At 50.9% G+C, this 57,671-nt stretch carries 44 protein-coding genes and 1 pseudogene (2 of these 45 cut by a window edge); 37 read left to right on the forward strand and 8 right to left on the reverse strand.

Features of this window, described 5'->3' with window-relative positions; translation table 11 throughout:
- The 3 genes from MRBLPE1_RS32240 to MRBLPE1_RS32250 form a co-directional block, all read left to right on the forward strand.
- A protein-coding gene (locus MRBLPE1_RS32240) for an extracellular solute-binding protein (protein ID WP_364154399.1) crosses the window boundary here: on the forward strand, positions 1–411 show its final stretch. Its footprint begins 1,263 nt before the window's first position; 411 of the gene's 1,674 nt are visible here — the last part of the coding sequence; its start codon lies off the left edge, out of view; the stop codon is at positions 409–411.
- Positions 412–503: 92 nt separating this feature from the next.
- On the forward strand, positions 504–2,198 hold the full coding sequence (locus MRBLPE1_RS32245) for a right-handed parallel beta-helix repeat-containing protein (protein ID WP_364154401.1): 1,695 nt from the start codon (positions 504–506) through the stop codon (positions 2,196–2,198).
- 279 nt (positions 2,199–2,477) lie between these two features.
- Entirely contained in the window at positions 2,478–7,334 is a 4,857-nt protein-coding gene (locus MRBLPE1_RS32250) for a X2-like carbohydrate binding domain-containing protein (protein WP_364154404.1), read from the forward strand.
- Positions 7,335–7,468: 134 nt separating this feature from the next.
- Here MRBLPE1_RS32250 and MRBLPE1_RS32255 read toward each other — a convergent pair whose 3' ends face one another.
- The gene (locus MRBLPE1_RS32255; protein WP_364154406.1) at positions 7,469–8,332 is read right to left on the reverse strand and encodes an AraC family transcriptional regulator; all 864 of its coding nucleotides are present in this window, start codon (positions 8,330–8,332) and stop codon (positions 7,469–7,471) included.
- A 199-nt stretch (positions 8,333–8,531) separates the two neighbouring features.
- On the opposite strand from MRBLPE1_RS32255, the gene MRBLPE1_RS32260 reads away from it, so the two are divergent.
- The 9 genes from MRBLPE1_RS32260 (at position 8,532) to MRBLPE1_RS32300 (ending at position 21,353) form a co-directional block, all read left to right on the forward strand.
- Positions 8,532–9,317 carry an SDR family NAD(P)-dependent oxidoreductase gene (locus tag MRBLPE1_RS32260; RefSeq protein ID WP_364154408.1) on the forward strand — a complete coding sequence of 262 codons (786 nt, stop codon included), beginning with the start codon at positions 8,532–8,534 and terminating at the stop codon, positions 9,315–9,317.
- Between the two features lie 23 nt (positions 9,318–9,340).
- The gene (locus tag MRBLPE1_RS32265; RefSeq protein ID WP_364154411.1) at positions 9,341–10,438 is read left to right on the forward strand and encodes a mandelate racemase/muconate lactonizing enzyme family protein; all 1,098 of its coding nucleotides are present in this window, start codon (positions 9,341–9,343) and stop codon (positions 10,436–10,438) included.
- A gap of 20 nt (positions 10,439–10,458) precedes the next feature.
- Complete coding sequence (locus MRBLPE1_RS32270; protein WP_364154414.1) at positions 10,459–11,232, forward strand: SDR family NAD(P)-dependent oxidoreductase; 774 nt, start codon at positions 10,459–10,461, stop codon at positions 11,230–11,232.
- A gap of 32 nt (positions 11,233–11,264) precedes the next feature.
- Positions 11,265–12,182: a fumarylacetoacetate hydrolase family protein gene (locus MRBLPE1_RS32275; RefSeq protein ID WP_364154417.1), complete on the forward strand. Its 918-nt coding sequence runs from the start codon at positions 11,265–11,267 to the stop codon at positions 12,180–12,182.
- A 17-nt stretch (positions 12,183–12,199) separates the two neighbouring features.
- Positions 12,200–14,527: a glycoside hydrolase family 95 protein gene (locus MRBLPE1_RS32280; RefSeq protein WP_364154420.1), complete on the forward strand. Its 2,328-nt coding sequence runs from the start codon at positions 12,200–12,202 to the stop codon at positions 14,525–14,527.
- 157 nt (positions 14,528–14,684) lie between these two features.
- Complete coding sequence (locus MRBLPE1_RS32285; RefSeq protein ID WP_364154423.1) at positions 14,685–16,982, forward strand: helix-turn-helix domain-containing protein; 2,298 nt, start codon at positions 14,685–14,687, stop codon at positions 16,980–16,982.
- 36 nt (positions 16,983–17,018) lie between these two features.
- Entirely contained in the window at positions 17,019–18,653 is a 1,635-nt protein-coding gene (locus MRBLPE1_RS32290) for an extracellular solute-binding protein (protein WP_364154425.1), read from the forward strand.
- Between the two features lie 50 nt (positions 18,654–18,703).
- Positions 18,704–19,840 (forward strand): SGNH/GDSL hydrolase family protein, encoded by a 1,137-nt coding sequence (locus tag MRBLPE1_RS32295; protein WP_364154427.1) that lies wholly within the window; start codon positions 18,704–18,706, stop codon positions 19,838–19,840.
- Between the two features lie 292 nt (positions 19,841–20,132).
- A complete protein-coding gene (locus tag MRBLPE1_RS32300) occupies positions 20,133–21,353 on the forward strand; it encodes an MFS transporter (protein ID WP_364154430.1) in 1,221 nt (406 codons plus the stop codon).
- Between the two features lie 103 nt (positions 21,354–21,456).
- On the opposite strand, the gene MRBLPE1_RS32305 is transcribed toward MRBLPE1_RS32300, so the two are convergent.
- The 3 genes from MRBLPE1_RS32305 to MRBLPE1_RS32315 form a co-directional block, all read right to left on the reverse strand.
- Entirely contained in the window at positions 21,457–22,686 is a 1,230-nt protein-coding gene (locus MRBLPE1_RS32305) for an amidohydrolase family protein (protein ID WP_414698954.1), read from the reverse strand.
- A gap of 203 nt (positions 22,687–22,889) precedes the next feature.
- Positions 22,890–23,606, reverse strand: coding sequence for a twin-arginine translocase subunit TatC (tatC, locus tag MRBLPE1_RS32310; RefSeq protein ID WP_364154436.1), 717 nt, complete (start codon positions 23,604–23,606; stop codon positions 22,890–22,892).
- Between the two features lie 13 nt (positions 23,607–23,619).
- Positions 23,620–23,877, reverse strand: coding sequence for a MerR family transcriptional regulator (locus MRBLPE1_RS32315; RefSeq protein ID WP_364154438.1), 258 nt, complete (start codon positions 23,875–23,877; stop codon positions 23,620–23,622).
- A gap of 317 nt (positions 23,878–24,194) precedes the next feature.
- Here MRBLPE1_RS32315 and MRBLPE1_RS32320 point away from each other — a divergent pair, with 317 nt between their 5' ends.
- From MRBLPE1_RS32320 to MRBLPE1_RS32365, 10 genes are all read left to right on the forward strand, one after another.
- A complete protein-coding gene (locus tag MRBLPE1_RS32320) occupies positions 24,195–24,380 on the forward strand; it encodes a twin-arginine translocase TatA/TatE family subunit (protein ID WP_308995493.1) in 186 nt (61 codons plus the stop codon).
- A gap of 205 nt (positions 24,381–24,585) precedes the next feature.
- Positions 24,586–25,647, forward strand: a complete 1,062-nt coding sequence (locus tag MRBLPE1_RS32325) for a LacI family DNA-binding transcriptional regulator (protein ID WP_364154619.1) — start codon at positions 24,586–24,588, stop codon at positions 25,645–25,647.
- Positions 25,648–25,931: 284 nt separating this feature from the next.
- Entirely contained in the window at positions 25,932–28,739 is a 2,808-nt protein-coding gene (locus MRBLPE1_RS32330; RefSeq protein WP_364154441.1) for a beta-galactosidase, read from the forward strand.
- A 73-nt stretch (positions 28,740–28,812) separates the two neighbouring features.
- Positions 28,813–29,733 (forward strand): ABC transporter permease, encoded by a 921-nt coding sequence (locus tag MRBLPE1_RS32335; RefSeq protein WP_364154621.1) that lies wholly within the window; start codon positions 28,813–28,815, stop codon positions 29,731–29,733.
- A gap of 12 nt (positions 29,734–29,745) precedes the next feature.
- A complete protein-coding gene (locus MRBLPE1_RS32340; RefSeq protein ID WP_364154443.1) occupies positions 29,746–30,657 on the forward strand; it encodes a carbohydrate ABC transporter permease in 912 nt (303 codons plus the stop codon).
- Positions 30,658–30,734: 77 nt separating this feature from the next.
- Positions 30,735–32,339 carry a DUF3502 domain-containing protein gene (locus MRBLPE1_RS32345; protein ID WP_364154445.1) on the forward strand — a complete coding sequence of 535 codons (1,605 nt, stop codon included), beginning with the start codon at positions 30,735–30,737 and terminating at the stop codon, positions 32,337–32,339.
- A 215-nt stretch (positions 32,340–32,554) separates the two neighbouring features.
- Positions 32,555–33,316, forward strand: a complete 762-nt coding sequence (locus tag MRBLPE1_RS32350) for a sugar phosphate isomerase/epimerase family protein (protein ID WP_364154448.1) — start codon at positions 32,555–32,557, stop codon at positions 33,314–33,316.
- Positions 33,317–33,602: 286 nt separating this feature from the next.
- A complete protein-coding gene (locus MRBLPE1_RS32355) occupies positions 33,603–34,694 on the forward strand; it encodes a low temperature requirement protein A (RefSeq protein WP_364154451.1) in 1,092 nt (363 codons plus the stop codon).
- Positions 34,695–34,790: 96 nt separating this feature from the next.
- Positions 34,791–35,429, forward strand: coding sequence for a ThuA domain-containing protein (locus tag MRBLPE1_RS32360; protein ID WP_364154454.1), 639 nt, complete (start codon positions 34,791–34,793; stop codon positions 35,427–35,429).
- Positions 35,430–35,743: 314 nt separating this feature from the next.
- On the forward strand, positions 35,744–36,733 hold the full coding sequence (locus tag MRBLPE1_RS32365; protein ID WP_364154457.1) for a Gfo/Idh/MocA family protein: 990 nt from the start codon (positions 35,744–35,746) through the stop codon (positions 36,731–36,733).
- 234 nt (positions 36,734–36,967) lie between these two features.
- Here the strand turns inward: MRBLPE1_RS32365 and MRBLPE1_RS32370 are convergent, their stop codons facing one another.
- Positions 36,968–37,141 (reverse strand): hypothetical protein, encoded by a 174-nt coding sequence (locus MRBLPE1_RS32370; protein ID WP_364154459.1) that lies wholly within the window; start codon positions 37,139–37,141, stop codon positions 36,968–36,970.
- A 201-nt stretch (positions 37,142–37,342) separates the two neighbouring features.
- Between MRBLPE1_RS32370 and MRBLPE1_RS32375 the strand changes: the two genes are divergently transcribed.
- The 8 genes and pseudogenes from MRBLPE1_RS32375 to MRBLPE1_RS32410 all read left to right on the forward strand — a co-directional run bounded on the left by MRBLPE1_RS32375 (position 37,343) and on the right by MRBLPE1_RS32410 (position 44,729).
- The gene (locus MRBLPE1_RS32375) at positions 37,343–37,537 is read left to right on the forward strand and encodes a hypothetical protein (RefSeq protein ID WP_364154462.1); all 195 of its coding nucleotides are present in this window, start codon (positions 37,343–37,345) and stop codon (positions 37,535–37,537) included.
- 297 nt (positions 37,538–37,834) lie between these two features.
- Positions 37,835–37,919, forward strand: a pseudogene (locus MRBLPE1_RS32380) (DUF3934 family protein); the annotation flags it as partial.
- A gap of 370 nt (positions 37,920–38,289) precedes the next feature.
- The gene (locus MRBLPE1_RS32385) at positions 38,290–39,249 is read left to right on the forward strand and encodes an alpha/beta fold hydrolase (protein WP_364154465.1); all 960 of its coding nucleotides are present in this window, start codon (positions 38,290–38,292) and stop codon (positions 39,247–39,249) included.
- 523 nt (positions 39,250–39,772) lie between these two features.
- Positions 39,773–40,687 (forward strand): GGDEF domain-containing protein, encoded by a 915-nt coding sequence (locus MRBLPE1_RS32390; RefSeq protein ID WP_364154468.1) that lies wholly within the window; start codon positions 39,773–39,775, stop codon positions 40,685–40,687.
- Complete coding sequence (locus MRBLPE1_RS32395; RefSeq protein WP_364154470.1) at positions 40,659–41,750, forward strand: GGDEF domain-containing protein; 1,092 nt, start codon at positions 40,659–40,661, stop codon at positions 41,748–41,750. Before MRBLPE1_RS32390 ends, MRBLPE1_RS32395 begins: the two co-directional genes overlap by 29 nt.
- A 46-nt stretch (positions 41,751–41,796) precedes the next feature.
- The gene (locus MRBLPE1_RS32400) at positions 41,797–44,157 is read left to right on the forward strand and encodes an EAL domain-containing protein (protein ID WP_364154473.1); all 2,361 of its coding nucleotides are present in this window, start codon (positions 41,797–41,799) and stop codon (positions 44,155–44,157) included.
- 170 nt (positions 44,158–44,327) lie between these two features.
- Positions 44,328–44,465, forward strand: coding sequence for a hypothetical protein (locus MRBLPE1_RS32405; protein WP_364154475.1), 138 nt, complete (start codon positions 44,328–44,330; stop codon positions 44,463–44,465).
- An 81-nt stretch (positions 44,466–44,546) separates the two neighbouring features.
- On the forward strand, positions 44,547–44,729 hold the full coding sequence (locus MRBLPE1_RS32410) for a hypothetical protein (RefSeq protein WP_364154477.1): 183 nt from the start codon (positions 44,547–44,549) through the stop codon (positions 44,727–44,729).
- 65 nt (positions 44,730–44,794) lie between these two features.
- On the opposite strand, the gene MRBLPE1_RS32415 is transcribed toward MRBLPE1_RS32410, so the two are convergent.
- On the reverse strand, positions 44,795–45,787 hold the full coding sequence (locus MRBLPE1_RS32415; protein WP_364154479.1) for a lipoate--protein ligase: 993 nt from the start codon (positions 45,785–45,787) through the stop codon (positions 44,795–44,797).
- 203 nt (positions 45,788–45,990) lie between these two features.
- On the opposite strand from MRBLPE1_RS32415, the gene MRBLPE1_RS32420 reads away from it, so the two are divergent.
- A complete protein-coding gene (locus MRBLPE1_RS32420; RefSeq protein ID WP_364154482.1) occupies positions 45,991–46,548 on the forward strand; it encodes an NUDIX hydrolase in 558 nt (185 codons plus the stop codon).
- Between the two features lie 150 nt (positions 46,549–46,698).
- On the opposite strand, the gene MRBLPE1_RS32425 is transcribed toward MRBLPE1_RS32420, so the two are convergent.
- Both MRBLPE1_RS32425 and MRBLPE1_RS32430 read right to left on the reverse strand, forming a co-directional pair.
- Positions 46,699–48,030, reverse strand: coding sequence for an ArsB/NhaD family transporter (locus MRBLPE1_RS32425; RefSeq protein ID WP_364154484.1), 1,332 nt, complete (start codon positions 48,028–48,030; stop codon positions 46,699–46,701).
- Between the two features lie 306 nt (positions 48,031–48,336).
- Positions 48,337–49,251, reverse strand: a complete 915-nt coding sequence (locus MRBLPE1_RS32430; RefSeq protein ID WP_364154487.1) for a helix-turn-helix transcriptional regulator — start codon at positions 49,249–49,251, stop codon at positions 48,337–48,339.
- A gap of 132 nt (positions 49,252–49,383) precedes the next feature.
- On the opposite strand from MRBLPE1_RS32430, the gene MRBLPE1_RS32435 reads away from it, so the two are divergent.
- The 6 genes from MRBLPE1_RS32435 to MRBLPE1_RS32460 all read left to right on the forward strand — a co-directional run.
- Positions 49,384–50,448 carry a Gfo/Idh/MocA family protein gene (locus MRBLPE1_RS32435; protein ID WP_364154490.1) on the forward strand — a complete coding sequence of 355 codons (1,065 nt, stop codon included), beginning with the start codon at positions 49,384–49,386 and terminating at the stop codon, positions 50,446–50,448.
- Positions 50,449–50,664: 216 nt separating this feature from the next.
- Positions 50,665–51,987 (forward strand): extracellular solute-binding protein, encoded by a 1,323-nt coding sequence (locus tag MRBLPE1_RS32440; RefSeq protein ID WP_364154492.1) that lies wholly within the window; start codon positions 50,665–50,667, stop codon positions 51,985–51,987.
- A gap of 82 nt (positions 51,988–52,069) precedes the next feature.
- On the forward strand, positions 52,070–53,032 hold the full coding sequence (locus tag MRBLPE1_RS32445; protein WP_364154495.1) for a carbohydrate ABC transporter permease: 963 nt from the start codon (positions 52,070–52,072) through the stop codon (positions 53,030–53,032).
- Between the two features lie 12 nt (positions 53,033–53,044).
- Entirely contained in the window at positions 53,045–53,878 is an 834-nt protein-coding gene (locus tag MRBLPE1_RS32450) for a carbohydrate ABC transporter permease (RefSeq protein ID WP_308995523.1), read from the forward strand.
- 27 nt (positions 53,879–53,905) lie between these two features.
- Positions 53,906–55,687 (forward strand): glycoside hydrolase family 66 protein, encoded by a 1,782-nt coding sequence (locus MRBLPE1_RS32455; protein ID WP_364154498.1) that lies wholly within the window; start codon positions 53,906–53,908, stop codon positions 55,685–55,687.
- Between the two features lie 178 nt (positions 55,688–55,865).
- Positions 55,866–57,671, forward strand: the 5' end (the start) of a protein-coding gene (locus tag MRBLPE1_RS32460) for a glycoside hydrolase family 66 protein (protein WP_364154501.1). It continues 4,707 nt past the right edge of the window; 1,806 of the gene's 6,513 nt are visible here — the first part of the coding sequence; the start codon lies at positions 55,866–55,868; its stop codon lies beyond the right edge, outside the window.

Genomic DNA, 57,671 nt, shown 5'->3' on the forward strand with positions numbered 1-57,671 from the left:
ACGATTCCGGGCGCCCCAGGCGAAGAGCCGCGGAACGCAGGCTGGTCCGGTATGGGTCACTTCTATATGCCTAAGGAGTACCGGGACAGCTGGGTACAAGGAACGGACATTCTCGATCCGTCTAACTACGAGCGCAGGCTTTACGAAGCGACGTTGCTGTACGAAGGCAGCGAACCGAAGGAGCTGTTCCCGCTCTGGTCGATCTGGGTTGATCCGGCGCAAATCGACGAGATGAGCATGCTGCAAACGAACATCCGCAATTATATCGAGCAAAGTTCGCTTCAATTCGTAACGGGCAACAAAGATTTGGAAAAAGACTGGGATAGCTACGTTCAAGGCCTGAAAAACCTGAAGCTTGACCGCTACCTTGAAATTTTGCAATCTGCTTACGACGCCTCGTTGAAATCTTAAAAGGATATAACCGAAATCGGGCGCTTCCTAAGGAGCGTCCGATTTCTCATGGAAAGATGGCAGATACGAATACAATTCGTGAGGTGAACAGAATGAATGTTCCACATACCGCAATCAGCTTGACCGATTTCGGGGGCAGGCCTGACTCGGGGGAAGACGCAGCCGGAGCGATGCGCAGGGCGCTCGAGGAAACGGCAAGGATCGCCGGTCCGGTTGTTCTGACATGCGAGCGTGGACGGTACGATTTCTATCCGGAGCACGCGACAAAGGCAAAATACTATATTTCCAATACGGCCAGCGAAGATGAAAACCCTGACGTGACGAAGACGATCGGCATTCTTCTGCAAGGATTGCGGAACGTGACCCTCGAAGGTAACGGATCGTTGTTTGTCTTCCACGGAAAACAGACGATGATCGTTGTCGATGGCTGCGAGGAGGTGAGCATCCGCAACCTTCGTTTGGATTTCGAGCAGCCAACGGTTGCGGAGATGACTGTTACGGGAATAGGAGATGGCTTCCTTGACGCAGCTGTCCATAGGGACAGCCGCTACGAGGCGGAGAACGGAACATTGACGTGGGTGGGAGAAGGGTGGCGCTTTCGGGACGGGCCGATGCAGGAGTACGATCCGCAATCCAATACGACTTGGCGGATCGACAACGCCGTGGCCGCGGCTGCCCGCATCGAAGAGTTGGGGCCTGGAAGGCTGAGGCTGTTTTTTGATGCCGGTCTCATGCCATCGACGGCCATCGGGCGCGTCCTCCAAGCAAGGGACGGCATCCGGGATCAGGTCGGAGCGCTTGTCATCAATAGCCGCAAGGTCGAATGGAGCGACATGGGCGTACATTTCATGCATGGCCTGGGTCTCGTGTGCCAATCCAGTGAGGATGTGTCCTTTGAGCGCATGGAGCTGGCTCCTCGTACGGAGACCGGCCGCACGGTGGCGGCTTTTGCGGATTGCATCCATGTGTCAGGCTGCCGCGGGCTTATCCGGGTCGCGGACAGCCGGTTTGCTGGTGCTCACGACGATGTTATTAACGTGCATGGAACCTATTTGCGTGTAGCGGGACAGCCTTTGGCGGACGAGGTGCTCCTTCGGTTTATGCATCCGCAAAGCTATGGGTTTCCTGCGTTTTTTCCAGGGGATTGCATCGAATTTGTTCGTTCCGGCTCGCTTGCCTCTTATGCGGATGCCGTCGTTATCAAGGCATCGATGGTCGAACCGCGCGTCATGCGGATTAAGCTGGACAGGAACGTGCCGGAGGAATTGCGCGGCGACGATGTGGTAGAGAATGTCACATGGACGCCTGAGGTGGAGATTGTAAATAACCGGATGGCCCGCATACCGACCCGAGGTGTATTGGTGACGACACGCAGAAGAGCGCTAATCGAGGGCAATCGGTTCGAGCGGATGGCCATGAGCGCGGTAATGGTTGCAGGCGACGCTAGAAGCTGGTATGAGTCCGGAAAAGTGGATAACCTGACCATACGAGGCAATACGTTCATCGAGTGCGGAGGCGCGGATAACGCAGTGATCTCCATTTCTCCGGAGAATACGGAACCTGCGGAAAAGAGCTATGTTCATGCCCATATCGTTATCGAAGGCAACCGGTTCGAAATGCGGGACGCTCCCTTGCTGGAAGCAAGCAGCACGGAGCATTTGAAATTCGCGGATAACCTGATCGTTCTCCCAGGCAAGTTCCAGGAAGCTGGGGCAGCGATCCGGCTGACAGCCTGCGATGAAGTGTCTGTAACCCATAACCGATATATTAGCGCGAATTCAAAGTGATCGTTTTCATGCGGCAAAACCTCATTCATCAAGCGTTTGTTTGCCGTACGGAATCAAAAACACAACCCGGTCGCTGGAGCAATCGGTTTTTTTTGCGCGTATTCCGTTCCATTCGGTGAAAGGTACGCTGAAGCGGGGATTGCCCCCCTCAAACAGGAGGAAATGTACGTTAAAAGGCACAACTGTACCTATAAGAACCATGGGGATTTCCACTATTATCATTTTGTAGTAAGCGCTATCATTTGTTCTTTCATGTTGCTTTAGAGAGGGAGGATAACGATGAACGCAATGCATGACAAAAAGGAGATGGAAATTTTGGGCAGATGGATGAGGAAGACGCGAATATACTTATTGGCGATGATTGTATTGGCGGCTCAGCTGGGCGTATTCGCGCCGGGAGGAGAAGTAGTGAAGGCAGCCGACAACGGGCTGGGCGCAAAGCCGTACATGGGCTGGAGCAGCTACAGCATGCAGGTATACTCAGGCAATGGGCAGTGGATTACCGCGGAGCAAATCAAGGCGCAATCCGATGCGATGCATGAGAAACTTCAGCCGTACGGCTATGAATACATCAATGTCGATGCGGCCTGGAACGGGGGGATGGACGGATACGGCAGACCGATCCCAAGCACCACGCTGTACCCGGACGGACTCCAGGAAGTGATCGACCACGTCCATGCCAACGGGCAGAAGTTCGGGCTATACGGCATCCCGGGCCTGTCGCCTCAAGCATATGAGGACGACCTTCCGATTTATGACGCGCCCGGCTGCTCGATGAGAGACATCGCTGCCCAGCCGTTACGGGACGGGGACTACTGGGGCCTCGGATATAAAATGGATTTCTCGAATCCATGCGCTCAAAAATATATCGATTCGATTGCCAATCTGTACGGAGAATGGGGAGTCGACTTTCTGAAATTCGACAGCGTGACGCCGGGCTCCGGCATATCCGACCTTTCCCTTGATGCGCGCGATGACGTCAAAGCCTGGTCGGAGGCGCTTAAGCCGCATAATATTTGGTTGGAGCTTTCATGGGCGCTGGACATTAAGTATATCGATTATTGGAAGAAATACGCCAATGGCTGGCGGGTAGATTGGGATGTCGAGTGCTACTGCGGAGACGGCGGCTTGACGGCCTGGCCGAGCATTGCCCGGCTGTTCCCGAAGGCTGAGCAATTTTGGCGCCATGCGGGCCCTGGCGGCTGGAACGATTTCGACTCGCTGAACGTCGGCAACGGAGCAATGGATGGCATCACGGAGGACGAACGCCGGACAGCCATGACGTTCTGGTCGATTTCGGCGGCGCAGCTCTACACCGGCAACGATATGACCAAACTGGACAGCTTCGGTCTAGAGCTGCTCACGAACGAAGAGGTCATTGCGGTCAACCAAGCCGGCCGGCCGGCGCATCCGGTATCGATCGATACCGAGCAGCAGGTCTGGTATGCAAACAACGGGGACGGCAGCCTGACGGTCGGCTTGTTCAATCTGGGCAGCGCCGCGGAGACCGTAACGGTGAATTGGAGCGATATCGGCCTGAACGGACCGGCAACCGTCCGCGACCTGTGGACGCACGAGGAATTGGGAGAGTTAGCCTCCGGCTATAGCTCGGCCGAATTGGCGCCTCATGCCTCAAGGCTCCTGAAGGTAACGGCTATGGGTGGTGCGCTCGCCGTCAATGATGACGATACCGGCATGAAATATACCGGCGATTGGACCAGAAACGGCGGCAGGGAAATGATGGCTGGCGCTCAGAACCTGATTATTGACGTCAGCAACTCAACGGCTGTGCCGAGCGCGATTTATCCGGCAGCGGCCGCTTTCGACAAGAAGGAGACGGAACAGGCCGATGTCGTCACTACGCTGACGCTAAACGGTAATACGTTCGTAGGCATTTCGAGCGGCGGATCAGCGCTGACGAAGGATACGGATTATACGGTGGATGGCAATCAGGTCACCGTCAAGAAAGAATATTTGGCCGCAAGACCGGTCGGCACCGCAAGCCTGACGTTTGCGTTCAGCGGAGGCGCAGCGCAAAATCTGGCCGTGTCCATCACGGATTCGACGACGAGGGACAGCAAGGTGACCCCGACCACGGTAAGCTTTGACAAGAAGGATTCAGCCGGCAGCGATCTGGAGCTGACGCTTGCGCTGAATGGTAACGCGCTGAGCGAAATCGCGCATGAAGGCGCTTCGCTGACTTCCGGCACCGATTATACGGCAACGGATCAAAAGATTGTCCTGAAGAAGTCATTTTTAGAGACATTGCCGGCGGGAACGACCAAACTCACGGTCTCGTTCAACGCGGGAGCAGAGCAAGCCGTAAGCCTTGTGATCAGGGACACCTCCGTGGGAGCCTCGATCGCACTGAATAATGACCATGCCGCGATCCATTATGTCGGCGGCTGGAACCGAAGCTATAACCGCGGGCTCGGCGACTACCTGGATGACGTTCATTTCGCCGAGAAAAACGACAGCGACTATTTCGAATACACGTTTACGGGAACAGGCATCGAGCTGATTACGGAATTGGACCCTTCGCAGGGCGAAATGGACATCTATGTGGACGGCGAATTCCAGCAAACCGTCAATACGTATAACTTGGGAAGAGCGGCCCAGCAGCCGGTATATCATATTTCAGGTCTTGAGTACGGCGAGCATACGCTTAAGGCGGTGAAAAAATCCGGCATTTTCATGCTCCTGGATATGCTGAGAGTCAGCTTGCCTGACTTGATCGGTGAAACCGAAGAGAATTTCAATAAAGCTGACGGACAGCAGGCTGACGTAACGATCGAGGTAACCGCGGCGGGAAGCGGTTTCGGGCTGAGCGGCATAAAGAACGGCGCAGCGGCGCTTGCCGCCGGAACGGACTACTCGGTGGCGGAAGACGTGGTGACGATTAAGAAGGAATATTTGGCAGCGCAGCAGATCGGAACAGCTAGTCTCGTTTTCGCCTTTAACGGCGGCGCGGAGCAGAAGCTTGCCATTAGAGTGCAGGATTCCTCGGCCGCGAACAGCACGATCAATCCCGCGGCGGGCAGCTTTGACAGAAAGACGGACGCTCAGTCGGATCTTGCCACGACAATGCAGCTTGCGGGCAATACGTTAGTCGGCATCCTGAACGGGGAGACGGCGCTTGCTTCCGGAACGGACTATACGGTGGCAGGAAACGAAGCCGTGATCAAAAAGGAGTATCTCGCCTCCCAGCCGGTAGGCATGACGTCCTTGACGTTCCGATTCAGCAATGGGGAAGCGCAAACGCTGTTGATTGCAGTCAGCGATACAACGGCGCAGAACAGCCAGCTTAGCAGTGCTGGGGCAAGTTTTGACAGAAATGCGGCAGTCCAAGCCGACGTAACCGTTGGTGTGAATTTGAATGGAAACAGCCTGAGCGCGGTATCAAACGGAGGCGCGGCGCTAACGGAGGGCGATGATTATACCTTGTCCGGCACCCAGTTGACGATTAAACGCTCTTACCTCGCGGAACAGCCGACAGGCATGGCCAATCTGGTCTTTTCCTTCAGCGCGGGCGCCGATCAACCATTGGCAATCGCTGTGATCGACACGTCAAGAGGCCGTTACGTATCCGTCAATAACGATGATAGTGAAATCACCTATATCGGAGCATGGCAGCACGGGCGAAACCGGGGAATCGGCGACTTCAAAGACGATGTCCAATACACGGAAACGAATAACGACTATTTTGAATATACGTTTACGGGAACGGGCATTGAGCTCATTACGGAGAAGGATTCCTCGCAGGGCGACATGGATATATACGTGGATGGCGAGTTCAAGCAGACGGTCAGCGCGCATAACGAAGGCAGACTCGTTCAGCAAACCGTCTATGCTATAAACGGTCTCTCTTCCGGCACGCATACGATTAAGGCAGTGAAGAAATCCGGCTATTACATGCTGCTCGACCGATTGAAAATCAAGGCGGCAGACCGTCTGGGACCGGATAGCGCAAGCTTCGATAAAGGCAGCGCATCTCCGGCCGATGTTACGACGGCTTTGGCTGTCGACGGCACCAATCTACAGGGAATCGCAAACGGTTCAACCGCGTTAATCGAAGGCACGGATTATGTGGTATCGGGCGATCAGGTTGCGATCAAGAAGGAATACCTCTCGGCGCAGCCGGAAGGAACACTCAGCTTGTCCTTCTCCTTCTTGGGGGATTCGCATAACGATGTGCATTACACCGAGACTGACGGAGATGAAGTGGAATATACGTTTACAGGATCCGGGGCCGAATTGATTATGCCGAAAGGTCCGACGCAGGGAGACGTGGATATTTATGTAGACGGAGATTTCAAAGAAACGGTGAGCGCTTATCACGCGAGCAGGCTGACGCAGCAAACGGTATCCGGCATTTCAGGTCTACCGGAGGGCGTCCATACGATTAAAGCGGTTAAAAAATCAGGCGCTGAAATGATCGTAGACGGTTTGCGGTACAGCAAAGATGCTCCGGTGTCGACACCGACACCGACACCGACACCAACACCAACACCGACATCGCCGCCGACAGTGCCGACGCCGACAGCTGCGCCGGTGGTAACGCCTTCGCCGTCGTCCACGCCGGAGCAGTCTGCTCCTTACATTAAGGGCTATGAGGACGGAACCTTCAGACCGGACAGCAAGATGACCCGCGCCGAAATGGCGTCCATTTTGTCGAGAATCTCGGAGACAGAAGCGAATGTGCCGGATAAGGTTTACAGCGATGTATCTTCGACGCATTGGGCTAAGGATGCGATCTCATCCGTGACCCGCATGGGCTTGATGGGCGGCTATGAGGACGGCACATTCGGAGTGGATAAACCGATTACCCGCGCCGAAATGGCTAAGCTCGTCTCCATGCTGGCCGGAGAGCTTGAAAAGGACGGTACCGGGTTCTCCGATATATCCGGCCATTGGGCAGAAGGGTATATTTTGAAAGCGCAGGGAGCGGGGATTTTAAACGGCTATAGTGACGGAACGTTCAGACCGAACCAAGTGCTGACGCGGGCGGAAGCGGTCACCATGATCAACAGGGCGCTGGGCAAAGACCCGGCAAGCGGAGAAGGACCTTCGCCTTGGAAGGACGTTCCGAACACGCATTGGGCATATAACGACATTGTGGGTGCTTCCGCTGATTAATAGGCGATCCGATAAAAAGATGCATCGCGTCTAAACAAGAGGACATTTTTCCGGAAGGGGAGCCTCGGACGGGGCTCCCCTTCTGACTGCGCCTTACAATCGCACCATCTAGGCAGCCAGCGCTGCTTAGGGGCTTACTCTCTGGATTGGGGATGCAGCCGGTAATGCTTGGGGCTGACGCCGTAAAAGGAGCTGAAGTGCCGGGTGAAGGGGTGGATAGAGGGATAGCCTAGTCTTTCGGCAATAGCGGTTATGCTAAGCTCGCTTTCCTGCAGCAGATGGGAGGCGCGCCGCATGAGCAGCTTATGGTGATACGCTTTGGGCGTAAGTCCGGTTTCGCGTAAGAACAAAACATGGAAATAGGTGCGTTTTAAGCCGCAAAATTTCCACCAGGCCTCAACCGGTTCACGCTGCTCGGGCTGGGCATTCAAATGGGCGAGCAAACGGACGATCCGGTAATCCGTTGGCTGATGCGTATGAACCGTGTTGTACCAATGGAGAAACCAGGCATATAGCAGATTATTTATCATTTCGGTTCGATAATATTTCGATTCATTAAATAGTTTAGCGAGCATTAAAAAGGAATCATACAGCTCTGGATACGGCTGCAGGGAAAACACGCGCGGTAAGCTGTCGAGCTCTTCGCATGTAAAGGATGAAGCTACGGTGCTCAGCTCAAACGCTTCCGGAGCAGAAATGAAGGTTCGATTAACGGAGACGGGGTTAGTCCGGTCCCACAGATCGAAATAAAGATTGTACGAGGACAGCGGATGCTTGGGCGAGATATGAAAAGCATGCGGCTCAGCCGGCCTGAGAAAAATAAGCGTCCGATTATCAATCGGATACCGCTTGCCGTTAATCTCCATTTCACCCGGCCCATCGGTAAAGAGGTGAAAGGCATAAACGCTGCAGACGCGAAGTTTTTCGTTAGAGCTGCCGTCATACAGGTAATACATGGCGTCTCCGACATGGGGGGTAATCTCGTTTAGCTTTTTCAAGAGAGCTCCTCATTCCTTCGGCAAAATTCATTAATTTAGCGGATGATTTGACAAATCGATGGATCGTCAATCAAATACGAATACCTATATAGATGATACAATAACTGCAATATTAAGGATAGATCTGATGATCGGAAGACGGATAAATTAACAACATTAATAAGGGTCGCGAGCATGGCGGAAACCAGCAAAAGGAGGAATGTGCTTGCGCTTTAAAAATAAGGTTGCGCTCATCACCGGCGGCGGCTCCGGGATCGGCGAGGTAAGCGCGCGGTTGTTCGCCGCGGAGGGCGCGCGCGTTGTGATTGCGGATTGGAACCAGGCAGAAGGGCAGCGCGCAGCTGACGAGCTGAATAAAAATGACGCAATTATGAAAGGGCTTCCACGTGCCGTCGCGATTCCAGCCGATGTGTCACGGGAGGAGGCTGTCACGGAGCTGATAGCCAAAACAATGAAGGCCTTCGGACAGCTGGATGTGCTGTTTAATAATGCAGCGGTCATTTGCCCGAAGCCGCTTGAGGAAATCGACGAGCGTTCCTTCGATGAGCTGTTTGCCGTAAATGTGAAGGGCGTCTATCTCATGGTCAAACACGCGATACCCCATTTGCGGGAGGCAAAGGGGGCAATCGTCAATATGGCTTCGCTTAACGGCCTTGTGGGCCAAAAGCAAAATCCGATTTATTCCGCTTCAAAGGGGGCCGTCATAGCGATGACCAAATCGCTGGCGCTGGACTTTGCGGCAGACGGGGTCAGAGTCAACTGCGTATGCCCGGCAGGCGTAATGACGCCTCTATTGGAGCAATGGACGAGAGAGCAGGCGAATCCTGCCGAAGCGGTTCAATCGCTCCAAGCGATGCATCCGCTTGGCCGTCCGGCAAGCTCGGAGGAGGTTGCGCACGCGGTATTGTACCTGGCATCCGAGCAGGCTGCGTTCATTACGGGAGTCGCCCTGCCTGTCGAAGGCGGCGCATCGCTCGGTTATTAAACAAAATTTAGGGAGAGCTATCGATGAAAATTACAAAAGTAGAAACGTTTGTGCTTCATGTACCGATTGATCCGCCTATAACCGACGCCATAAACGCGGCGGCGCATTGGGGACTGTCAGGCGTTCGTATTTTTACGGACGAGGGTTTTGTCGGATACGGCTACACGGGAACCTGCGCGCATGGCGACGAGATGATCGTCGATACGATTGAGCGATATTATGCGCCGGAGCTGATCGGCAAGGACCCTTTTATGGTCAAAGAGATTTGGGACAATCTGCGGTACGGAAAAATGCACTGGATCGGCCGTGCAGGCATTACGCATATGGCGCTTGCAGCGGTAGACATTGCGCTTTGGGACATCATGGCGAAGGCCTCCAATAAACCGTTATGGCAATATCTTGGCGGACATAAGTCCAAGGGAATCAAAGCGTACAACACGAACGGCGGCTGGTTGAATTGGTCGATGGAGCGCCTGCTGAAGGATGTAACGGATATTGTCGAGCAGGGCTTTACGGGTGTCAAAATCAAGGTCGGCAAGTCTAATCCGCACGAGGACTATGAACGGGTAAAGGCGGTTCGCAAAGCGATTGGCGACCAAACGATTTTCATGATTGACGTGAACCAGCAGTGGAACATCAATACGGCCATGACATGGGGCAAGAAGCTGGAGGAGTATGATCTGTTCTGGCTGGAGGAGCCGCTTAATCCCGATGACATTCTTGGACATAAGAAGCTGGCCGATGCGCTGAATGTTCCGATTGCGCTTGGCGAGCATGTGTATTCGAAATATGCTTTCCGCGATTACATCCATCAAGGCGCAATCGAGTATTGCCAGGTTGACGTGACAAGGGTAGCGGGTATTACGGAATGGCTTCAGGTGGCTGGACTTGCTGCCTCGTACGATATTCCGATTTGTCCGCATGTCGGCGATATGGGCCAAATCCATCAGCATTTGGTAGCTGCAACGCCCGGTTCCATCATGCTGGAATACATTCCATGGATTAGATCGATCTTCGTGGAGCCGGCTACGGTCATTAACGGACAGTACGTGCTGCCGGAGCTGCCGGGCGCATCCACTGAAATTATTCCGCGCTATTTCGATGAATATCGCATCAGATAGCGGGCGAAGGGGGTATTGCGATGAGGCTGCAAGGCAAGATTGCGCTCTTGACGGGGGCCGGCTCGGGAATCGGAAGAACGACGGCAGAGCTGTTTGCGAGAGAAGGCGCGACCGTTGTCGTCAACGACATTGATGAAGCAAAGGGGCAGGAAACGGTACGGGTTATTCAGGCAGGCGGAGGGAACGCAGTGTTTATTCACGCGGACGTAACGGACTCGGATTCGGTTCGCGCCATGGTGGAGAAGGCGGTCCAAGCCTACGCGGGAATTGATATTTTGTTCAACAACGCCGGGATCAGCGGCGTAGGGGCCATCCACGAGATTGAGCCGGAGGCTTGGGACCGCGTGGTGCAGGTTAATCTGCGCGGGGTATTCCTGCCCTCGAAGCATGTGCTTCCTTATATGATGGAGCGAAGATCGGGCAATATCATTAACATGTCCTCCTGCATTGCAGAGATCGGCTTAGCGCGCCGAGCCTCGTACTCGGCTACGAAGGGCGCCGTGCTGGCGCTGACCAAGTCCATGCAGGTGGATTACGCCAAATACAATATCCGCGTGAACGCGATTTTGCCGGGAACGATCATGACGCCGTTTGTCGAGCACTATTTGCAAAGCTCGTATGACGACCCGGAAGCAGCCATTGCGGCCATTAAGACGAGGCAGCTAAGCGGGAATCTGGGAAGACCCGAGGATGTGGCGAACGGGGTGCTTTTTCTAGCCTCCGATGAATCCTCCTTTATGATGGGCTCTCCGCTCTATATAGACGGCGGCGTCGTATTCGGCAAGGATGCCTGACGAACAAAAAAGCGAGAGGATGGTTTGACATTATGAAGCTGGTAAACATAGAGCGGGACGGAGAGTATAGGCTCGGAGTAAAGCTGGATGACGGTATCCTTGATATTCAATCGGCGCTGGAGCGGTTTCCGGATTCAAACGTGCCTACGGATGTGATGGAGGTTATTGCAGGCGGCACGGAGAGCTTGGCTACGCTGGCAGCGTACATAGAGCGTGTTCTGCAATCCGCTGGGCATGCCGAAGGCTTGCTTCTGCAGGAGGAGGATATCCGCTTTGGACCGTGCGTGACGAGTCCTAATAAAATCATCTGTGTCGGCCTTAACTATAGGCAGCATGCCATCGAGACGAATGCGCCCATTCCGCAATATCCGATTTTGTTCAATAAGTTTAACAACACGCTTACGGGTCACCACAAGGATATTGCCCTGCCGGAGCGCGTTACCTCACAGGTCGATTATGAGGCGGAGCTCGTCATTGTCATTGGCAAGTCGGCCAAATATGTAAGCAAAGACGAGGCGCTTCAGCATGTTTTCGGTTATTGCAGCGTCAATGATCTGTCGGCGCGGGATCTTCAAATGCGTACTCCGCAATGGCTGCTCGGCAAAAGCTGCGATGATTTCAGTCCGCTAGGGCCTTATCTTGTCACGGTAGACGAAATTCCGAACCCGAATGATCTGGAGATTACATGCGTCGTGAATGGAGAAACCCGTCAGCATTCGAATACATCCGATATGATTTTTCCGTGCGATGAGGTCGTCAGCTATATTTCGCAGCATATGACGCTTGTTCCGGGCGATATTATTCTGACGGGAACGCCGGAAGGCGTCGTGCTCGGCTATCCGGAGGAGCAGCGGGTTTACCTGAAGGACGGCGACGTGGTAACGATTGAAATCGAACGCTTAGGAAGCTTGACCAACCGCCTCGTAAGCGAAACCTATTCTAATTTATAGCGAAAGGGTGAATACAGATGAATCGAGCAAGGTTATGGTATTCAGGACCGGGTGCGGGCTGGAAGCAAGGGCTGCCGATTGGGAACGGGAGGATAGGCGCCGTTATCCATGGGGGAATCGAGCAAGAAATATGGAGCATGACGGAACTGACCTATTGGTCTGGCAAAGCGGAGCGCATTCCGGGCAGCGGCGAAGGCAAAGCCGGGCTGGAGCGGATGAGAGAAGCTTTTTTCAAGGGTGATTATAACGAGGGTGATCGTCTTGCCAAGCAAGGTCTACAGCCCAAAAAGCAGAACTTCGGCACAAACTTGTCCGTATGCGATGTGATCCTGCGCTTCGATCAGCAAGGAGAAAGCTTGAAGCGCGAGCTATGCTTGGAAAAGGCGCTCGCGCAGGTTACCTACGCCAGCTCGGACTATACGTTTACCCGCGAAACGTTTGCCACGCATGCCGATGGCATCGTCGTATCGCGCATCGGGAGCAACCGGGCAGGAGCGGTTTCCTTTTCGCTGGGCTTGCAAGGACGAACAGGCGATTTTGCCGCAGAGATCAAGAATAGCTCTACGATCGCGTTTAACGGCCAAGCGACGGAAGACATGCACAGCGACGGGAAATGCGGGGTATTTTGCAGAGGCGAGGTTAAGGTTGTTGTCCAAGGCGGCAGCGTTCAAGGCAAGGGGAATGAAATCGTCGTAGTGAATGCGGATGAGGCGGTTGTTTATTTTGCTATCCATACGGATTATGGTCAAGCTGATGACCGGTGGACCAGGGAAAGCGAGGCGCAGATTGCGGCGGCCATCGCCAAAGGCTACGCGCGTCTCAAAGAGGATCACATTGCGGATTACCAGGCTTTGTACGCGAGGGTATCCTTGGATTTAGGCGATACCGAAAGCGCCAAGCTTCCGACAGACGAGCGGATGCGGCTTTACCGGGAAGGACAGCATGATGATCCGGATTTAGTCGCTTTATTTTTCCAATACGGCCGCTACTTGACGATTGCCGGCTCGCGCGAGGATTCGCCGCTGCCGCTGCATCTGCAGGGCGTTTGGAACGACGGCGAAGCGAACCGCATGGCTTGGAGCTGCGATTACCACCTGGACATCAACACGCAAATGAACTACTATCCGACTGAAATAAGCAATCTGGCGGAATGCCATGTTCCTTTAATGAACTATGTGGAACGCTTGTCGGCTGCGGGCAGGCAGGCAGCGGAAGATTTCTACGGCTGCGAGGGCTGGGTAGCTCATGTCTTCTCCAACGCATGGGGCTTCGCGGCGCCGGGCTGGGAAACCGGCTGGGGACTTAACGTAACGGGCGGGCTCTGGATCGCGATGCATCTCAAAGAGCATTATGAATACGGGCGGGACCAAACGTTTTTGACGAAGCAGGCTTATCCGGTTATGAAGGAAGCAGCAGCCTTTTTCCTTGATTATATGACGGTGCATCCAAGCAGCGGCTGGCTGGTTACGGGGCCGTCCAACTCGCCCGAGAACAGCTTCTATCCGAGCAACCGCGCGGACGGACCGCAGCAGCTGTCAATGGGCTCGACGATGGACCAGGTGCTGGTACGGGATCTATTCACCTTCTGCCTAGAGGCGGCTGAGCTGCTTCAGACAGATGCCGAGCTTCAGGAAAAGCTTAAGCAAGCGATAGCCATATTGCCGCCGCTGCAGATTGGCGGAAAGGGGCAGCTGCAGGAATGGCTTGAGGATTACGAGGAGGCGCAGCCGGAGCATCGCCATCTTGCGCATTTGTTCGCTTTGTATCCAGGCAATCAAATTACGCCGCTGAAGACGCCGGAACTGAGCGCTGCCGCAAGGCAAACGCTGCTCGGCAGAATGCAGACCGATGAGCTGGAGGATATTGAATTTACGGCGGTACTGTTTGCCACAGGTTTCTCCCGTTTGTTTGACGGTGACCGTGCGCTGAGGCATATCACTCATTTAATCGGGGAGCTGTGTTTCGATAATATGCTGACGTATTCGAAGGCCGGCGTTGCCGGCGCGGAGACGAATATTTTCGTGATCGACGGCAATTACGGCGGTACGGCAGCCGTTGCGGATATTCTCCTCCAAAGCCATGCCGGCGAGATTCACCTGCTGCCTGCGCTGCCGGGCGCATGGGCCGAGGGTTCATTTAGGGGACTCCGGGCAAAAGGAAATGCGGAAGTGGACGCTGCCTGGTCAAACGGCGAGCTGACGGAAGCGGCCATCCATGCGTTTTCGGCGGGGGATACGCTCGTGCGCTTCGGTGACCGCACAGTGCCAATCACCCTGGTACCCGGGAAATCTTATATGCTTAACAAAGACCTGCAATTCATAGAACGGCAAGAGACGGTTCAGTAGCCTGCGAAATAAGCGATGAAGACAACTACGCGCTTCTAATAGTAGTTGTCTTTTCGCATCATTAGGTTATTATGAATGAGCAATCCTTTTTTTGCTGTGCAGCGCTCTTCTTGTCTCATTTATGTAAGCGCTATTATTCGGAGGGGGTGGGTTGGCCGTGCCTAAGTACTCAAAGATATTCCGCAAGTTTCTTATTTCCTATCTGATTATTTTGATCATTCCAAGCATAGCGGGCTATGTTTCCTATCGTACTTCAATCTCGGTAACGCAATCCATCTCGATCGAGAATAGCGTTACGCAGCTTCAGCGAAGCCAGGAAATTTTGGAGAGAAGGATGGTCGAGGTCGAGGGCTTCACCAGGCAGCTCGCCTTAAACCCGGATCTAAATAAATTAATGAACGAGAAGAAAAACGGCAACGAGGTCAACGTATACGGCATCTGGAGCATGCTGAAGCAGGTGACGCCTTTTAGCCAAACGAATGACTTTTTGCAAAATTACTTTATCTACTTAAATAATTACGATGTCATTTTCACGCAGGGCTCGGCGTATTTCCGTCCGGAGCATTATTATCAAAATTTCCGGTACACCGGCCTTACGCTGGAGGAATGGAAGGCTGAGGTGCTGGATAAAACGCATCGCAGCGAAATTATGCCGCTTAGCTCCTTTATGAGCAATTCAAAGCAAACCTCGGTCATTACGTATATGCAGTCGCTTCCGCTTGACAGCTTTAGCGGCTCATCGCCGGCTACCGTGGCAGTCATTATTGATGCGGAAAATATTTCGAATTTACTAGCCGGCCTAGAGGACCGTTACGGCGGCTGGGCTCACATTAGCGATGCGCAGGGGAATACGGTGGGGCTGCGGGGCATAAGCGAGGCCGATGCCAAAAGGCTCTCCTCTGACGCCAAGCTTGCCCAGGATAAGACCAGCCAATTTTATAATGACGATCTCGTCATTACGATCCATTCCGAAAAAAACGGCTGGACCTACAGAGCCGGAGTTCCGCGGCAGGTGCTGATGGAGAACGCAAATCAAATCAAGCATATTACGTGGCTCGTGACCGGTGCGGCTTTGCTGCTCGGCTTGCTGGCCGGCTTGCTCCTCTCCTACCGGAACAGCGCGCCAATCCATCGGCTGCTTGGCGTGATGAAGGAGCATTTCGGCAAAGACGGCATCGCGGATAAAAATGAGTATGACTTTTTGCAAGGCAATATATCCAATATGATAACTAGCAACCGGCAGCTCGAGAATGAATTGAAGCGCCAGCTTCCTTTAGTAAGAGACGGCTTCTTGAAACGTTTGATTGCGGGCGAATTCCAAACCTCGGAAGAGATTTCGGCAGCAGCTGCGCAAGCGGGCGTGAGTCTTGCTTCAACCGAAGGGTATGTCGGTATTTTGCAAGTAAACGGCTATTCGGGAATGGACAGCGTAGAGATCCTGAATGAGCTTTACGCCGCCAGGCTGATCCTGAAGCAAGCCTTATCCGAGCTCGTTCACGAGCTGCCCATGACGGATCTGGGCTCGGATCGCATCGTAATGATCTGGACGACCATGGAAGAGGATTCGGACGGCGGATTGAAACAACGAATGAGCCATACGCTGGAGAAGCTGGCCCATATCGCTTATGCCGAATACAAAATTTCAATTACAGCTGCTTTCGGTGAGGGCTTTCAGGCCGTGATTGATGCGAGCCATTCTTACGAGCAGGCTAAGCAAACGCTGGAGTATGCCGAGTTCGCGAGCAAGCAAAGCATCCTGTGGTTTAGCGATTCCAGCCTTGAAACAGCGACCTATTACTATCCGCTCGACATCGAACAACGCTTGATCAGCACGATACGCGCAGGCGATCCGGATGAGGCGGGGCGGATGGTGCTGTCTGTCATGGAGAAAAACACGGAAAACCATCAGCTTTCCCCGGAGATGAAGCAGCAGCTGGTAGGCGAGTTGAAGGGGACGCTGCTAAAGCTATTGGATCAAAAGGCATTTATGGAATCGGAGCTGCAGCATACGCTGAAAAATCAAATCATCGGCATTCAGCCCTCCAATGCCATTGGCGTCATTCAGGATGAAATCATCGAAATCGTAAACGCATTGTGCGGCGTAATCAACAGCAAAAAAAATCATGCGCATATTCAGACGGTAGAGGAAATCAAGCGGTTTATCGCGGAGGCCTACAGCGATTCCGAGCTGACCTTGTACCGGATCGCGGAGAAGGTAGAGCGTCCGGAAAAATATATCTCGCAATTGTTCAAGGAGGTAACGGATATCAACGTATCCGATTACCTGGAGATGATTCGGATCGAGCAGGCTTCCTTCTTGCTGCGAACCGATGCCTGCACGGTCGATGAGATTGCCGCGCGCGTCGGCTACAACAGCTCGCATTCGTTCCGCAGAGCCTTTAAACGCGTGATGGGCATTGCGCCAAGCTCCTATAGGCAATCGGTTAACATCTAAGCGTTCGTCCGCGCAGCATTAAAGGAGTGATTGATGATGAAAAGAAGCCGGATCCGCTTTATCGCGGTTCTCTGTGCGGTTACCCTGCTGCTGGGTGCATGCTCGCGGGGCGGCGGGACAGAAGAGAGCGGCCCTGCTCTGCCCCAGCCTGCGCCGGTCGAGATTTCGGTGTTCGCCCAGCAGGAAACGGGCATTGATCTGAAAACGAATGATTTCACCAAATTAATCGAAAAGAAATTCAATGTGAAAATTAATTGGGAAAGCATCTCGCCGGACGGCGCCAAGGAGAAGCGGCAAATTTCGCTCGCCGGCGGAGACTATCCGGATGCCTATATTCTAACCGCCTATATTGACCAGTTCTCGCAATCGGATTTGTTGAAGTATGGCAAAGAGGGCGTAATCCTGCCGCTAAACGCATTAATTGAGCAATATGCCCCGAACATCAAAGCGGCAATGGAGAAGGATATGACACTAAAGGCATTCAGTAAGGCGCCTGACGGCAATATTTACGGTCTTGCCGCATACAGCCAATGCTTCCACTGCTCCTATCCGAACAAAATGTGGGTGAATACCAAATGGCTCTCGAAGCTCGGACTGGCGCTGCCCAAAACGACGGCTGAATTCAAAGCGATGCTGGAGGCGTTCAAAAAATCCGACCCTAACGGCAACGGCATACCGGATGAGGTGCCGTTAAGCGGCTCAATCGAGGATTTTGGCGTCCGCATCATTCCGTATCTCATGAACGGCTTTATTTATGACGACGACAGCAATTATTTAGCCATGAACAACGGAAAAGTGGATATGGTGGCGAATAAGCCGCAGTGGAAGGAAGGCCTTGCCTACATTAAATCGCTGTACGATGAAGGCTTGATCGACCCGGGAGCGTTTATTCAAAATGCGGAAGCATTAAAAAGAATCGGCGATAATGCGGATACGCCTATCCTCGGCGCCGCAGCGGGCATGCATCCCGCTATTTTCGTCGGCGGGCGGATGAAGGATTATGCGCCGATTCCGCCGCTCGCCGGGCCTTATGCGGCAAACGCTACCTTTGACGGGGGCGGCATTCAGCCCGGGGCGAAATTCGTGATTACCAATAAGGCGAGCAAGGAAGCGCAAACCGCTTTAATCCGAATCATCGATTATATCTATACGCCGGAGGGTCAAACGATCGCGCAGTCCGGCCTTGAAGGAGTGGGCTGGAGGAAGCCGGCTGCAGGCGAGGCAGCGCTCGGCGAAGGTGTGGAGCCGAAGTTTGCCAGCCTTATTCCAATAAATAATGCAGTGCCCACGAATTCCGGCTGGAGCGGGATGGCGCATTTTTACATGCCGAGGGAGTACCGAGACAGCTGGGTGGCGAGCAAGGATATATACGCGCTCGACGGATATGAGCGAAGGCTTATTGAAGCGACCCAGCTGTATGAGGGCCATGAGCCAGCTGAAATGTTTCCGATCTGGAGGGTATGGCTCGATCCGGCAGAAGCGGACGAAGCAGGAATATTGCATACGAACCTAACCAACTACATTGATCAAAGCACGCTTCAGTTCATCACCGGGGATTTGAATTTGGATAAGGATTGGGACAGCTATGTAGACGGTTTAGAGAATATGCAGGCTGAGCGATATATTGAAATGATGCAAAAAGCATATGACCAATCGAGAACGAATAAATAAAATGCGGTAGTGCCGTGCTTGAAAATAACAAATTGAAAAGGAGATTTACGGTGAGCAAATTCGAAGAACAAACAAGCGGTTATGTGAAGCTTCGCCGCGGCTTGCCCAATCTGAATAAAAAGCTGGCCGGCAAAGCGCCAATCGCCGTTGCTTTTCTAGGGGGCTCCATTACGGAGGGCTATGGCGCCTCCGAGCCGGATAAGACCAGCTGGCGGGCGTTGACCGGGCATTTTTTGAAGGAACGCTTTTCCTCTGCGGGGGCGACATGCATCAATGCGGGAGTTGGCGGGACGAATTCCACGTTTGGCGCTTTTCGCTTAAAAGAGCATGTGCTGCATCAGGGTGAGATTGATTTGTTGTTTGTGGAATTCAGCGTCAATGACGGCGAGGACCGGGAAGAATCCATCCGGGGAATGGAGGGCATCGTGCGGCAGTGCAGGCGGCTGTCGCCCGATGCAGACATCTGTTTGGTGTATACGGCGGCGGAAAAGAATTTGTCAGCGGAAATGCCGTTTAATATCGCTGTTCATGAGGAGGTCGCTGACCGTTACGATCTTCCTTCCGTGAACCTTGCTGCCCGTATCTATGCGCGGATAGAGGCAGGGCAGGCACGCTGGGAGGAGCTCGCTCCGGACCTCGTCCATCCGAATGATGCAGGCTATGCGCTTTATGCGCAGGATATAAGGGAGTTTTTGAACGCTGCTCTCATGGGTGATGTTCCATCTATCGATGGGTCTTCGAACATGGCTCTTCCTTCGCCTCTAGATGATCGAAACTATGAGCATGGCGTTATGCTGAATGTCCGGGAAGCAGCGGCTTCGCATGTTGGCTTCACGATCGTGGATACGGTGCCAGAGCCGCTTATCAACTGGCGATACGGTGCCGAACATCTTTGCACCGGCAGCGAGCTGGCCTTGCTGTCGTTTACCGTGAGCGGAAAGAGCGCGGGGCTTTTGTTATTTTGCGGCCCGGACAGCGGCATCTTTGAGTATTCCTTAGATGGGTTAACTTTTCATCAGGTGAATTTATTTGACGATTGGTGCTTGGGGGCGTTTCGTCCAGTCATTGCGATGTTTTCACTTGCGGGGGATCAGCAAATAAGCCATATTACCGTAAGGAATACGGGGCTGAAGGATGAACGCAGCAAGGGTACCGGTTTGCGTGTATTGAGAGTATTTAGCGGTTAACGTTTAAGGTGGTTAAAGGTGACCATCAGCAACAGACAGCGCCAGCGGCAGCCAGGGACGAGTATAGAGTCCCTGGCTGCCGCTGTTCGCTGTATCCGCCTAATGTAAAGTCACTGAATCCCATAAAGATCCGCTCTAAGCTCAAAAAACCTTGTTACACTTAAACAAAAGAGGTTTTGTTGGCGTTTTCTTGTGGATACGCCCCTTTGCGGTTTTTGAACAAATCGTAAAGGAGGCGTATAGTGGGTAATAGTGAGTTAGGACCGGATATTGATCAGCAGGGCAAGGAGGGATGACCAAGTTGCAATCATGGCAGCGTACAATGTGGATTCTTTGGTTCGGCGTATTGTTTTGCAGCTCAAGCTATACGATGTCAGTTCCGTTCCTGCCGTTGTTTCTCTTCGATTTGGGCGTACCGGAAAGCTCCGTCAACCTATGGGCAGGCATTGTGCATTCCTCTGCCTTTCTTGTCGGGGCCGTGATGGCCCCTTTGTGGGGATTGCTTGCGGACAAGTACGGGAAGCGAAAAATGGTCATTCGGGCAGGACTCAGCTTAGCCGTTATCTATGCGTTAATCGCGTTTGTGCAGACGCCGTGGCAGCTCGTCGGCGTTCGAATGCTGCATGGCTTCGTAGGCGGCTTCGTCCCGGCATCCATGTCGATTGTAGCCACAGTCGCGCCGAAGGAGAAGCTTGGCTGGAGCCTTGGCATGATGCAAGCGGGTACGATGACCGGCGGGATTCTCGGTCCGCTTTTTGGCGGTCTGCTGGCGCAAGCCTTCGGTTTAAGAAGGTCGTTCGTGGTAGCGGCTATCATCATACTGGCTGCGACAGCGGCGGTTATTATTTGGGTGAAAGAAGGGAAAGCGGAGGCGGAGGCAGCTGACAAAAAGCGGGAGAAGCCGGTCACGTACCGCATGGCGTTTCGTAACCGCGCGCTCATGAGCATGCTTATGCTGCTTGCGCTGTTCCAGCTTTCGGTGAATATGATTCAGCCGCTGCTTACCCTGCATATCGCCAAGCTGCAAGGCGGATTGCAAGGGGCCGTATTATCGGCGGGCTTTGTGCTCTCGCTTATTGGGATCGCCGGCATTTTGGCTTCGCCGATCTGGGGAAGGCTGGGTGAGAGAAAGGGCTACTACCGCATTCTCGTCGTATGCTTGCTCTGCGCCGGACTGGTGGTCAGCATGCAGTTTTTTGTCCAAGATTTATGGCTGTTTGCGGTCGTACAATTCATATTCGGCTTGTTTATGGCCGGGATATCGCCAATCGTCAACACGCTTGTCGTGCAGAGCACGGACGAGCAGTTCAGAGGCAGATCGTTTGGCCTCACGACGAGCGCCAATCAAGTCGGATCCATGCTTGGGCCGCTCATCGGCGGTTTGCTTGGACTGGCAGTAGGTATCCACTGGATATTCGTCGCTACGGGAATGATCATGTTCGCGGCGGGCATAAGCATTTGGCTGCGGCGCAGGAATGAGCTCGGGAAAACGGGAACGGCTGCCAAAAGCTAACCGGACATCAGGGTGAAAATATACAAAAAAGCTAGTCTGCTCCTATCAGGAGCGGCTAGCTTTTTTTTTGTGGAAAAACAAGAATTTAAAAACTTAAATGCAGCTATCTCTTTGGCTTCACAGCTTCAAGCGTGCCGGAGGAGAGTGTGCCTTTGTGCAATACCGCTTCGCGCTTCGGCAGCCGGGCGACCGTCTCGGCCGAGCAGCTTGCCGCAACAAGCACAGCGGTAGCGGCATCGCCAACCTTTGGCCATACTTGCTTGCCCGACTCGTCCAAAGGCGTAATGCCGCCGGTTGCGAGAGAGAGAGCTCTGGATAAGTTGTATTCGCTTGACCAGCCGTATAACTGGGCGGCAAGATGCGACTTTTGCAGCGTATCGCCGATTCCGAACGGCGACCAGTGATCGGTGATGCTGTCGTTGCCAAGCAGGACGTTAACCTTTTGCTTCTGAAGCAGCGGAATCGGCATGACGCTTTTTCCGATGGGCACGGAGGATGCGATGGATATGCCGAGCGATGCCAAGCGGTCCGCCATTTCAACATCGGCGCCTGCAGGCAGAGAAGCGAGCGAGAAAGCGTGGCTGACCGTAACCTTCCCTTGCAGGCCGGCCTCCTCGGTCAGGTCGGCCAAGCGGCGGATGGCCTTGATTCCCGTTTCCCCGCCCTCGTGGAGGTGAATATCGATGCCAGCCTTATAATCCACGGCAATTTGCACCATCGTTTGCAGCGATTTTTCCATATCGACGTCCACCAGGGTTGGGTCTAAACCGCCGACATGCGTGACACCGAGCTGCATGGCATCGCGCATGATGCCCTCGACATTGGAGCGGAGCAGGCCATGCTGCGGAAAGGCTACGATTTCATGGGAGATTTTATCCGAATAGCTGGCTAAGGCTAGCTTCAGGTTTTCTAAGTTTTTGAGGCCTACGGTCGGATCGATATTGCAGTGGCTCCGAACGTAGGTCGAGCCGTAGCCCAATATAAGCGCTATGAGTTTTTCGGCCCGTGCCTGTGCGGTCGGAAGCAGCTGCGGGAGCAAGGTTTGTTCCTCGATAATCCGGTCGAAAATGCCGTTTTTTGTCGGTCTGACCGCTCGCCAAGGGCCGCCGTAAAAGGTTTTATCCAAATGGATATGCATATCCCGGAAGGAAGGCAGGAGCAGCATGCCTTTTGCGTCATAACAGTCCATGGTTTTGGCGTAGGCAGCTTTCGTATCGAGTATTTTGGTGATCTTTCCTTTGTCGATCTGCAGGTTGCGGAGGACGGTTTCGGTTGCGGTAACCTGCCCGTTTTCATAGCCGTATCCGCTCTCCAGACGTACGTTTAACAGCATATAGGAGCTGTTTTTGCCCGGTTTCTTGGACTTTGAATTCTCTTTCTTCGTCTCGGCGGCTGCGCTTGCGGTATCGGGCGAGAAGAGACCCATGGTGCCCATGACGCCAAGAACGGCCGAAGCACCGCCTATTTTGCTGACGTTTCCTATAAACTCCCTGCGGGACAAGCCTTTATTTTCTTGATCCAACTGTAATTCCTCCTCTAATCACTTTTTTTGTTTGCCCATTTTGCAAGGGGAAAGCTCGCCTCGTACAAAATGACTAAGGGAATAAGCACGATGAAGGCGGATATAAAATCGGGCGGTGTCAGTATGGTAGATACGGTAACTAGAATGACATAAGCGAATTTTCTGCTTTTACGAAGCCGCTCAGGCGTGACAAGACCGAGCCGGGCCAAAAAAATAAGCACGATCGGATACTCGAAGGCGAGGGACAAAGGCAAAATGATTCGCAACAGAAATTGAATGTATTGCGCGGCTCCGTAGGTTTCAACCAATCCCATGGAGCGGGTTACGGAGGACGCGAACTGGACAGCCATCGGAAAAACGATAAACCAGCTGAAGGCCAGCCCGATGAGAAATAACAGAAACGCGAAAGGGATGAGCCAAGGAACCGATTTACGCTCCTTCAAAGTCAAAGCCGGCTTAACAAACAGCCATACCTGGAGCAAAATGAACGGAACGCAGGCGCCTACGCCTATCACAACTCCAGTTTGCACGTAGAGCTGCAGCGCGTCAAATGGCGAGAAGGCATTCCATAGGACAGGCTGAGCAGGCGAATAGGATAGCTGCAAATAGGCCAGGACGGGGCGGACCAGCGCGATGCCGCCGCATAAAGCAAAGGCAAACATAACGAGCACGTAAATGATTCTTCTGCGAAGCTCGGTTAAATGATCGATGAGACCCGGTTGTGCCGGCATGGCGTAAGCCCTCCTAACCATTCGCGGCGGAGCCGGTCCGATGTTTCTTGGCGCTGTGCCTGATCTCCGCCGTCATCCATCCGGTTTCCATTTGCTCGCTGATCTCGACCAGCTTCTCAATATCGCGGAACGAATATTTGCGAGTGCCTCCCATGGTTCGTTTAGGGCAAATAAGCTTGCGAATTTCATAGTAACGAATCCGTCTTTCCGATATTCCGGTAAGCTCGCTTACCATTCCGATATGCATGACTTGTTTATCCATAAACGACATGATGACAGCTCCTTGTACTTGGATTTGCCGTTACAAAAGGCCGCTCCTTTCCTAAGTTATGTCATAAAAAATAACGCAAACTTGATGTGTACCTAATGATAATGTGGGAGAAAGGAGCTGTCATTAGATGATGAACCCAACGTTTTACAATCGAATTAGACGGATCGTACAACCGGAAATAAACTTCTATATATGGAATTATTTTTAGGAAAAAACCGTGTTATATTATCTGACATACTTCAAGACATCCTGTATGGCATCTGCTATTGTGAAGTCATCGCCAGTCGATCCGATCACTAAAAAAGAGGTGAGTGTTCATGCTGCAGAGCATTGGTCTGCCAGGGCTGATCATGATTTTAGTCGTCATTTTAATCGTATTCGGGCCCTCGAAGCTCCCCGAGCTCGGGAGGGCGGTCGGCCGTACGCTGCACGAGTTCAAAAGCTCCGCGCGAGAGCTCGTGACGGAGAGCAAGGACGAACAGGAAAGCAAAGGCAGCGCATAAGGAAAAGGCAGTTCCTTCAGCATCGAGGCTGGGGGAACTGCCTTTTTTGCAGGTTAATCGTTTCTTGAATAAAAGGAATGCATGGCGCCTGTCGTTAGAATGTTTAATGGGTTAATTTGTAAATCATGGGAACTGCTCGTTCCTATTTGATGAAAAGTCTGTTATTCTACAAAAGTATGGAATTTGGATGAAGGAGCGTGCCGCTATCAAGCCGGTTACTGTCTATGATATTGCTAGGGAAGCTAACGTCTCGGTAGCTACGGTGTCGCGCGTAATCAATAACACGGCGCCGGTTAAAAAATCGACGAGAGAACGTGTTCTGGAGCTGATAACGAAGCATCAGTTTCAGCCGAATGCGTTAGCGAGAAGCCTGTTCAAGAAAGAAACAGGGATGATTGGCGTCATTTTGCCGGATATTACAAATCCTTTTTTTCCGGAAGTGTTGGCGGGTCTCGACCAGGAGGCGCGCAGCAAGGGATATACGTTTTTTCTCTGCGATACGGTATCGACAAATGGCGATTCAGAAGCGCAATATGTGCGGGAATCGCAATATTTGGGTATTCTTATGGAGAAGCAGGTAGACGGGATCGTGATGATTGGCGGAAGAATCAATCTGGCAAAGCCGAGCAAGGAGCTGGTCGGCGAAGTGGTTGAAGCAAGCAAGCGGGTACCGCTGCTGCTTATAAACGGGAACTTGCCGGGCGAGGGGATGACCCGCGTGTATGCCGATGAGCTTGAAGGGGCAGAGCTTGCGACGCAGCATCTCATCGATCTTGGACATCGGCATATCGCTTTCGCCGGAGGTTACAAGCATATGTCCAATACGACCCAGCGCGTTCGTGGTTTTGTCAAAACCATGGAGAAGAACGGACTAAGGATACGCAAAGAATGGATACTTAACGGAGGCTTTTCCGTAGAGAGCGGGAAGCGGTTTTTGAACCAGCTGCTTGAGCTGCCGGAGCGTCCAACGGCTATTTTTTGCGCCAACGACCTCGTTGCTATCGGTGTGATGAAGACGGCCCATAAAGCAGGGATCCGCGTGCCGGAGGAGCTGTCGCTGATTGGCTTTGACGATATTCCTTACGCCTCCAACAGCATTCCGGAGCTGACGACGATTTCCTTGAAATGCTATGACGTTGGACGGAATGCAGCCGAGCTGCTCCATCAGATGATTACCAAAAACAAAGTGAGCAAAAACACGAAACTAAGGCCTGAGCTGATTGTCAGGGAGTCTACGGCCCCTCCGCAAGAAATGAATAACGCATAAGAATTAGTTTTAAAAAAAAGATTGACAACGCTTACATTTGTGAATAGAATCAAGTTGTCAAAAGATTATATGGTGTCGCCGGTAAAAATGTAACCCGTTACATGTTCAGCTGGACTTCTTCCTACAAAGCAGCAACCAAATCAATACACATCAAATTTCCGTGCAGAATCGCGTTCTGTAACACCGGTCATGAGAGTGTATTTATTTTTAACTAATAGTGTAACGGGTTTCATGAAACGGGTTACATATTTCGGGTTTTTACTTTTTTTGGTGGAGGTTATGACATGTTCATGGAAATTGAAGCCAGAGCAGCCGTGCAATTTAATGCGGACGCCGTGAAAATTGGGGACAGCTCACATATCTTGCTATGTGCTTCCTTGTTCTATTTCCGTATTCCAAGAGCGCTTTGGAAGGAACGGATGGAGCAGGTCAAAGCATTCGGCTATAACAGCATCGATGTTTATTTTCCTTGGAACTACCATGAAAAAAGTGAAGGAGAATGGGATTTTAGCGGCGAACGCGACATATCGGCCTTCTTAACGGCGGCGGCGGAAACGGGCTTATACGTCGTTGCCAGACCGGGACCTTATATTTGTTCCGAATGGGATGGCGGCGCCTTGCCGGCTTATCTGCTGACAAAAGAGCTGAAGCTTCGCGATAACGATGAGGGCTTCCTCAGCTATGTTGCGAAATGGTTTGACCGCATACTGCCTTTGCTGAAGCAGTACCAAGCAGGAGAGGGAGGTACGGTCATTGGCGTCCAGCTCGATAACGAGCTCGATTTCTATGATTGCCATGATCCGAAAGGGTATATTAGAGCATTGCGCGATATGGCTTTGAGCCACGGAATTACGGTTCCGCTGTTCGCTTGCGCGGGCCAAGGCGGCATCCTGCAAGCATCGGGGCTGGCCGAGAACGTTGTTCCAACCTGCAACTTTTATCCGGATAATCGGGACCCCGAATTCGAGCAGAAGGTGCTGCATTATAACGAAACCTTAGCGGGGCTTGGCTACCCGCTGCTCGTAACGGAGACGAATCGGGCGCATTACCTGCTTCGCAGATTGCTTTCCTGCGGGGCGAAGCTGCTCGGTCCCTATCTGCAGGTGTCAGGCACGGATTTCGGGTTTACGAACGCCACGAACAATTGGGGTAAGCCGCTGGCGTTCATGACCTCGGATTATGATTTTGGCGGCATGATCTCGCCGGAGGGACATATTCGCGAGGAAGCCTATGAGGGCCGAATGCTCGGCAGGATGATTAAGGCTTACGGCGCTCCGCTCGCGGAGGCAGCCGCCGCAGACGGCCTTTTGTCCGCATGGGTCTTAACCGGTGACCGCGAACGAGTGGCAGGTCCCTACTCGCTGCAGCTTAACGGCGGCGGCAGCCTTCTGTTCGTAACCAATTTGGATGAGCGGGATAAAGAGATCGCCCTTAGGGCTGCCGATGAAGCAAATGCTCCGGCAAAAGGTGGATTTACGCTAAAAGCCGGACGGTCGCTGGCGCTTCCTTACCAGGTTCCGCTAAGCCTATGGGGCTTTGAGGGACTGCTCGAGCGTTCAACCGCAGAGCTGTTTCAGGCGGAACAATTAACCGATGGGGCCAACTTATTCTTCCACACGGAGGGAAGCGGAGAAATCATTGTACAGCTGGATCCGGATGCCGAGGTGGGAGCGGACCATGCCGCGGCCGAATGGTCGGAAGGACGGCTGACGGTAACGTTCGACGGCGAGGCAGACAGCTGTTGCCGAGTACTTACAGCGGACGGACGGGAGCTTAAGCTTTTTATAACGGATAGAATGAAAGCGCTTTATACGGAGGGGCTGGACGACAGCGGCGCGATTCATATAGGGAGCCCGCACAGCTACCCCGACATGCCGGAAGCGGCGGCAGCCGAATGGAAGCTCCGCGTTCTGGATGGCGGTGCAGCGCCAATGTCCGCAAATAGGGATAGCGGCAAGGCAGCAATGGAGCAGGCGGATTACTTGGAGCAAGCCGGGATTTACCGCGGGTTTGCCTGGTACGAAGCGGCAGTCAAGCTGCCGGAAGGCAAAGCGGTGCAAGGCTTTATTCTTCGGAAAGGCAGCGATGTCGTATCGCTTTATGCAGGCAGCCAATATGCCGGTACATTAACGCCTGGCGGGGGCAGCGCCTTCCTCCCGTTCAACAAAGAGCTGCAAGAAGACGGCAAGCTGCTGGCCCGAGTGGAAATTTGGGGACATTCGAACTTTGATGACGCGCGGCTTCCGGGACTTCGTCTTCATGCGATGAAGGGACTGCGGGGATTGACGGCAATCACGGAGTCGCGGGACCTCAGCCGCAGCTGGAGCGTATACCGCGCGGCAGATCGGGAACTGCGCAGGGAACTTGCCGAGTCGCCCGATGACAGCATGTGGCCGCTCGTTAATTTTGGAGGCTGGCTGTCTCCGGACCATCCCGCATTCGAGTATTACCGGAAGCGCTTCCGGGCTTCTGCGGACGCGAGCTCGTGGACGCTGCATTTCAAGGGCATACAATCCCTTGCCCGTCTGTTCGTGGACGGCAAGGAGATTGGCGCCGTTCATCCGCTCGATCCTTATATCGATATTTCGGAGCATGTCACGGCGGGCGAGCAGGTAATGCTTACTGTATATGTAGAGCGGGTGCTTGGTCTTCCTTCCGGGAAGGTTTACCTCTATGAAGGCCATGAGGCTGAGGGCTGGACGGTGAGCGCCGCGGAGGAGGCAGAGCTCTTCGAGTACGCAGAGAGTGTACAGCTAGACGCTGCCGTGCAGGAATTTCCTGTCCTGCTTACGCCGGGCGAGACGGCTTGGCTCTTTGCTTCCACGGTTAATTCGGTGGCTGAAGCGGGCTGGCGGGCAAAGGTTTCTGGGACGGGCATGAAATTAACCGTATTCCTGGAGGGACGGATCGTCGGACGAATTTGGCTGCCGGGCGATGCGAACAGGCCCGTGTTAACGGGTGGAAGTCCAGATTCCTTTTATTTGCCGGGAGCTTGGTATGAAGCGGGCAAGGGAAGCTTGGCGATCATGCTGGAAGCGGTAGACCGGGAGCAGCAAGGACGATTGGAATCGATTCAATTTATATCCGTCTAGTTAAGGACAGCGAGGGGGACTTAGGATGGAAACAACCATAGCCGAAAGGGAGCCGCAGAGGAAGCTTCAGCGAATGAGCGGAGGCAAGATGAAGCGCTTCTGGAACAACAAAACGCTTTTGCTCATGTGCTTGCCGGCCATTGCCTTTTTTGTTATCTTTGCGTATTTGCCGATGCCCGGCTTGTATCTGGCGTTTATTAACTACAATTACTCTGACGGTATTTTCAAAAGCCCGTTCGTCGCCTTTGATAACTTCCGTTTTCTCGTTATTAACGGCGATCTATGGCGGCTTTCGTTCAATACGGTGGCCTACAATCTGGTATTCATTGTACTAGGGAACGTGCTGCAAATTTTCGTAGCCATACTTCTGAACGAGATCCGCCGCAAATGGTTCAAAAAAGTGACGCAGACGCTCATGTTTCTTCCGCATTTCATTTCGGCGGTGCTGATCGGCCTGATCGCCTACAACATTTTGAGCTTCGATTACGGCATATTGAACACGATGCTGGAATCGCTCGGCATGGAGCCTGTCAAAACGTACTCCGATCCGAAAATATGGCCGTTCATTATCGTGCTGACCTTCCTATGGCAGTCAACCGGCTACGGGTCCATCGTCTATTTCGCCGCTATTATGGGCCTGGATAACGAGATTATCGAAGCATCGGAAATCGACGGCGCGAATGCGTTCCAGCGCATTATTTACATCGTGCTTCCGTGGCTGAAGCCAACCTTCATCATCCTGATGCTGTTCTCGCTCGGGGGCATTCTCAAAGGTAACTTCGGCTTGTTCTTCAACCTTGTGGGAGCCAACAATACGGCCTTGTATCCGACGACCGATATTATTGAAACGTATGTGTTCCGATCGCTGATGACGAACTTCAACTTCTCGATCGGCAGCGCAGTGAGTCTCTATCAATCCGTGTTCGGATTTGTGGTCGTCTTGACCGCAAACTGGCTAGTGAAAAAGGCTTCGCCCGAAAACTCGTTATTTTAGGAGGTGCCAGTTATGGAAAACAGCGAAGAATCACGCAGCATCCGCACCGATATAAGCGGAGTCATCGTCAAGCTATTCGGATATCTGTTCATCTCGTTTTTTTCTCTATGCTGTCTATTGCCTTTCTTGCTCGTACTCGGCACATCGCTGACGGCGGAGGGGACGATCAAGAAATACGGCTTTAATTTTTGGCCGCGCGACTTTAGCACCTTTGCTTACAAAATCGTATTTGAGAATCCTGATCTCATTATCGGCTCTTACCTCGTTACCATGGGGATTACGATCGTAGGGACGGCCTTTGGGCTCTTCCTCGTGGCGATGACCGGCTACGCGCTGCAGCGTCCGGACTTTGGGTATCGGAACGGCATTTCCTTTTTCATTTATTTTACGACGCTGTTCTCCGGGGGGCTTGTTCCGTTTTACCTGCTCATGACGCAGTATTTGTCGCTCAAAGATAACTATTTGGCCGTGCTGCTGCCGGGACTGCTTAGTCCGTTTCTTATTATTATGATGAAAAGCTTCGTGCGCTCCATCCCGCATGCCATTACCGAATCCGCCAAAATCGACGGAGCGGGCGACTTTACGATTTTCCTAAAGCTGATTCTGCCTATGACGACGCCGGCTCTGGCTACAATCGGCCTGTTTATCGCGCTGGGGTATTGGAACGAATGGTACAATTCGATGCTGTTCCTCTCGCCGGATATGAAGTACCGTCCGCTCCAGCTGTTCTTGTATAACGTGGTGACGAGCGCCGACTTTATCCGTAATTCCTCGGCCGCATCCAATGTGCAGCTTCGGGATATGCCGCTGGAATCGATGAAGATGGCGACCGCAGTCGTGGCGACTGGACCCGTTATCCTGTTTTATCCGTTCGTACAGCGGTATTTCATTAAGGGAATTACGGTTGGCGCTGTAAAAGGCTGATGTGCCGAGGGCCGCTAAAAAGGCCACTTCACATAACGGGCAATGCCCGATTTATGAAAAAAAAGGGGAGAAGTGCGATGATGGGTTATAAGAAGGTTTCCGCCTTGCTGATTGCCATGATGATGATCTTCAGCCTTGCAGCTTGCTCAGGTAATAACGGGGAGAAAAACGAAGGCGGCAAAAACGCCGGGACAGGCAATAATGGCAGCACGAACGTCGCGAATGGAGAAAAAGGAGCGGATACGTCCAAGTTCGTTAAGATCAGCTACGTCGTGCTTGGCGATAAGCCGAAAAACGGACAGTTCGAGAAGGTTTTAGCCGAGGTTAACAAAAAAATGAAAGAAAAAATCAATGCCGAGCTTGAGTGGAAATGGGTCGAGTGGGCAGATTGGCAAACCAAATACAACCTGCTGCTGGCGTCCGGCGAAGCGGTCGACCTGATTACGATCGGGACGGACTGGCTGGACACTTGGGGCAATGCGCAGCGCGGCGCATTTATGAACCTGGATGATTTGCTGCCGGAATATGCGCCTCAGACATGGAGCTCTATTCCCGAGGAGGACTGGGCAGAGAGCAAGTATAACGGCAATATCGTGCTGATTCCGGAAAATGATTACACGCAATGGGTTAACCACGGCTTCTTCTACCGCGGCGACTGGGCGAAGGAAGCGGGCATTACCGATCCGATCAAAGATTGGGAAGGCATCGGCCAATACCTTCAATTCGTAAAGGATAACAAAGAAGGCGTCATTCCTTGGGATGCCGTTGCATCAACAAGCACTTGGGGCGGTTATGCGCAGTCCTACACGGATCAGCTGGAGCTTCCGATCTCAACCGGTTATTTGCCGGTATTCACGACGAAATCCTATGATGAGAAATTTACGGTAGTTAGCCCGGTATTCGAAGACACGTTCCTGAATTTCGCTACGCTGATGAAGGATTGGGCGGATAAAGGCTACTGGCGCGAGGATGTGCTGAACAATAAGAACGATAACCGCTCCGCTTTGCGTGCCGGCTTGTCGGGCCTTGATCAGCATCATACCCAAACCTTCGGCGGCCTGCGCGTGCAGATGGATAAGGACCAACCGGGCTCCGAGCTGCAAATGTTCCCATTTAACCGCACGGGCGGCAACAATTTGACTGAGCTTTCCATCACGCATGGCGGAACGTCCGTCGGAGCGCACAGCAAAAACCCTGAACGTGCACTGATGGCTTATGATCTTATCCGCAATGACGAGGAAATTTATCACCTGATCAATTACGGTTTGGAAGGCGTTCAATACGAAGTGAAAGACGGCAAACGCACGCAGCCAGAAGGCTATGACGAAGCCAAGGATAGTTTCTATGCTGACTTCTGGGGCGGCCGCGTCGATAAATTTGAAATCCCGAGCGTAACGACATGGGATCAGCTGGAAGAAACATTGTACGCGGAATACGACAAAATCAAAAAGCCTTATCCGTACGGCCAATTCGTGTTTGATAAAACACCGGTTGAGGCTGAACTGACAGCGATGACCCAGGTAACGGGCGAGATGGGACCTGCGATTACGTACGGCAAAGCAGGAGATCCGGCGCAGGCAGTTGAGCAATTCCGCAGCAAGCTGAAAACCGCTGGCTACGACAAAGTGCTTGCCGAGCTTCAGAAACAAATGGATGCCTACAAGAAGATGATCGAAGGTTAATGGTTTGAGCGATGCAGCGCAAGGGGAGAGCTTTAAGCACGATAGCGTGCGTCTCCGCTTGCGCTGTTTGGCGTTTAAACCCACTTTGGTCAATTATAATCAAGTGGCGGCCTATGGTTGGTTAACCTCAGTAAAGTAGCGCTTTCAGCTGTAATGCTACAATAAACCTATGAAACGGTAAGCCAATCCTATTAAATTACGAAGGCGGCGAAGGCATGAATTTATCGAATATTGCTGTACAGCTGTACACATTGCGGGACTACTGCAAGACGGAAGCGGATTTGGAGCAGTCGCTGCGCAAGGTGAAGGAAATAGGTTATCAAGCGGTGCAGGTATCCGGCATCGGCCCCATTGCTCCGGAGAAAGTAAAAGAATTAGTGGATGCGGCGGGACTTCGGATCTGCGCGACGCATGTCAGCCTGGATTCGCTGGTTAATGATTTTGATAACACGGTTAAGAAGCATAAGCTTTGGGATTGCAAATATGTTGGGCTTGGAAGCCTGCCGGACGAGAACCGCGGCAGCGCGGAGGGTTATTTAAGCTTTGCCAAGACGGCAACGGAGATCGGGCAAAAGCTTAAGGAGCATGATTTGCAATTTATTTATCATAATCATCAGTTCGAATACCAAAAGTTCGAGGGCAGAACCGGCATGGCTATTTTGCAGGAGGAAACGGATCCGTCAGCCGTAGGCTTCGAGCTCGATACCTACTGGGTGCATGTCGGCGGGGTAAATCCGGTAGATGCTATCCAACAGGTGAAGGGCCGTATGGGGGTTGTCCATCTCAAGGATTTGGAAATCGTGGATTACCAGCAGGTATTCGCGGAGATCGGCGAAGGCAACTTGAATTTCAAAGCAATCATTGCCGCATGCCGGGAAATAGGCGTGGAATGGTACGTTGTGGAGCAGGACGTATGCAGGCGCGATCCGTTTGAAAGCTTGGCGATCAGTTTCCGCAATTTACAGCAATATCTATAACCGAAGCGGCAGGTGCGGCTCGGTCATTGGGAAAAGTCAGATGCAGTCTTGCGTCTGGCTTTTTTTCTTTCCATAAACATTTATACGATTTTACTTGTCATTGTGCTAACCGCTTACGCTTGGCGCTGCTCGTACTAATCCAATATTCCCAAAAAATACTTGACAATAAGTTTTAATTCTATTATCTTTAATTTAAGATATTTAAATTGAAGATAATAACTGCGCTGGCAGCCATGTCGGTTGGCTTACAGTCCAAGCGCGATCACTGAGAGGAGCCCGTGAACCAATGCATGAGAAAAAGGTAACCTGGCTGGAGCTGTTTTATGATTTATTATTTGTTGCTGCGATCTCGAAAGCCACGCATGTTTTATTGCATGTCGAGCATGGAACCATTTCGGCGGAGCATCTGTCCAAATTCGTTCTCATTTTCATTCCGATCTGGTGGGCGTGGGTCGGGCAAACGGTATATAATAATCGTTTTGGCCGTGACCTTTCTTTGCATCGGGTATTCATGATCCTTCAATTGTTTTTTGTATTAATTATGACAGCCAGTTTAAACGTGGATTTTGATGCTTATTATATTCCTTTCTTTGTCGGGTATATCGGCTCCCGGGTATTAACTGCCGTGCAATATGTGATTACGCAAAAAGTAGAAGTAGGGGGCAGAAGGGACACTGCGCGTTTCTTTGGAACCTACTTTTGGCTCGGCATTGCCATTTCGGCTTTCTCACTCTTTTTTGATTCGTGGGTTCGCTATGCCATTTTGTATGCGGGCATTGCCATTGATATCCTCGTTCCTTTGATTGGACGAAAGCATTTGGTAAAAACGCCTGTTCACACGGCACATCTATTAGAGAGGTTCGCTCTCTTTACATTGATTTTGCTTGGCGAATCCGTAATCAGCATGCTTTCCGTGCTGCAGTCCGATGAATTAACGGTGTCCTCCATTTTGTTTGCTGCAATGGCTTTCGTATTAGTAATAGGAATCTGGTGGCAGTATTTCGAGAACGTGGAGAAGAATGTGGACAAAGCGAAGCGGACGGCAGGGCAGACCATTATGTACGGGCATCTGTTCATCTATTTATCGCTTAGCATGATTGCGGCTTCCATTCAGCTCTTGTTTCTGAACCAGCTCGAATATTTATTTATGCTTGGCTTTATTTTCGGATCCGTGCTTTTATATTTCGGGTCGGTTATGTTCGTCCTGTATGCCTACCGCTTCGAGCATCTTAAGCCAAAGCTCAGCGTTATTCTTTCGTTACTGGGTTTGCTGGGCGCGTTGTTTGCTTTAGATTTATTCATAACGGCCTCCCCTCATGTCATTCTGGGCGAAATTATGCTTTTCTTTATCGTCTTTGCTAAAGCAACGCACCGATAAGGGGATAGCAATTGTTTTCCAAGGAAAAGGAAGATATATGCTCTGAAAACGTTTATAATTTGAAGAAACATATCATAGAAACGAGGAACGATAAGGATGAAGATTGGCGTGGTTTGCGATGATTATTGGCACCCGGGAACGCTCATAAAAGCAGGATTGGAGCCTCTAAGCGAGCTTGGATTTAGCTTTCAATATATCCATCATGCATCCGAGTGGTCGCCAGCGTGGATGGAGCAGCAGGATGCTGTAGTGCTTGCCAAATCAAATCAAATTTCGGCCTCGGATAAAACGCCATGGCTGACAGAGGAAATCCAGCAGCAGTTCCGGCGCTATGTCGAGGGCGGGAAGGGACTGCTCGTTCTGCATGCCGGAACGGTGGGCTACCGGGATCAGCCCGTATTCTTCGAGCTTGTTGGGGGCGTATTCCAGCATCATCCGGAGGCTTGTCCCGTGAAGATTGCTTATACCGATAAAGCGTTTGGCCTCGCGGAAGAGCAGGAAGGTTTCTCCGTGCATGACGAGCATTATTTTATGGAGGTTACGGATGAACGCATTCAAGTATTCATGACTTCCGAGTCGGAGCACGGCACGCAGCCGGCCGGGTGGCAGAGAGAGCAGGGCAAAGGCCGGGTATGCGTGCTTACGCCGGGGCATTTTCTGCCTGTGCTGCAGCAGCAGGAATACCAAGCAGCCATACGGAATGCGCTCCATTGGGCCGACGGCGCTCAAGGCTAGAATCGACATGCTTGCATAACGGCCATTGCATATAATGAATTCGCTTTCTTGCTTTGATTAACTGTATAATTAAGGATAGGAAAGTTATCGTTTCATTATCAGAGCATAAGGAACGAAGGGGAAGTTTGGAACTGGAGGAGCGATAGCGTCCGCCTTTGTCTCCAGATTTCAACCGTGTGATCGGTATAATAAAAGAAATCTGGAGACAACAGCGGCCGGAAGTCCAAACATTCCCCGTAGTTGCGATAGGCATCTGAACTGAAAGTTTTAATCTGCATCATTTTATTATTTTATTCTGAGGAGTGAATGGAGTAATGTCTCTACAAACGATTAAATGGGGAATTTTGGGCCCAGGCTGGATTTCATCGAAATTTGCTAAAGATTTGGCTTTTGCCAAAGGCGCCGAGCTCATTGCGGTAGGCGGAAGAAGCTTGGAGAAGTCTGAACGTTTTGCCAAAGAGTTCAATATTCCCCGTGCGTACGGCAGCGTGGATGAGCTGGCCCAAGACGCAGATGTCGATATTGTATATGTAGGAACCTTGCATCCGATACATAAAGAAAATGTGCTTGCTTTATTGCGCGCCGGCAAAGCCGTGCTTTGCGAGAAGCCGTTTACGATGAACGCGGCTGAAGCGAAGGAAATCATTGATTTGGCCAGGGAGAAAAAGGTCTTCCTTATGGAAGCGATGTGGACGCGGTTCTTGCCGCCGATCCGCAAAATAATGGAATGGATCGCGGCGGATAAAATTGGCGAGGTGCGATTGGTCAAAGCCGATTTTGGCTTCGATATCGGATGGGCGCCGGAGAGCCGGCTGCTTGATCCCGCGCTTGGCGGCGGGGCGCTCCTGGATGCGGGAATTTATCCGGTCTCCTTTGCTTCCTTAATCTATGGCGAGGCTCCAACAAAAATAATGAGCAGTGCCCGAATTGGCGAAACAGGCGTGGACGAGCAATTTTCGCTGTTATTTGAATATGAGGGCGGACGTGCCGCGGCGCTGAATGGAGCGGTCCAGCTCGGGATGGTCAGCGATGCCTACATTTACGGGACAAAAGGGTATATACATGCTCCTAACTTCTTGTTTGGCAAATCGGCCAGCCTTCACGTGAAGAATACGGATGCCGAATCCTACGTGGATGACCGCGAAGCCGAGGGTTATGCATTCGAAGCCGAAGAAGCGATGAATGCGCTGCGCGAGGGCAGGCTGGAAAGCTCCGTTATTCCATTGGATGAGACGCTTGCGATTATGACTACGCTCGATACTATCAGAAAGCAGTGGGGCTTGCGTTATCCTGCTGACCAATAAGGGATATAATCCAAAATAAATGGGAGCTGTCTTCCAGGGTGAAACACCTTGGAAGACAGCTCCCATTCGATTTGCAGTAATGGGTAAGCCAGAAAAAGAGACGAATTCCCATACTTGCTAATCTTAAGTACTCTATGTAATAAAATAGGAAACAATTACTACTGAAATTTCTCTTTATATTTATTCTTTTTTCCTATTTAATAGAAGGAGGGGAATAATTAAACGGATTCGCGGTTAATCACCGCCTCCGCCGCAGCCCGAATCTCCTCCGCTGTCGCTGCCGCTATCTCCGGCTGACGAATCACCGCCGTGATGACTGTTTCTTTTGCGGTCACCAGGTGTTGTAATCGCTTTTATGACTGCTAGGATGATGAAAAGGATAAGAATGACGAAGACGATAGCTCCCATTGTGCTTTCCTCCCATTCTGATTAATTACCCACATCATAGCAGGGAATTATTAAGGGCGTGTAAAGTATTCAGGGAATATTCTGAAAATTTAGAAATATACTATAAGTAGTGAATCGCTAGATTGTCTAAGCTTTTCTTCATATTATTCTCATGAAAGATTAATGTTCGTGATTTATAATCGAATTAAGGGAGTGATGGGAATGACCTCTTCTTACTTCAATGAATGGCTGGATGAATATAATGATTATATGCGACTGTACATGCTTTTTGGAGATGAGCACTATTTGGTGCATGCAAGAGAAACCTTAACTGCCTTAAAAGAAATCATTGCAAGGGCTGAGCGCCATAAAAGCATCGTATGTAAAATAATGAGTAATACGGTTCATGCTTATTGAGAGTCTATGTTGAACATAAGCAAAAGTTGCCTGGATCCTGCATGTGATTAAAACTAACGAGCGCTTAGTTTTAATCACATACAGGATCCTTTTTTGGCTGCGCTTGCGCATCGAAACCAGAGACGCCAAGCAGCGCTTACTGGGGAGTATTTCAAATTTAAAAGCCATCTTAAGAATTCAAGCGGTAGTTTAATGGTATACTGATAAATAATGATTGCGAGGAATAAGATTCTGATAGATGCTTCGACTGCATTTTATGAAGTTTAACTCGGATAGAAGACATGATGGAGTGATGATATGAGCAGTGCAAAGGGCAAGGGCGGAACGGGAAGAGGAACGGATAAAAAGGGCTGGAACCGCTGGCAAGCCGGAGAAAAGAAGAAATTAGCGAAAAAGGTATTTGGCCGAAACCAAGGCGCTAAAGGCGCTGAGGGTGAGAAAGGCAAAGCCGAAGCTGGCGGTACGCCAAACGCGAGAAGCGCGAACATGACGAAAGGCAGCACTGCATTCAAAGGTGGGAGCGCAGCCAAAGGCCGAAATACGACGAAGTAGAGGATAAGCCTCAATAGTCGGAGTAAATGAGAAAGCCCGCATTTCGCTGAAAGGCGAAGCGTACGGGCTTTTTTTTGTTTTCGGGTGAAAAACGGCGATTTGCTATTCCATTATGCTGTCTATCGATTAAAATAAAAATAACGCTTTCAAGAGCGAGAGTATGGCCCATTCTTATTCGATATTCATAGGAGGTAGTCGAAATGCCGTTAGTTGACATGTCTTTGGAGCAATTAAGAAGCTATGAGGGAATAAGTCCGCGCCCTGCTGACTTCGATGCGTACTGGGAGAGGGCGCTTGCCGAGATGAAAGCGGTAGATCCGCAAATCGAGCTGGTGCCGAGCAGCTTTCAGGTACCGTATGCGGAGTGCTTCGATTTATACTTCACGGGAGTACGAGGCGCGCGGATCCACGCAAAATACATAAAGCCCAAAAACGTATCGGAGCCGCATCCAGCCGTTTTGCAATTTCACGGGTACTCGGGCCATTCCGGCCAGTGGCAGGATAAGTTGGGATATGCCGCTCTCGGATACTCCTTCTTTTCATTGGACTGCCGAGGTCAGGGTGGCTCCTCGGAAGACACCGGCGGTGTCAAAGGAACGACGCAGCAAGGACATATTATTCGCGGTTTGAATGATCATCCCGACCAGCTGCTATTCCGCCATATCTTCCTCGATACCGCGCAGCTTGCAGGCATTGCCATGCAAATGCCCGAGGTTGATCCGGAGCGCGTGATGGCGATGGGCGGCTCACAGGGCGGAGCCCTAACGCTGGCCTGCGCGGCGCTTGAACCAAGAATTAAGAAGCTCGCGCCTGTTTTTCCGTTTTTGAGCGACTATCGCCGCGTATGGCAAATGGATTTGGCTAAGGATGCTTACGCGGAGCTGCGTACCTTCTTTCGGCATTTCGATCCGCAGCATAAGCGGGAGGATGAGATTTTTACGAAGCTGGGTTATATTGACATCCAGTTTTTGGCACCTCGTATTCGCGGAGAGGTTTTGTTTGCAACGGGCTTAATGGATACCATCTGCCCGCCATCCACGCAGTTCGCGGTTTACAATAAAATAACGGCCGCGAAGCGCATGGAGATTTATCCGGATTTCGGGCATGAGGATTTGCCTGGTTTTTCAGACATGACGATGCAGTTTTTCTTGAAGGATTAAGCGGTTGTCATAGCGGAAACGAATAGATTCGTGAAAAGAAGGACGATTAAGCAGAGATAGTTTCTGTTTCATCGTTCTTTTTTCTTGTCCAACTTATACGTAACGGAATCGGTTATAAAGGCGATTAGGAGAAAAGTCGTATCATGCGTCGAATTTCGACAGTTTTCTTGGGTCTGAAACACTAGAGAATATCGGATAATTGATTGTCCTGTCGATATATAAGCACTATAATAGTCTTACAGCTTGGATAAAAATGTGAAACGCAAAACTGATCCTATTAACTGCAAAGTGGTGACTCACGCTGGCGCTGACCCGTTACAAGAATAATCTATCATGGAACCGTTGGGTTCTCTACTTTTATTGGCTGCTTTCCATTCTTGTTCTGGTATTAGCCGAAAGCATACATCTTATCACATTCGGGTCGGAGGTTTGGACGGAAGGTCCGTTGGTTCCTTCGGGGTATTTGAAGGCCGCTGCCTATTTGGTTGTCTCTCTCTTGCTGGCTGAAGGATTATTCCGCTTTATGAAACAGTATTTCGATTTTGTGCTAATAACGATGGGCTACGTATTTGCGCTGGTGATTATGTTTGCCTTCGGAAAAGATATTCAGGGGCTTTATATGAGTCTCGAGATTCCAATCATTGTTTCTTTGTTTTATTTCAGCAAGCGGCGTTTACTGTTCGTGATGCTGCTCACCCTCGGAAGTTATTTCGCGCTTCTGGCCTGTGTGGATACGCTAAGGGATCAAGTCAACCGATATGATTTAATAGCGGTAACCGGCATGATTATCGGAAGCGGTGTCATTGGGCTTGCCATTTTGAAACGAGGGAATGAACTGCAGCAATCGCTGGAGCGGGCCGTAAGCTCCGAGATCGACGCATTCGTAGATTCCGTTGCCACCCAAAATGCCTCCAAATACGATCACTTAACGAATCTATACAACCATATTACTTACCAGGAATACTTAACCGCGCTTACGGGCCAGCATGATGCATATGATATGCCGCTGCAGCTCGCCGCACTTGATATCGATAATTTTAAAGGCATCAACGATCGATTCGGACATCATGTCGGGGACATCGTACTGCAGGAAACGGCTTTGCTTCTAAAATCATCGATTTCCAGCGAGGATGTGGCCGCCAGGTATGGCGGGGAAGAGTTTGTCTTGTTATTGACGGGGAAAACGATCAAGCAGAGCCATGAGTTGTTAGAGCAAATCCGGGAGCGCCTCGCATCGACCGTCTTTCCGGAGCTTGATCATCAAAGCGTGACGATCAGCATCGGAATGGCGGATTATACGAAAGGGCTTGGCAAAGAAACCTTGTTTAAGCAGGCAGACGGTTATTTGTACGAAGCGAAGCGCGCCGGCAAAAACCAGGTCGTTTCACCGCTTGGAAGGAGGGTTTCGAGTGCTCCGGAAATTATTCAATGCTCCTAGTCATCTCTCAAGCTGGAACAAGCTAATGAGACGGACTTATTGGGGGATTAGCCTCGTATCCGCACTAGCGGTTTTGACGACATGGGCCGTGGTGGGGAACGACCAGTCCATCGATTCGCAGCCATTTTTTGAGAAGCAGGTGGTGATGAGAAACAGTCTGATTCTCGGGATCCTGCTTGCCGCCGAACTCATATACCGATTAAAAAGCTGGCTGCAGGATTACATCATTATTACGCTGGGATCCTGCTATGGCGCAATTACGCTCGGCTTATCCTCAACGGAGGTTCAGGGAACGCAGATCGTGATGATATTACCGATTCTTGTATCGATTTTACACTTTAACTATGGCAAGGTTTTATTCTCCTGCTTTAGTACGATGATAACCTATCTGATCGTTCTGAACCTTGTGCCGGAATACCGCTACGGGGTTCCCATCTACCAAAAGGCCGTAGGCTTTTCTTTCCTCATCGTCGTCACGCTTGCCGCGCTCGGTATCGTAAACCGTGGGCTGCAAATGATGAAGGACGAGAAGAATGCTCTCCGCAACGAGAAGAAGCATCGCATACTGCAGCAAGCTGTCCAAGAAGCATCGAGTATGGATGCTCTTACCGGGTTAGCTAACCATAAGACATTCCAAGAACAGCTGCGGACCATTCTTGCCGATGAAGAGGAACGTCCGCTGCATCTTGCGATTATTGATATTGATAATTTCAAATCGGTTAACGATACATATGGCCACGCAGTCGGGGATACCGTACTTCGCAAAGTAGGAAGGCTGATAAGGGACTGCACGCAGGAGGGCGGCTTGCCATCGCGCTATGGCGGAGAGGAATTTACGATTATTTTCACGAGAATGAATGCCAAAGCGGTGGTGGAATGCCTGGAACGGCTGCTCATCGAAACCGAACAGCTGCAGTTCCCGGAGATGGAAGGCCGTAAAGTAACCATAAGCATAGGCTGCCATACGCACCAAGAAAACGAGTGCCGCGATGTCCTGTTTCAATTAGCGGATGAGGCGCTTTATTCGGCCAAACGCAACGGTAAAAATAGGATTTCCTGGTGAGAGCGACTATCCTTTTTCATTTATACAAGCGAGGTGGCGACATGATATGAGCGATAATCTATCCATACTGCTTCTGCTATTATTTATCTTGCCAGTCTTGTATATGATTGACACTTCGTTAGTTATTATTAGGCGAAATGCGAAGCATGTCGAGAATCGCCTTGCCTCGCTCACGACCTGCATGCTTGCGCTAATGATTTTCTTTCAATATCTGATGCAGCTGTTATCCGCAGAGTACACCTTGACGGTTGCTGCCTATCTGGTTTATCCGGCGTCTATCGCTTCTGCGGGAGTCTGCCTATGGTTCCATCTCACGGCAGCGAGAAGCTATCACCGTTTCTCCGTGGCAAGGAGTATAGGGATTGCTTTCGCTCCGCTGTTCCTTTATTTTCTCTTTCTATTCCTAAAAGGAGAATCGTTTTTGTTTCTAGGCGTGCGATCGCAGGAGATGTGGAAGCAGGCTGTTTTTGCCCCGGCCATGTATCTTTTGTATGGGTTTTTGGCCTTGTTTTCCATTTTGAATGTGATCATTTGTCTGACAGCCGCCAAAAAAGCGAAAAGCGTCGCTGAGCGCAAAAAGTGGATGGTGCTGTTTAAAGCGGATTTGTATTACCAGCTGGCGACGATCTTTGTGCTGGCCCTGGTTTTTGTGCTCTCTTCATATCTATATATTCCGGATTCGATTGTTTTTTTGGCGACGATTATTTGGGGGATTTCGCTCCGTATCTATATGAAATATGATATTTTGCCTTCCGCGAAAAAAAAGTATGAGCTGCTTTATCAATTCTCTCCGACAGCCATTATAATGCTTGATAAAAATATGATGATTAAGGAAGCTAACCCCGGTGCGCTCCATGTGCTTGGCTACCAGAGGGAGAATGAGGTCCATAACCGGGCATTTTCCGAGTTTATCGTTTTAGGCGAGCGTGACAGCCTCAAGAAGGCTTACGCATCGTCTTTTCCAAAGTCGGCCTGGCGCAACCGCGAGCTGACGATTATGAATCGGCAGGGGCAGAAGCGAAATATTCTGATCGATACCGAGAGCATGGCCGAGGGCGAGGAATTATTTGTGCTTGCGGTTATACGGGACATTACGCAGCAGAAAGAAGAAGCGCGTCTCGTTCATTTTTTGGCACATCACGATACGTTGACTAAGCTGCCTAACCGCTTCCATTTCAATAAAGAGCTGGAAGCTTCGTTAGAAGAGGTGAAATCGTCAAAAGCGTTGCTTGGCGTCATGCTCATTGATTTGGACCGCTTTAAGCTGATTAACGACACGCTCGGCCATCAATATGGGGACGAGGCTTTGAATGAGATTGCCGCGCGCCTGCAAAACACGGTGGATGAGCGGCATCTGGTTGCCCGTCTTGGCGGCGATGAATTTATTATTTTGATCAAGAAAGCGGATGAATATGATGAAATCGTCTCGCTGGCGGAAAATATCCATCAAGCCTTTCAGCTGCCGATCACGCTGCAAGGACAAGATTTTTATTTGGGCGGAAGCATCGGAATAAGCGTTCACCCGTTCGATGACGACAGCTCTGACGGCCTTATCAAGCGCGCGGACATCGCGATGTACAATGCGAAGCACAGCGGGGGCAACCAATACCGCCTGTATACGAATGAGATGATCGCTTTGGTGCAGCGGGATGTCAGGCTGGAGAAGCATCTTCGCCAAGCCTTGAAGCGCAAGGAGTTCGTACTCTATTATCAGCCGCAGGTCGATTTGGCTACGGGGCGTTTAATCGGGGCGGAGGCGCTCATTCGCTGGCAATCGCCTGAGCTTGGCATGGTGCATCCAGGAGAATTTATTACCCTTGCGGAGCAGACGGGATTAATCAATGAAATCGGGCAATGGGTCATTGCGGAGGCCTGCCAGCAAGGAAGGCTTTGGCAGGAGCAAGGCTGGGATGATTTTATGCTGTCGGTCAATGTCTCCTCCAGACAGTTCATGCAGCCGGATTTCGTGAACAAGGTGCAGGATATTTTACGTTCAAGCGGCTTGGTGCCTGATCGGTTATGCTTGGAAATCACCGAGAGTATGGTCGTCAACAATTTGAATGTGGCTAGAAAGATGCTGGATGATCTTGTTGCGTTAGGCATTCACATCGCCATTGACGATTTTGGAACGGGGTATTCCTCGTTGAGCGTTTTAAGACAGCTGCCTATCGCAATCATAAAAATCGACCGTTCTTTTATAAATGACATGGATGCTTATCAAGGCGGGCTTTCGATTGTGAAAACGATTGTATCCATGGGGCATGACCTGCGGAAGCAGGTCGTGGCCGAAGGCGTGGAGACGCTGGACCAATGGGAGCAGCTGAAGCGTCTGGGCTGCGACAAAGCGCAGGGCTTTTATTATCACAAGCCTCTTTCTCTGGCCGATTTTAATAAATTGCTTACATGAAGCAGCAGTGATTTGCAAAGCCTTGCTGCTAAATAACGTACCCTCAGCGGAAGGCTTGGGGGGTTTTTGCCGTTTACGATTTTTCAGGACATAGCGGCATATGCCCAATCCCAATGCTGTTCGCTGGCATAGGCTGATATCATCAGAGGAAACCAAGGAGCTTAATTCGAATGTCAAAAACAACAACAAAATCGGATTTGACCGAACTATCGGCTGAGGATCTCGCGCTATGGTCTGCAGTTATTTTAGTCATTGGCGATTTATTTGGATTGTTTGCGGTCATTAAAGCGAGAACGGAGAAGGACTGACTTTCTACGTTTGTGTGAATGATATTCCGCTTATCACATACAACCATTCCTATTTTGAGGTAAAGGGGATTACGAATGACGATGGCTGCTAATAAAAAAATCACGTCGGATGATCTAGCTAAAATTTCCGTTTCGCTTTCGCTTGTTGGGTATGGAATAGGGATGCTCGCTTTGGAGAGAGCAGATAAGGACAGCGAGGATAACAGAGATAAGAAACAAATGATGAAGGCCGTCAACCATCTTTTCAAAAGATTCAAAGGTTAGAGACCCGAGAAAGTGAACGCAAAGTTCCCCCGAAGCAGCCGGCGCGGGGGAGCTTTGCATGAAGCTTAGATAAGCAGGCCCAGCCAATCCTCTTCCGTTACCTGGCCGAAATAAAACGGCAAATCAATTTCTGCGATGAGCTGCTTCAGCGCGGATGCTTCATAACGTGTGCCGATGAGCTTACTTGCAACCTCATTGCTGTCGCCTCGTCCGAAGAAATCGCCGTAAATGACAGCGCCTGCGATAAGCCCTTCTTCTACCTGGAGACGGACATCAAACGTTCCCGCGCCCTCGATCCGTTTTTTCTGCTGCACGTTAAAGGCAGGTGAGCGGCCATAGTTCCATTCCCAGCTGCGGTAGCGCTCATCCGCAAGCTTCCGTACCTTTACCCAGTCTTCAGCGGTGAGCTCATAGAACGGAATTTGTTCCGCCTGGCCGAAGATGGACTGAAGCAGCTTTTCCCGAAACTGCTCGATGGTCAGGGGCTCCTTCAAAAACTCCGAGATATTCGCTACGCGGCTGCGGATGGACTTCGTTGATTTAGACACGTACTTCTCGGCGTTGACCTTGAGCGCGGATACGACGTTCTCGATTTCGGAATCAAACAGCAGCGTTCCGTGGCTGAACATCTTGCCCCGCGTCGAGAACTGCGCGTTGCCGGATATTTTTCGCTCGCCGATCTGAAGATCGTTGCGGCCAGTCATTTCGGCAGTGACGCCGAGCTCTTGAAGCGCGCGGACCACAGGCTCGGTGAACTTCTTGAAGTTATAAAAAGACTTTCCGTCGTCCTTCATAATAAAGCTGAAATTCAGATTGCCTAAATCATGATAAACGGCACCGCCCCCCGACAGCCGGCGAACGACATGAATGCCGTTTTTCTCCACGTAATCCGAATTAATCTCTTCTGCGGTGTTCTGGTTTTTGCCGATAATGATGGACGGCTCGTTAATATAGAAGAGCAGGTAATCATCGTTGTCAGGCAATGAACGCAATATATATTCCTCTAAAGCCAAATTAAGCGACGGATCGGTAATGCCGTTATTGCTTACAAAGCGCATGGTCGTGTTCCTCCTATGTGAAAGCTCATAAGGGCATTATACCTGCACGCGAAGCAGACTTTCAAACCAAGCGAAAAAGCGTTCGACCGAATGATTCCGCAGGAATGCTTATTGGCCATCGTTATGAACGCGGTGGCTCTATGCAGCGGCCGAAATAATTCGTATAATCTGATGAGACAAAAGCTTAATCAGAGGTGAAAACGGTGGAAGCTAAATTTTGCATGGCATGCGGTCATGAGCTTGAAACCCGCGATGTCGACGGGACGATGAGAAGAGCGTGCACGAGCTGCAGCTTCGTTCATTGGGGCAACTATAGTATCGGAGTGGGAGCGCTCGTCGTTAAGGACGACAAAATCTTGCTCGTTCGCAGAGCCCAGGAGCCGGGAAAAGGGAAATGGACCAATCCGGGCGGGTACATCGAACAGCTTGAGCCGATTCAAGATACGGTGCAAAGAGAGGTATTCGAAGAATGCGGCGTGCAGGCGATCGTCAAAAACATAGTCGCTTTGCGCGATCAGCCTAGAAGTATACATAATCTTTATGTGGCATTTGAGATGGAATATGTGGGCGGAGAGCCTGTTCCGGATCAGGTAGAGGTCGATGCCGCCGGCTTTTTTACCCTGGAGGAGCTTGAGTCCATGGACGTTGCCAGCTTTACGCAGTGGCTCGTGGATGTCGCGTTTCATGGACGGTCGGAAGGCCTTCGGGTAGACTCGGACCCTGTTGTTCCGCTTGCTGGTTATGGACTGTTTCGGGTATAACAAGAACGGCTAAATGCATGAGACCTCCCAAGTGGAAGGTCTCTTTTCTTTAAATATAAGAAAGTATAAATTTTAAACTTATACTTGCTCATATTTCACCGCGAAACGAGCTTTTGCCGCAAAGGACGGCGTTAGCCGATTACGCTTGGATTAAAAGATCCAGCGTACCCAAAAGGACAATACGACTAACGTAAAAACAAGCGTAAGGGGAATAACGAATGCCGTTACCTTTATATATTGGCCCCAGGTGATTTGAACGCCTGCTTTCCGCACGATATGCATCCACATCAAGGTGGCGAGCGTACCGATCGGCAGCAGGAGCGAACCGATATCACTGCCAATAACACTGGCTAGGTAAGCGATTTTCAAAGTTAAAGGATCAAGGCCCATGCTCATGAGAGTCAGTGTTCCGACCATGAGGGCGGGATGGTTGTTGAATAGGTTGGACAGAAAGCTGAGCAGTATCCCCATTAATACGCTGGCATGCAGGAGGCTGCCTGAGACGAGAGGCTGCATGAGTCGAATGAGCCAATCCGTTAGACCGATGTTGTTAAGGCCGTAAATAATGACATACATGCTAAAGGCGAATATCAAAATATACCAGGGTGTTTTTTTGAGCATATCGGCAGGTGAAATTTTCAAGTAGATCCAGCGCCAGCCGAGCAGAAGGGCAGATCCGATGACAGCCATGGCAGGAACGGAGAAGTGGACATACGAAGCAATAAACAGGCTGATGCGGACGCAGAAAACGAAGATAAGAATATTAATCATAAAACGATTGCGGTTTTCCTGAGAGACCGGCTGCTGCAGCGGATGGCTTCCCGGCATAAGGCTCCACCGGGCGACAGGGGGCAGTTTTTTCGGGAGCATGCGATAGAAGGTTATAAATAGCAGGAGCGACAAGAGAAGGAGCCCGAGCGAAGCCGGTACGAACATCATGGCGGTATGCATGTAGAGATCCATGTGAACGATTTTCAAAGCGATGAGATTGACGATATTACTCACGCCGATAGGCGCGCTGGAAGCCGTAGCAATTAATGCGCCGGATAACAGATAAGGTATTTTCTGATTGTTTTTGAGGCCCATATTTTTCAGCAGCAATAATAGGATCGGCGTCGTAATTAAGATGCTTCCGTCGTTGTTGACAAAGAGCGTCATTAGAAAACAAAACAGGTTCGTCAGCCAAAACAGGCGGATACCGGAGCCTTTGGCTTTTTTGGTGAGCAGCTCGGCCGCCCAATAGAAGAATCCAAAGCTTTCGAGTACGATGGCCATGACGATGGTGGCGATAATGGTGACAGCGGCGCCGCTTATCGTTTCCGTAATTTGGCCGAGATCCTGCAGCGAGACACTGCCGCTGAGGATTACGATGGTAGCGCCAATCGTAGCGGGTATCGCCTCATTGACATGCGGTCGCCAAAAGATAAAACTGAGCGTGAACAGAAATGCGCAGATGGTCACTATGATCGTTAGATCTTGCATGATTTAACCTCTTTTCAAGGATGGGGCTCTTTTTGTTTGTTATGCACAGCACTCCTTTTCTAAAGTGAGCTTAAGGCTATTCGGCAGGCTATCGGCCTTAAGTGAAAGCGACCTCCTCCCTCTTAAAATTTAATAGCTTCGTAATGTAAGTATACGTACGAGATAGAGCATACGTACTGGTTAATGTCCCTATTTCTATTAAAATCTGCTAGTGTCAATTGAAGATGAATGTCTCCTAATGATAGATACCGACAATGGACAGGCGCCTATGGAAAAGCCTCCGAACGACAATCGTCCGGAGGCCTTTTATTCATTTTTCCTTACTCGTTTAAAATACTGCGTAGGGGAGATGCCGACATATTTTTTGAATAATTTGCTGAAATGGTAGGGATCGTCGACGCCGATTAAATAGCCGATCTCGCCTATGCCAAGCGGTGTTGTCTCGATCAGCTCTTTCGCTTGGTTTATGCGTACCGTATTGATGTACCGGCTTATGGATAGGCCGGTCACCTGCTTGAAGGCGCGATTCAAATAATCGTAATTGCCCTCAAACGCGAGCTCGATGTCACGTCCGGTTATTTTCAACTGGTAGTTTTGATGGATGTAATCGAGAAGGGCATTCACCTTAACCACCGATTTCGAGTGAAGGCGGTCGTTGCGCTTCAGCTCATCCATAAAATGCTCGCGCGACAGCTCAAGGAGCAACTGCATAAATCTTAGAGCAGGCAGGCTGCGGTTAAAATGCCTCCGTTTGTACAGCTGCTGCATTTCCTGCAAGGCGTGCAGGACAAGGTTAAACCTTGTTTTGTCCGCAATCGTATGGAGCTTGGGGAAGTAGCAAGCAAACGGATTAACCGATGGAACAGACGGCGTATGCCCGATAAGCGGCGATTGCTCATGCTCCACGATAAAATAGCGGGCAAGAGCATGTATATTGTCGATCTGGACGGATTGAATATCCGGGTGTTCGAAATGAATGTAGTAATAATCGCATACATGCTTCGCGGTGCCTTCATGGTTTAGATTGGGCTCAAGGATAAGCATGTCACCCTTGCGCAGCACATAATGCCGATCTTCTTCTCTGAGGTGGAGCTCTCCGCTCCGGACGAAATAGAGCACGTATTCGTTAATATTGCGCTGAAAATGAATCCATGGGCTTTTGTAGGCAATGAACCCCAATATTTTAAGGCGAGGCACCATATCCACGTTAATGGCCAGCAATTCAAATCCCCCCTCTGCAGCTTAAAAAGTCGCTTTTGTACAAAAAGAGTCTTGATCCGACATTTCCGTTCATTCTAACACAAACTATACTAGGTTTGTAATTGAACCGACTTTAGGGATGGGATGATGCGTATGAAAAAGCTAAAAATCGGAGTTATCGGGCTTGGGGGTATCGCGAACTTTCATATTGAAGGAATATTGGCAAGCGAGAGTGCAGAACTTTGGGCGATTTGCGATTGTAATCCGGCAGCGCTTTTGGCCAAAGGCGAGGAACTGAATATTCCTGCTGAACGGCGTTACATGGATCATTTGGAAATGTTAAAGGATCCGGGGCTGGACGCCGTTACCATCGGTACGCCAAACAGCAATCATTTTCAAATCGCGTATGATGCCATTACGCATCGCAAGCCGTTTGCACTCGAGAAACCCATTGCCCTTCATGCCAATGAAGCAAGTATCCTTCGGGAAAAATTAGCGGCTGCACCCATTCCTCATATGGTTTGTTTTACGTATCGCTACAAGTCTGCGGTCCGTTATGCCAAGCATTTGATTGAGCAGGGAACACTTGGCAAAATCAATCACGTATACAGCCAGTATTTGCAAAGCTGGAGCATTAATGAGGAGGTTCCGCTCTTTTGGCGCTTCCGCAAGGAGCTGTCCGGTTCGGGCGCGCTCGGGGATTTGGGCTCTCATATTTTGGACCTTAAGCGCTTCCTCGTTGGAGAAACGGTACGGGTCTTCGCGGATGCGGGAACGATTGTGAAGGAACGAAGCCTGCTGAGCGGCGAGGGAAAAGGGCCCGTGGATGTGGATGATTTCTGCCATGTGCTGGCACGCTTCGGGGACGGCGCCTCTTCCTCCATGAGCATATCCCGGTTTGCTTTTGGGCGCGGAAACTATCAACAGGTCGAGATTTTCGGTACGCGGGGAGCTCTCGTCTACAACCTGGAAGAAGAGGACAGCATTCACGTCAAGCTTGGCGAGGATCAGGCATTCCAAAAAGTAGATATCCCGGACTCGTTCGCAGCGAATCAAATGCAGTCCTTTTTCGATTTGCTGAACGGCAGGGGAGACGGGCTCGATGCGACGATCGAGGATGGTTACCGCAATCAATTAACGCTGGATGCGATTATACAATCCTCCGAGGAAGAACGCTGGATTGCGATCGAACAAGAGGCTGCTAAAAATGTCAGCTAGATAATGGAAGACGGTATCTTGCTGCGTAACCGTACAGAATGGTGTCTTATTTTTCTGGATTTACAGAAAAATAAGACACCATTTTTTTTATTTTCAATATTTTTACAATAGAAACGGAGTAAAATACGACACCTTTATCGCAATGAAAACGGTTTCTCGGCGAATCCGTTATCCGCATAATAAAGGAGCAGCACAAATAAGAGGAGGGTCAAAGACATGAAATGGTACAAATCAATTTCTTATGGGGTTCTAGCAGCTGTGATGGCTTTTACGATTACGGCTTGCTCCGGCGGCAATAACGCACCTGCAAATAACGGAGGCAATGCTCCGGCAAATGAAAGCGGTAACGCTCCGGCGGCTGACGGCAAGAAAGTAACGATCGAGTACTGGCATACCTACAGCGACCAAGAGGAGAAAGTGCTTGCGGAAGAGATTAAGCCTCTCTTTGAGAAAGAAAATCCGGGTATCGAGCTGAAGCTGACAAGAATGCCGTACGAGGGCTTGAAAGAGCAGGTTATTGCCGGGGTAGCGGGCGATGCAGCGCCTGATCTCATGCGTATGGACATTATCTGGGTTCCTGAATTCGCGAAAATGGGAGCGCTTCAAGATGTCAGCAAGAACGATGGCTTTGATGATTTGAAAGCCAATATGTTCGAAGCGCCGATGGAGACGAATGCCTATAACGGCGGCTACTATGGCGTACCGGTTAACACGAATACAAAAATCGCGATTTACAACAAAGCGGTATTGGATGAAATCGGAGTAAAAGAAGCTCCGGCGACAATGGATGAGCTTGTAGCAGCTGCGAAGCTTGCCGTCGCAAAAGGCAAGCCGGGCGGCATCAGCATCGGCGGAGCTAACGTATGGGCAGCATCTCCGTACTTCTGGAGCCTTGGCGGGTCTTTAACGAACGAGGATTATACCAAGGTCGAAGGTTATCTGAACAGCCCGGAGAGCGTGAAGGCGCTTGAAACCATCGTGCAGTGGAACAAAGAAGGCATTGTAACGCCTACGATTCTCGGCGGCGAGCCAGGCGCTTGGGACGGCATGAAAAACAATGAGTACATGATGATCGATGACGGGCCTTGGTTCTACAGCATTCTGATGAACGAAGCAGAATCCACATTCAAACCATTGGAGCAAACGGTTCGCGGCTTGATTCCGGCAGGCGCCGGCGGCAGCCGCTCCGTGGTTGGCGGCGAGGATTTGGTTATCTTCACAAACTCGAAGCATCCGCAGGAGGCTTGGACATTCGCGAAATGGATGCTGGGCGACGAGCCGCAGAAGATCATGAGCAAGCTCGGCCTTATCCCTACGAACAAAAATGCAGCAAATGACCCTGCGTTCCTAGAGCAGCCATTCGTTTCCGAGTACGTGAAGCAGCTTGAAACCGCATTGCCGCGTACGCCGATTCCGCAATACGGCGAAATGGAAGGCATCGTTAACCTTGCTTTCGAGAAAGCGATCCGCGGAGAGCTTGAGCCCAAGGCAGCGCTTGACGAAGCAGCCAAAAACATTGAAGCGATTTTAACGAAGTAAGCATTATACCGAGGCCTTCTTCCTTTTATCTTAAGGGAAGAAGGCCTCCCAAATGAAAGATTGGGAAGGAGCATGAATGAACATGTCTATACCAGTGGCGAGACAACCGGAACCCAAGCAGCAGAAGCCTCGGGCGGGTTTGCGGTTAAAAAAGGGCATGCAGCAGTGGATCAAGGTACTGCCTTTTATCTTCCTAGGCGTGGTGGGTACGGCTGTATTCGTCATTTACCCGATGATAAAAAACATCATCATCAGCTTTCAGGACTACAGCATCATGCCGAATGCGGAGAATCCTTTTGTCGGATTCGAAAACTACGTTACAGCTTTTACCGATCCGAATAATAAGGTACTGATGGCCATTCGCAATACGTTTTTGAACGTCGCGGTAACCGTGCCGATCAACTGGTTCCTCGCAATCATCTTTGCCGTACTGATCAATTTGCACTTCGTGAAGCACAAGATCGTCTTCCGAACGGTGTATTACCTGCCGATCATCACCTCTTGGATCGTTGTCGCGTTTCTGTTTCGCTTCTTGTTTGCCGGCGGCGAATACGGCTTAATCAATTTTATTTTCTATAAGCAGCTTGGCCTATTCCATGCACCGATCAACTTTCTCTCGAATTATTGGTCAGCGATGATCGTCATTTGGTTATTTCATATTTGGAAAACGGTAGGCTGGGGCGTCGTGATTTATTTGGCAGCGCTGCAGGGCATTTCGAAGGAATATTACGAAGCGGCGTCTATCGACGGCGCGAACGGCACGAGACAGTTTTGGAGCATCACGGTACCGATGCTGGGCCCGGTAACCGCATTCGTCATCATTAACCTGGTAAACGGCGCCTTTAACTTTTTCCCGCAGGTTTACTTCATTACGCGCGGCGGTCCGATGGATCAGACGCAAACGCTTCCGAGCCTTATGTATTTGCAGGCATTTAAGAACTTTAACTTTGGTTATGCATCCGCGGTCGCTGTCATGATGGGAATTGCAGTGTTTCTGCTGACTTATTCCCAGATGAAAAAATTCGGCAACCAGCGGTTTTTATAGGAGGGGGACGCAATGAAAACGAAATGGCATCTTCAGCTTCTGGTCTACAGCATTATCGTGCTTGGAGCATTGGCTTTCCTATTCCCCTTCGTATATATGATTATGACCAGCTTTATCAAGGGCGCGTATTCGCTGCCGAGGCCTAAGGAAGTATTTTCGGTGGTGCCCAATCTTTACAACTATCAGCTCGTATGGGGCAAAAACAACTTTGCGAGGTACTTTCTAAACAGCTCGCTCGTTACGCTCGTTTCGATGGCGGGAAGCCTGTTCCTTGGCTGTTTGACCGCATACGGCTTTGCGAGGTTCACGTTCCCGGGCAAGGAATTTCTGTTCCGAATGTTTTTGCTTACCATGATGATTCCCGGCGTGATCAACATCATTCCGCAGTTCCTGATCATCAAATCATTCGGTTTGGTGAACACGTACTGGGGCCTATGGTTGATTTATATCGGCGGCGGCGTCGTCGGAAGCACGTTTTTTCTGCGCGGCTTCTTCCAGAGCATTCCGAAGGAATACGAGGAGTCCGTGCTGATCGACGGCGGCGGCAACTGGCGCATTTTCTGGAATATTTACCTTCCGCAATCGATGCCGGCCATCGCGACGCTTGCGGTTCTGTCCTTCCAAGGGACATGGGAAGAGTATTTTACGGCGCTCGTGATTATTAAAGACGAAGCGCTGCGCACGCTGCCGGTCGCGCTGCTTATGTTTAACGACAAGTATGCGACAAACTATTCCTGGGTATTTGCGGCATCCATCATCGCGCTCATCCCGACCGTGCTGCTCTATATTGTTTTCCAGAAGAGATTCGTACAAGGCGGCTTTAACGAGGGCGGAGTAAAAGGATAACTAAACGACTTGGAAAGGAAAGATGTCGTGATACATCAAAAAGTAAAGTCGACTGCGCTTGCGGCGATGAGCTGCCTGCTTATTTTGGCGGCAGGCTGCAGCAAAGAGAAGGAAATAGCGGCAGAGTCGGTAGTCAGCCAAGGCATTATGAGCGGATTGTCCACCGACAAAGCCGCGTATCGTCCCGGCGAGAAGGTCACCTTTAAGCTCGATCTGGGCACGGCGGAGCCCAAAGCGAAGGTCATCATTCAGTATCGACATCTGGGCGAAACGGTCGGTGAACAGGAGCTAAAAGCCGAAGGCGAACAAATCACTTGGGAATGGACGCCTCCGAAGGAAGACGGCAAGGGCTATATGGCGGAAGTATTCATGACGGATAAAGGCGAGATTAAGGACCATCAGAACATAGCGGTCGATGTATCCGCCGACTGGAGCAAGTTCCCGCGCTACGGCTACTTAGCCGATTTCCACGAGATGGGCGAGGAAGAAGTGGCGGCTGTCATTGAAAGATTGAATCGTTTCCACATTAACGGCATCCAATTTTATGATTGGCAGTACAAGCATCATGATCCGTTGAAAATGGATGGGAGCAAACCGGCTTCAGAGTGGCCGGATATTGCGAACCGCGCGGTCTCTTACGATACGATCAAGGGTTATATTGACCTCGCCCACAGCAAAAACATGATGGCGATGAACTATAATTTGCTGTTCGGCGCCTATGAGGGCGCGGAAGCGGACGGTGTCAAGAAAGAGTGGGCGCTGTACAAAGACCCCACGCAAACGAATCAGGATAAGCATCCGCTGCCGGACAGCTGGGCGAGCGACATTATGCTGTATGACCCGAGCAATCCGGAGTGGCAGAACTATTTGATCAATAAGGAAATCGAAGTGTTTAAGCAGCTTCCGTTCGATGGCTGGCATGTTGACCAATTAGGCGATCGCGGCTCGTTGTGGAATGCCCGGGGAGAAAGCGTGAAGCTGGCGCAAGGGTACGTGTCCTTCCTGAAAGCGGCGAAGGAGAAGCTGGATGTCGACTATGTAATGAACGCGGTCGGACAGTACGGGCAGGCCTTTATGGCCCCTCAGGCTCCGCTCGAGTTCCTTTATACGGAAGTATGGGATGGGCACCCGAAGTACGGCAACCTGAAGGATATCATCGACCAGAACAGCAAATATAGCAAAAACAAGTTAAATACGGTGCTTGCAGCGTATATGAACTATGATTTGGCTAACGCGAGCGGAGAGTTTAATACGCCGGGCGTCCTGCTTACGGATGCCGTCATTTTTGCTTCGGGCGGCTCCCATCTGGAGCTTGGGGAGAACATGCTTGCCAAAGAGTATTTCCCGAATAAAAATCTTGCGATTCCGGCAGAGCTCGAGGAGCAGCTTACCCGCTATTACGACTTCCTTGTCGCGTACCAGAACATTCTTCGTGACGGACTTGAAGAAACGGAAACCGTCGTCTCCGGCACGGGAGAAGCGACCGTTAGCGCAGGTCCGGAGCAAGGCAAGATCTGGTCCTTTGCGAAGCAGAAGAACGGCAGCGATATCGTTCATTTCATTAACTTCTCGGATGCGGCGACAATGAATTGGAATGACAGCAAAGGCGAGCAGGCAGTACCGGCGGAGCGCGAGAATGTAGAGATTTCTATTCAAACGGACCGCGAGGCTGCCAGCATGATGTTCGCTTCGCCGGACTACTATAACGGCTCGCCTGTTAAGCTGAGCTTTGAGCAGAAGGACGGCAAGATCACGCTTAAGCTTCCAAGCCTGAAGTACTGGGATCTTCTCATGATCGATTACAAATAGAACAGCAAGAGATAGGCAGACAGACCAGAGCGATACGAGAGAATTTTCGGTCGCTTTGGTTTTTATGCAGCCTTGAAAGCGCTTGCCTGTTGGTTGGCATACATACAGCTTAGATTCCGGCACCAAGCATTTAGGGATTGCGTCTACATTTTAAAACCCATTAAAAAGGAGATTTGGAATGCCGAAATCTAAACGTTCTTTGACGCGAAAGTTTTTTATGATGTCCTTTTCTTGTTTGATCCTGCTGGGGCCTTCGCTGTCTGCTGCTGGCACGCCGTACGTCGTTCATGCTGAGGTATCCAGCAGGCAAGCGGTCGCTCCTGCCGAACCGATTAAGAAAATGACCATTGGCAAGGCCAGGTATGTGCCGGGCGAAAAGGCAGAATTCACGCTCTCCTTCAACGAGACGGCGAATTTTAGCGGCAAGCTTGTTCTTGAATTTTATCTCGTTAATCAGTTAGTAGGAAAGGTTACCCGCAACATTACGGTGCTGCAGGGCGCGGGCTCTGACCTTACCATATCGTGGAAGCCGCCCCAAGCCGATTTCCGCGGGTATGTGGTGAAGGCTTATATGGAAGGCAGCCCCAACGATTTCAAAACGGCGGCTGTTGACGTATCCAGCGATTGGACGCATTTTCCGCGCTATGGCTATACGTCGGATTTTCCGAGCGAGACCGCCGCGGAGAGCGAAGAGAAGATCAAGCAGCTGTCTCAGGACTATTATTTGAACGGCTATCAGTTTTATGACTGGATGTGGCGGCATGACGTGTCCGTATATTCTCAAACGGATGCAAACGGGAAACCGCTAAAGGATGCGGACGGCAATTTTATTTCTGCTCCTTATGATGCAAGCACCTCCTACGCGGATCTGCTCGGCCGGCATCTGTACCCGATAGCGGTCAAGCAGCAGGTAGAAGCCGCTCAAAAATACGGCTCAGCCGCGATGGCTTACCAGATGAACTATGCGGCACGGGAAAATTACGAGGATTTTGGCGTGAAACGGGAATGGGGATTATTCAATAAGAATGCGGTATTCCCGAGCCCTGATCCGCTTAAATACCAGAACGGCTTTTATTTCGACTGGGTTCCGTCTTCTTTGTATTTGCAGGATCCGGGTAACCCGGAGTGGCAGTCCTATATTACCGAAGAATACAACCGCTCCGTCAATGCTTTTGGATTTGACGGCATCCACCTGGACCAATGGGGCGCTGCGGACAATGATTTCCTGTACGATTATGAAGGAAACGAACGCTATTACTCCAGAAGCTATGACGAGCTCGTTAATGCCGTTAAGGACTCTTTAACGGAGAACAACGCAAAGAAAAACCATGTTACGTTCAACATGGTCGGCGGCAACGCGGGGTATTCCGAGGTTCCGGATCCGGATACGAAGACGGACTTTGATTACAGCGAGCTTTGGACGGATAAAGACAATTACCGCGATATCAAGAAGGTCATCGAGGATACCAGGGCTGCCAACGGCGGCAAGGCGATGGTCATCGCTGGCTACATGAACTACAAGCAGGCGGTGGGCGACACCGTGGCGGCATCCGATATTCCGAATGTAGCCAAAACGGTAGAGTTCCTGTCCCGCATCAATAAAGCTGCCGGCTGGGTAGGCGATTTTGGCAAAAAAGACGAGGATCAAATCATTTGGACGATCCACGCCGAAACGGCGGGAAGCTATGATTTGACCTTGAAATACGGGCATGATAACGGGTCCGGAAGCCCAGTCGGCAGGCTAACCGTTAACGGGCAAACCATCGAAACGCCGATAAGTTTCGACGAAAAGACGGGATGGGGCAATCCAGCCGCAGAGAAGACGGTGCAGGCTGATCTTCAGGCAGGCGAGAACAAAATCGTGCTTCAGTTAAATACGAATGACTTGTGGCTGAACGTAGACAGCCTTACAGCAGCCGGGCAAGGAACGGAGCAGGAATACGAGGCGGAATACGCCGAGCTGATCAGCTCGAAGGTGGATAAG

It is taken from the genome of Paenibacillus sp. LPE1-1-1.1, from assembly GCF_040676435.1.
Lineage (GTDB): Bacteria > Bacillota > Bacilli > Paenibacillales > Paenibacillaceae > Pristimantibacillus.

Excerpts from the sequence above, each read along its gene's own strand:
- MRBLPE1_RS32260 (WP_364154408.1), top strand. The coding sequence starts at position 8,532 with ATGTGCTTGCGCTTTAAAAATAAGGTTGCGCTCATCACCGGCGGCGGC.
- MRBLPE1_RS32290 (WP_364154425.1), top strand. The coding sequence starts at position 17,019 with ATGAAAAGAAGCCGGATCCGCTTTATCGCGGTTCTCTGTGCGGTTACC.
- MRBLPE1_RS32415 (WP_364154479.1), bottom strand. The coding sequence starts at position 45,787 with ATGCGCTTTGTAAGCAATAACGGCATTACCGATCCGTCGCTTAATTTG.
- MRBLPE1_RS32360 (WP_364154454.1), top strand. The coding sequence starts at position 34,791 with ATGAAGATTGGCGTGGTTTGCGATGATTATTGGCACCCGGGAACGCTC.
- MRBLPE1_RS32320 (WP_308995493.1), top strand. The coding sequence starts at position 24,195 with ATGCTGCAGAGCATTGGTCTGCCAGGGCTGATCATGATTTTAGTCGTC.
- MRBLPE1_RS32245 (WP_364154401.1), top strand. The coding sequence starts at position 504 with ATGAATGTTCCACATACCGCAATCAGCTTGACCGATTTCGGGGGCAGG.
- MRBLPE1_RS32390 (WP_364154468.1), top strand. The coding sequence starts at position 39,773 with ATGAAACAGTATTTCGATTTTGTGCTAATAACGATGGGCTACGTATTT.
- MRBLPE1_RS32300 (WP_364154430.1), top strand. The coding sequence starts at position 20,133 with ATGACCAAGTTGCAATCATGGCAGCGTACAATGTGGATTCTTTGGTTC.
- MRBLPE1_RS32405 (WP_364154475.1), top strand. The coding sequence starts at position 44,328 with ATGTCAAAAACAACAACAAAATCGGATTTGACCGAACTATCGGCTGAG.
- MRBLPE1_RS32450 (WP_308995523.1), top strand. The coding sequence starts at position 53,045 with ATGAAAACGAAATGGCATCTTCAGCTTCTGGTCTACAGCATTATCGTG.
- MRBLPE1_RS32265 (WP_364154411.1), top strand. The coding sequence starts at position 9,341 with ATGAAAATTACAAAAGTAGAAACGTTTGTGCTTCATGTACCGATTGAT.
- MRBLPE1_RS32375 (WP_364154462.1), top strand. The coding sequence starts at position 37,343 with ATGACCTCTTCTTACTTCAATGAATGGCTGGATGAATATAATGATTAT.
- MRBLPE1_RS32370 (WP_364154459.1), bottom strand. The coding sequence starts at position 37,141 with ATGGGAGCTATCGTCTTCGTCATTCTTATCCTTTTCATCATCCTAGCA.
- MRBLPE1_RS32385 (WP_364154465.1), top strand. The coding sequence starts at position 38,290 with ATGCCGTTAGTTGACATGTCTTTGGAGCAATTAAGAAGCTATGAGGGA.
- MRBLPE1_RS32270 (WP_364154414.1), top strand. The coding sequence starts at position 10,459 with ATGAGGCTGCAAGGCAAGATTGCGCTCTTGACGGGGGCCGGCTCGGGA.
- MRBLPE1_RS32305 (WP_414698954.1), bottom strand. The coding sequence starts at position 22,686 with ATGCTGTTAAACGTACGTCTGGAGAGCGGATACGGCTATGAAAACGGG.
- MRBLPE1_RS32435 (WP_364154490.1), top strand. The coding sequence starts at position 49,384 with ATGAAAAAGCTAAAAATCGGAGTTATCGGGCTTGGGGGTATCGCGAAC.
- MRBLPE1_RS32355 (WP_364154451.1), top strand. The coding sequence starts at position 33,603 with ATGCATGAGAAAAAGGTAACCTGGCTGGAGCTGTTTTATGATTTATTA.
- MRBLPE1_RS32345 (WP_364154445.1), top strand. The coding sequence starts at position 30,735 with ATGATGGGTTATAAGAAGGTTTCCGCCTTGCTGATTGCCATGATGATG.
- MRBLPE1_RS32335 (WP_364154621.1), top strand. The coding sequence starts at position 28,813 with ATGAGCGGAGGCAAGATGAAGCGCTTCTGGAACAACAAAACGCTTTTG.
- MRBLPE1_RS32425 (WP_364154484.1), bottom strand. The coding sequence starts at position 48,030 with ATGCAAGATCTAACGATCATAGTGACCATCTGCGCATTTCTGTTCACG.
- MRBLPE1_RS32280 (WP_364154420.1), top strand. The coding sequence starts at position 12,200 with ATGAATCGAGCAAGGTTATGGTATTCAGGACCGGGTGCGGGCTGGAAG.
- MRBLPE1_RS32350 (WP_364154448.1), top strand. The coding sequence starts at position 32,555 with ATGAATTTATCGAATATTGCTGTACAGCTGTACACATTGCGGGACTAC.
- MRBLPE1_RS32445 (WP_364154495.1), top strand. The coding sequence starts at position 52,070 with ATGTCTATACCAGTGGCGAGACAACCGGAACCCAAGCAGCAGAAGCCT.
- MRBLPE1_RS32400 (WP_364154473.1), top strand. The coding sequence starts at position 41,797 with ATGAGCGATAATCTATCCATACTGCTTCTGCTATTATTTATCTTGCCA.
- MRBLPE1_RS32330 (WP_364154441.1), top strand. The coding sequence starts at position 25,932 with ATGTTCATGGAAATTGAAGCCAGAGCAGCCGTGCAATTTAATGCGGAC.
- MRBLPE1_RS32315 (WP_364154438.1), bottom strand. The coding sequence starts at position 23,877 with ATGTCGTTTATGGATAAACAAGTCATGCATATCGGAATGGTAAGCGAG.
- MRBLPE1_RS32365 (WP_364154457.1), top strand. The coding sequence starts at position 35,744 with ATGTCTCTACAAACGATTAAATGGGGAATTTTGGGCCCAGGCTGGATT.
- MRBLPE1_RS32275 (WP_364154417.1), top strand. The coding sequence starts at position 11,265 with ATGAAGCTGGTAAACATAGAGCGGGACGGAGAGTATAGGCTCGGAGTA.
- MRBLPE1_RS32410 (WP_364154477.1), top strand. The coding sequence starts at position 44,547 with ATGGCTGCTAATAAAAAAATCACGTCGGATGATCTAGCTAAAATTTCC.
- MRBLPE1_RS32340 (WP_364154443.1), top strand. The coding sequence starts at position 29,746 with ATGGAAAACAGCGAAGAATCACGCAGCATCCGCACCGATATAAGCGGA.
- tatC (WP_364154436.1), bottom strand. The coding sequence starts at position 23,606 with ATGCCGGCACAACCGGGTCTCATCGATCATTTAACCGAGCTTCGCAGA.
- MRBLPE1_RS32250 (WP_364154404.1), top strand. The coding sequence starts at position 2,478 with ATGAACGCAATGCATGACAAAAAGGAGATGGAAATTTTGGGCAGATGG.
- MRBLPE1_RS32440 (WP_364154492.1), top strand. The coding sequence starts at position 50,665 with ATGAAATGGTACAAATCAATTTCTTATGGGGTTCTAGCAGCTGTGATG.